The organism is Thorsellia kenyensis, assembly GCF_042432445.1.
In the GTDB taxonomy this organism is placed as follows: domain Bacteria; phylum Pseudomonadota; class Gammaproteobacteria; order Enterobacterales; family Thorselliaceae; genus Thorsellia; species Thorsellia kenyensis.
Window position 1 is genome coordinate 1 of sequence record NZ_JBHLXE010000097.1, and the last position, 57671, is coordinate 57671.

General features: G+C 34.9%; 49 protein-coding genes and 1 riboswitch (1 of these 50 running past the window's edge). Of the genes, 44 read left to right on the forward strand and 5 right to left on the reverse strand.

Annotated features, from left to right (window positions below):
• Positions 1-260: 260 nt before the first annotated feature.
• The 12 genes from ACFFIT_RS09115 (at position 261) to ACFFIT_RS09170 (ending at position 13738) form a co-directional block, all read left to right on the forward strand.
• Positions 261-1064, forward strand: coding sequence for a DUF4184 family protein (locus ACFFIT_RS09115; RefSeq protein ID WP_385877344.1), 804 nt, complete (start codon positions 261-263; stop codon positions 1062-1064).
• Positions 1065-1420: 356 nt separating this feature from the next.
• Positions 1421-1849 (forward strand): transcription antitermination factor NusB, encoded by a 429-nt coding sequence (gene nusB / locus ACFFIT_RS09120; RefSeq protein WP_385877345.1) that lies wholly within the window; start codon positions 1421-1423, stop codon positions 1847-1849.
• Positions 1850-1904: 55 nt separating this feature from the next.
• Positions 1905-3116, forward strand: a complete 1212-nt coding sequence (gene thiL / locus ACFFIT_RS09125; RefSeq protein ID WP_385877346.1) for a thiamine-phosphate kinase — start codon at positions 1905-1907, stop codon at positions 3114-3116.
• Positions 3117-3127: 11 nt separating this feature from the next.
• Entirely contained in the window at positions 3128-6115 is a 2988-nt protein-coding gene (gene glnE, locus ACFFIT_RS09130; protein ID WP_385877347.1) for a bifunctional [glutamate--ammonia ligase]-adenylyl-L-tyrosine phosphorylase/[glutamate--ammonia-ligase] adenylyltransferase, read from the forward strand.
• Positions 6112-7653 (forward strand): murein biosynthesis integral membrane protein MurJ, encoded by a 1542-nt coding sequence (gene murJ, locus ACFFIT_RS09135; RefSeq protein WP_385877348.1) that lies wholly within the window; start codon positions 6112-6114, stop codon positions 7651-7653. The genes glnE and murJ overlap by 4 nt, the downstream gene beginning before the upstream one ends.
• Positions 7654-7939: 286 nt before the next feature.
• The gene (corA, locus tag ACFFIT_RS09140; RefSeq protein ID WP_385877349.1) at positions 7940-8890 is read left to right on the forward strand and encodes a magnesium/cobalt transporter CorA; all 951 of its coding nucleotides are present in this window, start codon (positions 7940-7942) and stop codon (positions 8888-8890) included.
• A 405-nt stretch (positions 8891-9295) separates the two neighbouring features.
• On the forward strand, positions 9296-10339 hold the full coding sequence (locus ACFFIT_RS09145; RefSeq protein ID WP_385877350.1) for a rod shape-determining protein: 1044 nt from the start codon (positions 9296-9298) through the stop codon (positions 10337-10339).
• Between the two features lie 38 nt (positions 10340-10377).
• Positions 10378-11289, forward strand: coding sequence for a rod shape-determining protein MreC (gene mreC, locus ACFFIT_RS09150; RefSeq protein ID WP_385877351.1), 912 nt, complete (start codon positions 10378-10380; stop codon positions 11287-11289).
• 35 nt (positions 11290-11324) lie between these two features.
• Positions 11325-11813, forward strand: a complete 489-nt coding sequence (gene mreD / locus ACFFIT_RS09155; RefSeq protein WP_385877352.1) for a rod shape-determining protein MreD — start codon at positions 11325-11327, stop codon at positions 11811-11813.
• 21 nt (positions 11814-11834) lie between these two features.
• Positions 11835-12413 carry a Maf family protein gene (locus ACFFIT_RS09160; protein ID WP_385877353.1) on the forward strand — a complete coding sequence of 193 codons (579 nt, stop codon included), beginning with the start codon at positions 11835-11837 and terminating at the stop codon, positions 12411-12413.
• Between the two features lie 45 nt (positions 12414-12458).
• Positions 12459-12881, forward strand: coding sequence for a YacL family protein (locus ACFFIT_RS09165; RefSeq protein ID WP_385877354.1), 423 nt, complete (start codon positions 12459-12461; stop codon positions 12879-12881).
• Positions 12882-12919: 38 nt separating this feature from the next.
• Complete coding sequence (locus ACFFIT_RS09170) at positions 12920-13738, forward strand: DUF726 domain-containing protein (RefSeq protein ID WP_385877355.1); 819 nt, start codon at positions 12920-12922, stop codon at positions 13736-13738.
• A 138-nt stretch (positions 13739-13876) separates the two neighbouring features.
• Here ACFFIT_RS09170 and thiP read toward each other — a convergent pair whose 3' ends face one another.
• From thiP to ACFFIT_RS09190, 4 genes are all read right to left on the reverse strand, one after another.
• Complete coding sequence (gene thiP, locus ACFFIT_RS09175) at positions 13877-15535, reverse strand: thiamine/thiamine pyrophosphate ABC transporter permease (RefSeq protein WP_385877356.1); 1659 nt, start codon at positions 15533-15535, stop codon at positions 13877-13879.
• A complete protein-coding gene (gene thiB / locus ACFFIT_RS09180; RefSeq protein ID WP_385877357.1) occupies positions 15511-16554 on the reverse strand; it encodes a thiamine ABC transporter substrate binding subunit in 1044 nt (347 codons plus the stop codon). Before thiB ends, thiP begins: the two co-directional genes overlap by 25 nt.
• Positions 16555-16626: 72 nt before the next feature.
• Positions 16627-16718, reverse strand: a riboswitch (TPP riboswitch).
• A gap of 45 nt (positions 16719-16763) precedes the next feature.
• Positions 16764-18614 carry a glutamine--fructose-6-phosphate transaminase (isomerizing) gene (glmS, locus tag ACFFIT_RS09185; RefSeq protein WP_385877358.1) on the reverse strand — a complete coding sequence of 617 codons (1851 nt, stop codon included), beginning with the start codon at positions 18612-18614 and terminating at the stop codon, positions 16764-16766.
• Positions 18615-18893: 279 nt separating this feature from the next.
• Positions 18894-19415: a hypothetical protein gene (locus tag ACFFIT_RS09190; protein WP_385877359.1), complete on the reverse strand. Its 522-nt coding sequence runs from the start codon at positions 19413-19415 to the stop codon at positions 18894-18896.
• Between the two features lie 295 nt (positions 19416-19710).
• On the opposite strand from ACFFIT_RS09190, the gene ACFFIT_RS09195 reads away from it, so the two are divergent.
• The 32 genes from ACFFIT_RS09195 (at position 19711) to ACFFIT_RS09350 (ending at position 55858) form a co-directional block, all read left to right on the forward strand.
• Positions 19711-20871, forward strand: coding sequence for an ISAs1 family transposase (locus ACFFIT_RS09195; protein ID WP_385877360.1), 1161 nt, complete (start codon positions 19711-19713; stop codon positions 20869-20871).
• Between the two features lie 298 nt (positions 20872-21169).
• Positions 21170-22288, forward strand: a complete 1119-nt coding sequence (gene potG, locus ACFFIT_RS09200) for a putrescine ABC transporter ATP-binding subunit PotG (protein ID WP_385877361.1) — start codon at positions 21170-21172, stop codon at positions 22286-22288.
• Positions 22289-22299: 11 nt separating this feature from the next.
• Entirely contained in the window at positions 22300-23304 is a 1005-nt protein-coding gene (locus ACFFIT_RS09205; RefSeq protein ID WP_385877363.1) for an ABC transporter permease subunit, read from the forward strand.
• 13 nt (positions 23305-23317) lie between these two features.
• Complete coding sequence (locus ACFFIT_RS09210; protein ID WP_385877364.1) at positions 23318-24166, forward strand: ABC transporter permease subunit; 849 nt, start codon at positions 23318-23320, stop codon at positions 24164-24166.
• Positions 24167-24218: 52 nt separating this feature from the next.
• The gene (rlmC, locus tag ACFFIT_RS09215) at positions 24219-25397 is read left to right on the forward strand and encodes a 23S rRNA (uracil(747)-C(5))-methyltransferase RlmC (protein WP_385877365.1); all 1179 of its coding nucleotides are present in this window, start codon (positions 24219-24221) and stop codon (positions 25395-25397) included.
• Between the two features lie 534 nt (positions 25398-25931).
• On the forward strand, positions 25932-26279 hold the full coding sequence (locus tag ACFFIT_RS09220; protein ID WP_385877366.1) for a DUF485 domain-containing protein: 348 nt from the start codon (positions 25932-25934) through the stop codon (positions 26277-26279).
• Positions 26276-28027 (forward strand): cation acetate symporter, encoded by a 1752-nt coding sequence (locus ACFFIT_RS09225; protein WP_385877367.1) that lies wholly within the window; start codon positions 26276-26278, stop codon positions 28025-28027. Before ACFFIT_RS09220 ends, ACFFIT_RS09225 begins: the two co-directional genes overlap by 4 nt.
• 400 nt (positions 28028-28427) lie before the next feature.
• The gene (locus ACFFIT_RS09230; RefSeq protein ID WP_385877368.1) at positions 28428-29465 is read left to right on the forward strand and encodes a YcdU family protein; all 1038 of its coding nucleotides are present in this window, start codon (positions 28428-28430) and stop codon (positions 29463-29465) included.
• A gap of 1428 nt (positions 29466-30893) precedes the next feature.
• On the forward strand, positions 30894-31973 hold the full coding sequence (locus ACFFIT_RS09235) for an MsnO8 family LLM class oxidoreductase (RefSeq protein ID WP_385877369.1): 1080 nt from the start codon (positions 30894-30896) through the stop codon (positions 31971-31973).
• Between the two features lie 63 nt (positions 31974-32036).
• Positions 32037-33158: an amidohydrolase gene (locus ACFFIT_RS09240; protein WP_385877370.1), complete on the forward strand. Its 1122-nt coding sequence runs from the start codon at positions 32037-32039 to the stop codon at positions 33156-33158.
• Positions 33159-33187: 29 nt separating this feature from the next.
• Positions 33188-34501, forward strand: coding sequence for an LLM class flavin-dependent oxidoreductase (locus ACFFIT_RS09245; RefSeq protein WP_385877371.1), 1314 nt, complete (start codon positions 33188-33190; stop codon positions 34499-34501).
• Between the two features lie 50 nt (positions 34502-34551).
• Positions 34552-35478 carry an ABC transporter substrate-binding protein gene (locus ACFFIT_RS09250; RefSeq protein WP_385877372.1) on the forward strand — a complete coding sequence of 309 codons (927 nt, stop codon included), beginning with the start codon at positions 34552-34554 and terminating at the stop codon, positions 35476-35478.
• Positions 35479-35559: 81 nt separating this feature from the next.
• Positions 35560-36060 carry a GNAT family N-acetyltransferase gene (locus ACFFIT_RS09255; protein WP_385877406.1) on the forward strand — a complete coding sequence of 167 codons (501 nt, stop codon included), beginning with the start codon at positions 35560-35562 and terminating at the stop codon, positions 36058-36060.
• Positions 36061-36076: 16 nt separating this feature from the next.
• A complete protein-coding gene (locus ACFFIT_RS09260) occupies positions 36077-37030 on the forward strand; it encodes an amino acid ABC transporter permease (protein WP_385877373.1) in 954 nt (317 codons plus the stop codon).
• A complete protein-coding gene (locus ACFFIT_RS09265) occupies positions 37017-37805 on the forward strand; it encodes an amino acid ABC transporter ATP-binding protein (protein ID WP_385877374.1) in 789 nt (262 codons plus the stop codon). The genes ACFFIT_RS09260 and ACFFIT_RS09265 overlap by 14 nt, the downstream gene beginning before the upstream one ends.
• A 28-nt stretch (positions 37806-37833) precedes the next feature.
• A complete protein-coding gene (locus ACFFIT_RS09270) occupies positions 37834-38727 on the forward strand; it encodes a transporter substrate-binding domain-containing protein (protein WP_385877375.1) in 894 nt (297 codons plus the stop codon).
• A gap of 98 nt (positions 38728-38825) precedes the next feature.
• The gene (locus tag ACFFIT_RS09275) at positions 38826-39413 is read left to right on the forward strand and encodes an NADPH-dependent FMN reductase (RefSeq protein ID WP_385877376.1); all 588 of its coding nucleotides are present in this window, start codon (positions 38826-38828) and stop codon (positions 39411-39413) included.
• A gap of 1049 nt (positions 39414-40462) precedes the next feature.
• Positions 40463-40831, forward strand: a complete 369-nt coding sequence (gene acpS / locus ACFFIT_RS09280; protein WP_385877377.1) for a holo-ACP synthase — start codon at positions 40463-40465, stop codon at positions 40829-40831.
• 21 nt (positions 40832-40852) lie between these two features.
• The gene (locus ACFFIT_RS09285; protein WP_385877378.1) at positions 40853-41611 is read left to right on the forward strand and encodes an SDR family oxidoreductase; all 759 of its coding nucleotides are present in this window, start codon (positions 40853-40855) and stop codon (positions 41609-41611) included.
• A 53-nt stretch (positions 41612-41664) separates the two neighbouring features.
• Positions 41665-42261, forward strand: a complete 597-nt coding sequence (locus tag ACFFIT_RS09290; RefSeq protein ID WP_385877379.1) for a hotdog family protein — start codon at positions 41665-41667, stop codon at positions 42259-42261.
• A 16-nt stretch (positions 42262-42277) separates the two neighbouring features.
• The gene (locus ACFFIT_RS09295; RefSeq protein ID WP_385877380.1) at positions 42278-42592 is read left to right on the forward strand and encodes an acyl carrier protein; all 315 of its coding nucleotides are present in this window, start codon (positions 42278-42280) and stop codon (positions 42590-42592) included.
• Between the two features lie 35 nt (positions 42593-42627).
• On the forward strand, positions 42628-43827 hold the full coding sequence (locus ACFFIT_RS09300) for a glycine cleavage T C-terminal barrel domain-containing protein (protein ID WP_385877381.1): 1200 nt from the start codon (positions 42628-42630) through the stop codon (positions 43825-43827).
• 92 nt (positions 43828-43919) lie between these two features.
• On the forward strand, positions 43920-46481 hold the full coding sequence (locus ACFFIT_RS09305) for a beta-ketoacyl synthase N-terminal-like domain-containing protein (protein ID WP_385877382.1): 2562 nt from the start codon (positions 43920-43922) through the stop codon (positions 46479-46481).
• Positions 46481-47713: a beta-ketoacyl-[acyl-carrier-protein] synthase family protein gene (locus tag ACFFIT_RS09310; RefSeq protein ID WP_385877383.1), complete on the forward strand. Its 1233-nt coding sequence runs from the start codon at positions 46481-46483 to the stop codon at positions 47711-47713. The genes ACFFIT_RS09305 and ACFFIT_RS09310 overlap by 1 nt, the downstream gene beginning before the upstream one ends.
• Entirely contained in the window at positions 47703-48749 is a 1047-nt protein-coding gene (locus ACFFIT_RS09315; RefSeq protein WP_385877384.1) for a hypothetical protein, read from the forward strand. Before ACFFIT_RS09310 ends, ACFFIT_RS09315 begins: the two co-directional genes overlap by 11 nt.
• A 90-nt stretch (positions 48750-48839) precedes the next feature.
• Positions 48840-49538, forward strand: a complete 699-nt coding sequence (locus ACFFIT_RS09320) for an ABC transporter ATP-binding protein (protein WP_385877385.1) — start codon at positions 48840-48842, stop codon at positions 49536-49538.
• On the forward strand, positions 49525-50229 hold the full coding sequence (locus ACFFIT_RS09325; protein WP_385877386.1) for a hypothetical protein: 705 nt from the start codon (positions 49525-49527) through the stop codon (positions 50227-50229). Before ACFFIT_RS09320 ends, ACFFIT_RS09325 begins: the two co-directional genes overlap by 14 nt.
• A 9-nt stretch (positions 50230-50238) precedes the next feature.
• Complete coding sequence (locus ACFFIT_RS09330) at positions 50239-51564, forward strand: ABC transporter permease (RefSeq protein WP_385877387.1); 1326 nt, start codon at positions 50239-50241, stop codon at positions 51562-51564.
• A gap of 15 nt (positions 51565-51579) precedes the next feature.
• Positions 51580-52338: an SDR family oxidoreductase gene (locus ACFFIT_RS09335; protein WP_385877388.1), complete on the forward strand. Its 759-nt coding sequence runs from the start codon at positions 51580-51582 to the stop codon at positions 52336-52338.
• Between the two features lie 147 nt (positions 52339-52485).
• Positions 52486-53277, forward strand: a complete 792-nt coding sequence (locus tag ACFFIT_RS09340) for an outer membrane lipoprotein-sorting protein (RefSeq protein WP_385877389.1) — start codon at positions 52486-52488, stop codon at positions 53275-53277.
• Between the two features lie 235 nt (positions 53278-53512).
• Positions 53513-54931 carry a hypothetical protein gene (locus tag ACFFIT_RS09345; RefSeq protein ID WP_385877390.1) on the forward strand — a complete coding sequence of 473 codons (1419 nt, stop codon included), beginning with the start codon at positions 53513-53515 and terminating at the stop codon, positions 54929-54931.
• 18 nt (positions 54932-54949) lie between these two features.
• On the forward strand, positions 54950-55858 hold the full coding sequence (locus tag ACFFIT_RS09350; RefSeq protein WP_385877391.1) for an ACP S-malonyltransferase: 909 nt from the start codon (positions 54950-54952) through the stop codon (positions 55856-55858).
• A 533-nt stretch (positions 55859-56391) separates the two neighbouring features.
• Here ACFFIT_RS09350 and ACFFIT_RS09355 read toward each other — a convergent pair.
• Positions 56392-57671: the 3' portion of a Glu/Leu/Phe/Val dehydrogenase dimerization domain-containing protein gene (locus tag ACFFIT_RS09355; RefSeq protein WP_385877392.1), read on the reverse strand. Its footprint extends 55 nt past the window's final position; 1280 of the gene's 1335 nt are visible here — the last part of the coding sequence; its start codon lies off the right edge, out of view; it ends in the stop codon at positions 56392-56394.

Below are 57671 nucleotides of genomic sequence, written 5' to 3' on the forward strand. Positions count from 1 at the left end.
AAATCTAACTGACTTAAAACTAAATTAGTACTTAAAACTAAGTCAAAGATAAAATCAAAAGTTAGACGATAAATAATTAAAATTAAAAAACCAAAAGCCCTGTAGAAATACAGGGCTTTTGGTTTTGCTGTAAAAAATACTGTGAATGCCATCAATTTTAATTGTAAATTGTCTTTTATGAATTCTATCAGATAGATAATAATAGCTTTTAGTTAGGATTTTTTAAATATGAGCTAATCAATCAATCTAGAGTTAAACTCATGCCATTTACATTCTCACATCCAGCTGCAGTAATTCCAATCGCAAAAATGACGAACTACCGATTGCCTATTATTGCTCTTTCATTAGGAAGTTGTAGTCCCGATTTTGGATATTATACAAATGAATGGATTTATGCAGCAAGATCACATGATTTTTTATACTCTTTACTCTATATGTTACCTGCATGCTTATTATTAATTGCAATTATTAGTTTATTTAAAAAAGAAATTATTATTTTATCGCCAAAATATGTGAAAGTTATGGCAGAACAACACATACCCACTTTTTCAGTACCTAAGTTACAGACAGTTTTTTTAACGATATTAGCAATTATTATTGGTATTTATTCACACATTATATGGGACAGTTTTACTCATAATCCTGATAAATTTAAACCATGGTGGCCTTATATTGGACAGGAAGTTCATATACTATCAATTGATATAAAAATATATAAATTGTTACAGCATTTCAGTACTATTTTAGGTATGGCTGTTATCCTATTGTTTTTGTTAAAAGGCGTAATAAAACAAAAAAAATCTCAAAAACAAAATATTTTAAATATAGAGTTACAAAATAATGACAAGTGGGTAATAGCCTATTGGGTAACACTTTTTTTAGTATGTGGTCTAATTAGTATAGTTCAGTATGGTTTGACTTTTGAATATTTGCTACAGGAAATTCCGCATTTCCTTTTTCAAAATGCGGTAACTGGTGGTAGATATTTCTTTATTGGCTTACTTTCAACTTTAATAGTGATTAAGTTATTTAGAGCTAGCACTAGCACTTTCCTAAGTCAATAAATTAATAACGTAAATTCTACTAAGTGAATTTTACTTATTATACTAATCCACGATTCTTTAATTTTAGAAGATAGTTATTAATGAGTTAAAATCTGGGTAGGTACATATATAATTTTAGATTCAATTTCTATACTAGTTTAAAGCCAAATTAAATTCAATTATGCTAAGTCAATAGATTAAAATTATGTTTGTATTGTATGGACTAGACTAATTTAACAGATAAATTTTGTTTTACTCTTAAATAAGAATACTAAATTGTTTAGGATAAAAATAAATGATGTTTAAATGCATTTAAATTGCATAAACTATGTTATTATAAACGTTTAAATTTCAGCAATTTTGTAGTGAGGTAAACTGTGAATCCTAATGCCCGTCGCCGTGCCAGAGAATGTGCTGTTCAAGCATTGTATTCTTGGCAAGTATCCAAAAATCCTATGAGTGAAGTTGAGCTCCATTTTATCGCTGATCAAGATACTCAAGGGGCTGATTTGCAATATTTTAGGGAACTCCTCAATGGCGTAAGTAATAACACTCAAACTTTAGATCAATTAATGAACCCTTATTTATCAAGGGATATAGGTGCTTTAGGCGATGTTGAGATTTCTATTCTGCGTTTAGCCATATTTGAGTTAGCCTATAGAGAAGATGTACCACCTAAGGTAATTGTTAATGAAGCTATTGAACTTGCTAAATCTTTTGGCGCGGAAGATAGTCATAAATTTGTTAATGGTGTTTTAGATAAACTAATTGTCAAATTAAGGCACTCACCTTTAATCAAAGCTTAATTTAGGGTATTTGTTTAGCCTACTAATTAAATTATGATATTTTAAAGAGGATTATATGAAAAGTATAAATAAACCATTTAATCCTTATTTAAAAGAGTTCGATCTTATCTACAAATATTTCCATGCACCAGCGGCCGCACTTTTATCAAACTCATATAAAGATAAAAAAATATCTACTACTGAGTTAGGTATTGGGGATGACTGCGCTCTTTTGGATATTCCTCCTAATAATCAATTAGCAATTTCTACTGACACACTGGTTGAAGGTAGACATTTTTTTAACAAAACTGATCCAGCAGATATTGCTTATAAAGCTTTTATGGTCTCAGTAAGCGATCTTGCTGCTATGGGGGCTAATCCAAAATGGCTTAGCTTAGCGCTTACTTTACCTTGTTTAGATGAAGATTGGCTATCTAGATTTTCATCACAACTATTTCTCCTTTTGAATGCCTACGATATGACTCTTGTAGGTGGCGATACGACGAAAGGTCCACTGACTATAACTATGGTTGTTAAGGGAACTATTGAAAAGCATAGAGCATTACGACGCTCTAGTGCAAAAGTAAATGATGATATTTACGTTTCAGGTGAACTAGGCAGTAGTGCTTTAGGCTTGCAGTTTATTTCAAAATACTTAAATCAAGCTGAATTTTCAAAGAATGAACTTAGAGAGACATTTTTAAAGGCGTATAAGCCTAAGTTTCATCTTGATAGTGATATTTATTCAAAAAATCAGCTGGGTGAGAAATTAAATAAAGTTAAAATTAATAAGTCGATCGGTAACAATAGTTATCTTCTTTTTAATAAACTAAGTGATATGGGTTTTATAGGACGTTATCACTTTCCAGAGGCTAGAGTTCATTTAGGCAGAAAGCTTAACACAATTGCCCACAGTGCAATTGATATTTCTGATGGTTTAGCATCTGATTTATCTCATCTTTGTTATGCAAGTCAACTATCTGCAAACATAGAATTAGAAAAATTGCCGCTTAATGCCTCGTTCAACAGTGTCTTTAAAACGTTATACCCAATCAAAACTCAAACTGATGCGTATTTACTTGCTTTAACCGGCGGTGATGATTATGAATTGATTTTCACTGCCCCAAAAAAGAGCCGCAATAACATAGCTCTCCTAGCTGAAACATTAAAATTACCTATTACATGTATTGGTGAAATGTCAGAACAAAGTGAAAGACCAACCATAAGCTATACATTTAATAAATCCAAATTAAAATTTGATGCTTTAGGCTTCGATCATTTTGCTTAGGAATAGTGCTTATGTCTGTTAGTTCCCTCAATTATAAACTTAATATTCCTCTTAAACAGTGCTTAGTTTCACTAGATTATGTTGAACCTTTTGAATCATTCAATGATGACTCCAACCAGTTTAATTCACATTTTCTTTTGAACATATTAGAACAATTCTACCCAGGTCTCTTACAGAATAAAGTGTACCTAGCAGATTTGGATCTAACGACTCCATTCAAAAAAAGGCTTCAAACTTTCAGTGGGGCTATATCACTTATTCAAGATGAAATTGAAGTCATGAAAAAAGTACGTCAATTTCGTTATGAAATGCACTATTTAATAGCAATAGAGCAATTATTAGTTAGGACACGTCATTATGAAAACTCTGTTCCTTCCAATGACTTTGAACTGAATACCCAAACAATCCTCAGTATGCTTAGTGAACTTGCAGATCATATTATTGATACCATAGTAAACTGGGTTTATGGAACCCTTGCACTGTCTATGGGGAGACCTACGAACAAATTAGGTCAAGAGCAACCTTTTGTTGTTATCGCCATGGGTAAACTTGGTGGTGGTGAGCTTAATTTTTCCTCTGATATTGATTTGATTTTTACCTACCCTGATGCAGGAGAAACGATTTATCACGGACCTGCAGGCATAGTTGTGCCTAATAAAAGTAAGGATAATCATCAGTTTTTCACAAAAATGGCCCAAAAAGTGATTCGTATTTTAGACACTGTTACCGAAGATGGGTTTGTTTATCGTGTCGATATGCGTCTTAGGCCATTTGGTGATAGTGGCCCCCTTGTCATCAGTTTTAATGCCCTAGAAGATTATTATCAAGAGCAAGGACGCGATTGGGAACGTTACGCAATGATAAAAGCCAGAGTCATAGGCAATTTACCTGATGAAATTACTGAACGTTTAGATGAGGTATTAAGGCCATTTACTTACAGACGTTACATTGATTTTGGTGTGATAGACTCCTTGAGGGAAATGAAATCCTTAATCGAAAGAGAAGTGAGACGAAAAGAGGGTACATTAGACATCAAACTAAGTGCAGGCGGAATAAGAGAAATTGAATTTATTATTCAGGTTATTCAACTGATTCACGCGGGAAGAATTGGTAAGCTCAGAACCTCATCTATCCTAAAAGCGATATCTGAAATTTTATCTCATCAACTGCTTGATGAAAAAACTTTAAATATATTACAAAGCCATTACCTCTTTTTGAGGCGATTTGAAAATATTTTACAAAGTATGCATGATGTACAAACGCAAAAAATCCCAACCGACAGATATGATCAAGTGAGATTAGCTTATCTCATGGGAATGGATTCTTGGGACGCTTTATATCAACATTTATTAGATGCCATGGGCAGTGTACGAGAGATATTTAATCTTCTCATTACTGAAAAAAAACAAGAACATGAAAAAATTACAGAAACGTTTCTGACAGAAGCAACGATTAATGCATCCGCCTTGGATAAGCATTATTGGGCACAGCTTATCAGTGATGCTTGCCAATATATTACTCAAGGGCATACGCTCCAAGAAATTGTCGATAAATTTGGCTCCGTAGAAAATAATTTATTACTAAGCCTATTTTATCAGCATCTTCAGCTAATAGCGGATTTTCATCAAACTATACAAAATCGCTCGATTGGCCCTAAGGGACGTGAAGTATTAAATAAATTGATCCCACTTGTTATTTTACCCGTCGTCATCAATAAAGATGAAGTGGCTATTACTGCAAGACTTTTACATGTAATTAAAAATGTGATCACAAGAACAGCCTATTTACAGTTACTTTTTGAGAATAGTAAAGCGTTAAATAATTTTATTCAACTATGCCGCACTTCTTCTTTGATTGCAAAACGATTGGCAAGATACCCTCATTTATTAGGAGAGTTAATAGACTCGAAAACACTTTTTAGGCCAATTGATATAGAAGATTATCGTAAAGAGCTTGCAGTGTTTATGCTGAGAACAGAACCAGAAGATTTTGAAGAACAGCTCAATACACTCTGTCAATTTAAACAAATACAACAATTACGTATTGCTGCTGCAGATATTTCAGGCGCTTTACCCACCATGAAAGTCAGTGATCATCTTACTGAATTGGCAGAGACTATCGTTGAACACATAGCCAAAATGGCCATGAGTGATATGGCAACAAAATATGGTAAGCCATCGTATTTAGAGGATGATGAAGAAGTCACTTTATGCATCATCGCTTATGGTAAACTTGCTGGATGGGAATTAGGTTATCGTTCGGATTTAGATTTGATTTTTTTAACAGATAATATCGATGCGGGTGTGACGACTGGTAATAGAAGTATTGATAACCATCTTTTTTTTCAAAGGCTTGGGCAGCGAATTATCCACCTTTTAGGCGCTAGAACGAATAGTGGTTTGCTTTATGAAGTAGATACAAGGTTAAGGCCTAGGGGAGAATCTGGACTTTTAGTCAATACATTTGCTGCCTATAAAGCGTATTTACAACAAGAGGCATGGACCTATGAACATCAAGCACTTGTGCGTTCACGAGTAGTCTTTGCCATAAATGAGAGTAAAAAAGAATTTGATTTGATCCGCCTATCTATTTTATCTGAAATAAGAGAAAAAGAAGTATTGAAAAAAGAGATAATTGAAATGCGTGAAAAAATGCTAGCAAATATTACGCATAATCAAAAAGATAGTTTTGATCTAAAGCAAGCGCGATTTGGTATAACAGATATTGAATTTATAGCTCAATACTTTGTCCTTGCTTATGCAAATCAATATACAGAACTTACTGTATGGCCTGATAATATACGTATATTTGAAACGTTAGTACAAACTCGAATTATTGATGAAGCGGATGGATTAGCACTTTGTGATTGTTACATATCCATGCGAAACAGAATTCATCATTTATCCCTTAATGATAAACCTAGTATAGAAAATAAACAATTGGTTGAGGCAGACATTCAAATGGTTCAATCGCAATGGAATAAGTGGTTATTAAAATGAAAGGTAATTTACTCAAGTCGTTAGGTGCAATTAGTACAATGACATTTATATCCAGGGTTCTTGGATTTATAAGGGAGCATATTGTTATTAGAGTGTTTGGTGTGGGTATTGAATCGGATGCATTTGTTCAGGCATTTAAATTACCCAATCTCCTGAGACGTATTTTTGCTGAAGGTGCATTTTCTCAAGCGTTTGTTCCTATTTTGGCTGAATATAAAGTCAAAGAAGGGGAAGAGGCTACGCGCATATTCGTTGCTTATATTGCTGGTATTTTAACGTTAATACTTGCATTCATAACATTACTAGGTATTTTATTTGCTCCATACATTATTTATGTAACAGCACCTGGGTTTCTTGATGATAATGATAAATTTGCTTTAGCGTCATCGCTTTTAAAAATTACTTTTCCCTATATTTTCTTAATCTCACTCTCTTCTATGTGTGGAGCCATTTTAAATACATGGAATCAATTTAAGGTACCTGCTTTTACCCCTACATTACTAAATATTAGTATGATAGGAGGGGCACTTTTTTTATCGCCCTATGTTACCCCCGCAATCAATGCACTGGCCATCTCAGTCGTAATTGGTGGCATATTACAATTAGCTTATCAATTACCATATCTTTATAAAATTGGTATGCTTGTTCTTCCTAGAGTCAATTTAAAACATAAGGGCGTTTGGCAGGTATTAAGAAAAATGGTACCTGCGATAGTCGGCGTATCAGCAGGTCAAATATCACTTATTTTGAATGGAATATTTGCCTCATTTTTAATAACAGGATCGATGTCTTGGATGTATTATGCCGATAGATTAATGGAGTTTCCCGCAGGAATTCTTGGTGTAGCGCTAGGAACAATTTTATTGCCCTCTCTTTCAAAGCAGGCTGCAAGTAATGACACAAAACAATTTTCTTCCCTCCTTGATTGGGGATTAAGACTCTGTTTACTATTATCGCTACCAGCAGCACTTGCTTTGTGTCTCTTAGCGGAAGCACTTACTGTGACGTTATATCAATATGACAAAGTCACTGCCTTTGATTCACTAATGATAAGTAAAGCGTTAATGGCTTATTCTCTTGGTTTACTAGCCTTTATTATGATAAAAGTCCTGGCGCCGGGTTTTTACGCAAAAAAAGATATTAAAACCCCCGTGGTAATAGCAATAATAAGTGTCGTTATTACTCAAATAATGAACTTAATTTTAGTGGGGCCACTTGGGCATGTTGGACTATCACTTTCAATTGGTATTGGTGCTCTCGTTAATGCAACTTTACTATTTGTGGCCCTTCGTAAAAAAAAATATTATCAACCAAGCGCAGGCTGGCTTACATTTTTATTAAAATTAGTGATTGCAGTTTCGGCTATGGGTTTGGTAATATTGTCGATTTTACAATGGATGCCTGATTGGCAATTTGGGAATTTCGCGGAGCGCATTGCGAGATTGCTTCTAGTCGTTGTATTAGGCGCAGGATCTTATTTCTTGGTTCTAATTATGCTAGGGTTTAGGATAAAAGATTTTACCAAAAAATCAATATAATCTAGTCTTTTATAGAATTTTCTTTCTAGACAAATGAATAGAGTGTCGGATGTTTCGTTATTTAAAAAAATCTAAAAAGAAAAAGAAAAAGAAAAAGAAAAAGAAAAAACAAGAAATACATAAAAAAAAAAGAAATAAAAACAGCGCAAATAGCATAACAACTAAATATAGTAGCAATTAAAGAGAGGAACTTATATCTATCTTATCACATTAATTAATACACAATCGTAGTATCTAGAATATGTGAGAAAGAATTTAAGCATTATTAATGAGTGAGAGGGCTGGCATGATTCATGCATTTACATTACAAGAAAATAAGTTAAAAAAAATTGAGGTTGAAGAGTTTACTTCATTAGAATCGTCTATTTGGATAGATCTTGTTGAGCCAGAAAAAATTGAAAGACAGAGAATTCAAGATGAGTTTGATGTAGAATTAGCAACCCGTGTTGAACTTGAAGATATTGAATCTTCAGCACGTTTTTTTGAGGACGATGATGGGTTACATATTCATACGTTTTATTATCTAGTGAATAGTGATGACAGACCAATGACGTCGACAGTTGCCTTTACTATAAAAGATGGGCGGTTATATACTTTAAGAGAGCATGAATTACCTGCATTTAGGCTATACAGATTACGATCAAGAAATCAATCCTTGATTAATGGTAATCCATATGAATTGATGCTTGATCTATTCGAAACAAAAATAGAACAGATTGCTGATGAAATTGAATATGTCTATTCCAAATTAGAAGAACCAAGTCGCGTCATTATGGAACGTAAGCAAGGAGAGGAATTAGATAAAGCATTAGCCTATCTTTCAGAATTTGAGGACATTGGTTGGAAGGTCAGGTTATGTCTGATGGATAGCCAACGAGCACTTAACTATTTAGTGCGTCGTGCAAGATTACCCAGTGAACAACTCGAACAGGCTCGCGAAGTGCTGCGAGATATCGAATCATTATTACCATATAATGAATCACTGTTTCAAAAAGTGAACTTTTTAATGCAAGCCGCTATGGGTTTTGTAAACATTGAACAGAGCCGTATTATAAAAATATTCTCAGTTGTTTCTGTCATTTTCTTACCTCCTACATTAGTTGCATCAAGTTATGGAATGAATTTTGAATTTATGCCCGAATTAAATTTTAAATATGGTTATCCTGCAGCAATAGGGCTGATGATTTTAGCTGGTATAGCTCCTTACTGGTTTTTTAAACGAAAAAAATGGCTGTAAGAAAATAAATAAAAAAGTTAATTAAATAATTGAAAATTATTACGCTAAAATATGCACAAATACATTTTTTTAGCGTAAAATAGTCGATTGAGATAAAGACCATTCTTTTAATATGCATTTCTGAATTTGAGAAAGTGTAAGAATTTTTTATGCATAGCTAAAAGTTTTATACCAATCTACCTATGTAGAGGTGAAGAATCTGGAAGAGCAGAGACACTGCTCTATAGCCTGTGAAGCTAACCTATTTTAGGTGTAGTGATGATACAGGAACCCACTTAGACTTTAGTTTTAAAGTATAATGAATCTCTAGGAATTTCCTAGCGAATGCTTAGAGTGGGATGTCGAAAATTTATTAACAAGCATCATTCAACTTTTATTTAAGAATACACAAGGTAATCTCTTCCTATGTTTAAAAAAATTCGTGGTTTATTTTCAAATGATCTTTCTATTGATTTAGGTACTGCTAATACGCTTATTTATGTTCGTGATCAAGGGATCATTTTAAATGAACCTTCTGTTGTTGCTATTCGTCAAGACAAAGTAGGTACTGCTAAAAGTGTTGCTGCTGTTGGTACGGATGCCAAAAAAATGTTAGGTCGTACGCCGGGTAATATTGCAGCAGTTCGCCCAATGAAAGATGGTGTTATTGCTGATTTTTTTGTCACTGAAAAAATGTTACAACATTTTATTAAAGAAGTGCATACTAACAGTTTTATGCGCCCAAGCCCGCGAGTTTTGGTTTGTGTGCCTGTAGGGGCTACACAGGTCGAAAGACGTGCCATTAAAGAGTCAGCTCAGGGGGCTGGTGCACGAGAAGTCTTTTTAATTGAAGAACCTATGGCAGCAGCTATTGGTGCTGGTTTACCCGTTTCGGAAGCAAAAGGTTCAATGGTGGTTGATATCGGTGGTGGTACAACAGAAGTTGCTGTTATATCTTTAAATGGTGTGGTTTATTCTTCATCTGTCAGAATTGGTGGTGACCGTTTTGATGAAGCTATCATTAGCTATGTAAGAAGAAATTACGGTTCATTAATCGGTGAGTCAACCGCTGAAACCATAAAACATAAAATTGGTTCTGCCTTTCCTGGCGATGAAATTTTAGAAATTGAAGTCCGTGGTAGAAATCTTGCTGAAGGAGTGCCACGTGGGTTTGTTTTAAACTCAAATGAAATATTAGAAGCACTCCAAGAACCTTTAGCAGGTATTGTAAGTGCAGTGATGGCAGCTCTTGAGCAGTGCCCACCTGAACTTGCTTCTGATATTTCTGAACATGGTATGGTATTAACTGGTGGTGGAGCACTATTGAGAAATCTCGATAGATTATTGTCTGAAGAAACTGGAATTCCTGTGATTGTTGCTGAAGATCCTTTAACCTGTGTTGCAAGAGGCGGTGGTAAGGCTCTAGAACTAATTGATATGCATGGTGGAGATCTATTCAGTGACGACTAACTTTATTACTTGTTATCTTCAAGTTGTGAAGTTTTGATATGAAACCAATATTTAGTCGTCTTCCCTCTTTATCAGTGAGATTACTCCTTCTGCTTATTATTGCACCAGGGGTAATCATCGCTGACTCTCACTTTGCGCTTTTTTCTAAAATTCGGTATTATTTAGATACGGCGGTGAGTCCATTTTATTTTTTAGCCAATTCTCCTAGAACTTTAACAGACAAATCAGCTGAATATCTAATCCCAAGAAGCGATATTATTGCTGAGAATGCACGTCTCAAGGATATGTTATTAAAGCAACAATCCGATCTACTGCTCTTAGGGCAATATGAACAAGAAAATAAACGCCTGAGACAATTATTGAATTCTCCGTTAAGAAAAGAAGAAGAAAAAAGGGTCGCTCAAGTTCTTTCGGCTGAGACAGATCCTTACTCCAATCAGATAATCATTGATAAAGGAGCGAATGTCGGTGTTTTTGAAGGGCAACCAGTAATCAGCTCTAAAGGTGTAGTGGGGCAAGTCGTTGGAGTCAGTGCATATTCAAGTCGAGTGCTTTTAATATGTGACTCTTCTCATGCAATACCAATACAAGTGCTTAGAAATGATATCAGAGTGATAGCATCTGGAAATGGATGCAATGAACCGTTGGAATTAGATCAACTCCCACGCAATATAGACATACAAGTAGGTGATGTTTTGGTAACGTCTGGCTTAGGTGGACGTTTTCCTGAAGGATATCCTGTAGCTATTGTTACTTCTGTCGGTATTGATGTCTCAAATGCATATACTGTTGTTAAAGCTATTCCAACCGCAGATTTGCAAAGACTTAGATTCCTATTACTTATATGGGGTGACACGTTAACTCAAGCTGTTTCACCTACAGCAAGTGACATTCAAAAGACAATAACTGAGCGCTTTGAAGACACCATACATACGTCTCCAAATTCATAAGGGTTCAGTGTTTTACTAATTTAGGTCGCTAACTCATGTTTTTTTTAACTAGACACCATTGGATTATAGTTATTTTATCTTTTTTACTCGCTTTTGCTTTGCAAAGTATGCCTTGGCCTGATAATTTAAATATGTTCAGGCCATCTTGGGTTCAATTAATTTTAATTTATTGGGTAATTACTCTGCCACATCGTATAAATGTTGGCGTGGCTTTTCTTGTAGGGCTGGTAGCCGATGTTTTTTTAGGATCTACACTTGGCATTAGAGGACTTACCTACGGGCTTTTAAGCTTTGTATGTGTCCTTATTCATGATTTTATGCGCAATATAGCATTATGGCATCAAATATTTATTGTGCTCGTTTTATCTCTAGCGGTTGAAGTACTTATTTATTGGGTCTCTTTTTTGGCTTCAACCGTTGAATATCATCCAGAATTATTCTTAAGATCTATTATCAATGCTCTTATATGGCCGTGGTTATATATCTTGCTCAACAAACTTCGAACGAAGTTTTCAATAAATTAATCTTTTTTGTAAGGTAAAATTATGCCTTTATCAATTCCTCATGTTTATCTTGCTTCAACCTCACCAAGAAGAGCGGAACTATTGTCGCTACTTAATGTGAATTTCTCACTACTGAGTATTAATGTACCTGAAATTATACAAATCGGAGAAAGTCCAGAGGAGTATGTAGTTAGGTTAGCAATCGATAAAGCAACTTTTGGGCTTGGATTGACTAAGGGAGTTGATCCAATTATTGCTGCTGATACAATCGGTGTACTTGATAAAGAAATACTTGAAAAACCTAAAGATGAAGCTGAAGCAATTGAAATGTTAATGAAGCTAAGTAATAGAACTCATACTGTATATACTGGAGTCTGTATTCTTAACCAGACTAAACAAATTACTGAACTTATCTCTACCGAAGTTACTTTCAGACAATTAGGTATGGATGAAATAAAGTCTTACGTAGATACAGGTGATCCATTTGATAAAGCGGGGGCCTATGGAATTCAGGGCAGAGCAGGTGCGTTTGTTGAAGCTATTAATGGAAATTACCATAATGTAGTTGGATTACCCTTAGCCCATGTTTCTAAGCTTCTAAAGTGTTTTTATGATAATTGATTCCATAATCATTCAAAAGACTATTATTTTTTAAGTGGAGGCAATTTGGAATACGCTTTTCAACAAATAAATCAAGCTGGTGATATTGAAGTAGTAAATATTTTTGAAAATGAGGCCTTCAAACATTGGTTAAATACCGAACTTGCTAGTAATGTAAATAGCACTAAACAGTGGATTTCAACAATTAAAGAACTATTGCAGGACAGAATAGTCGAACAAAAATGGATTGGCAAGGAATTTACTTTATTCCTTTCTAATTGTGAGATAAAAGTGATGGCTAATTTCTTGTTTAGTGATCTTTCTGAGCTAGAAATGATGACTCTAAAAGATGAAAATTTATCTATTGAAGAAAACGAATTTCAGGGAGTAACAGATATTCTTGATTTTTATGGTCTTTTGTTACATTATTATGAGTTCATGTGCTCTACCTATGGGATTAGGAATGAGTGTAATTTGAGTCATCGTTAACAACTTTACTCATTAGGCATTTAACTTAACCGGATATTATGCTAAAAAAAATCAAAGCCCAATTTCTCGTCAATGAAAGTCAAGATATTATTATCTCTGACATAAATACTGCGTCAGATCTGCCCATTAATGTCTATATCCATGGATATGGAAGCTTTTATCTTAAAACTTCTGAACAAGATTTTAAGAATAGAATAAATCAGATCTCAGGTTATGAGCATATTTTAGTAAGATGGCCATCTGAGCATTATAATAAAGCGATTATTGAAGGGTTAACAAAAGGCCTAGCCTTAAATCAATTACGAAATCTGAAGTCGACTACTTCAAAACTTTCTCAAATCTCAGGCCCTCTTCTTGTTATAGGGATAGAAGCGCTTACACAAATAAAGAAAGTGCAGAATAAAACCCATCATTTAGATACAGTCTTTGCAGAGCGACTAAATCAGTTTATGTTAATGCATAAAAAAGCAAACCGCCCTATTAATTTTGTTGCGCACTCATTCGGTACCCGTTTATTACTTAACGCGTTAATGAATAAAAACAACAGATCACTTTTTAATGCGCTCAATTTACACAACATTGTGCTCATGGGAGGAGCCATTGATAGAGATGCTGTCTCATGGCAGGATGTACTCGGTCAAATACGGGGTAATATATATAATTGTTATTCAAAAAAAGATTGGGCGCTGGCTGTTAAGCCAGATTTTGATAAAAATATTGGTCGCTATCCTGTCGTTTTAAAAGATGAATATGCTGGTAGAATTATTAATCAAGAAATGAAAGATATTGATCATAAATCCTATTGGCGCAAACTAGATGATGTTTTAGCCAGATTGGATTTAACTAACGAAAGATAGGTGCTAAGAGGATTAATAACCCGAAAATGAATCCCAATAAAAATAACGTGTTTTACCCCATCAAGGAAGGAGTTTCCAATCTAGGATATTGCTAATATTCTTTAAAACCAAGAGAATAATTAATTTTAAATATACCTATTAATTTGTTTTAAAGTTAGCCATCTTAACATTTTTAATGTTTAAATTTAAATGACTCAACATAAAAATCCCTAGCACCAACAATAATAAAATGAGAGCGATTACATCTGCGCTCTCTGTTTGGTAGTTACCTAATTTAAGAAATAATAAATAAGGCAGGGTGTAAAACACATCCCCTGAATTTTGAGAACCTAATATTGATATAACACCGATGTCGCCTAAGGAAAGTGTCATTGCAAATGCAAAAGCCTTTTTAAAGACACTCAAATTCCCTCTGATATCTAAAAGCCATAACCGATTGAATGCGTTTATGTTGTAAAGTCTTGCTAATTTATTATAGGCATGGGCATTATTCACCATCGATGGGTATATTTGATTTAATACAAAAGGCAGAGCCATCAAAGCATTAATTATGGGTATAAGAATATATGGGCTTGCCAGTAGACTCTCAGTCAATGAAAAATGAAATAGTGAAATATATAATCCTGATGCAAGAACAATTCCAGGGATCATTAGGGTGACAGAACTTGTTGAGATCATAAATTGTGCTAAACGATTTTTTTGTTTTATAACAAATTGTCTTGCTGTCCATGAGATTGCTATACCAAGGCTTAGAGCCAGAAATGCTGAACTTAATCCTATTATTAAGGAATTTAAAAACGCATTTTGTAATGGCCTTGAAAAAATGGTTGCCCAAAAATCAGAATTAAACCCCACCCAAAATATAGCGATAATCGGGGGTAATACAAGACAAATCAAAATAGCTATGAGCAGTATATCTGATAATTTTATCCATATATTTCTTGATTTTATTTTCCAATGTATTGAGTCTGTAGCTGCCGCGTAATGAGTAGATAAATTTTGTGATAATAAAAGAAGAATTAAACACAAAAGTATTTGAATCAAAGCAAGCAGCCCCGCTTTTTGGAAGTCATACTCATAGGTCATAGCTTGATAAATAGCTAATTCAATGGTGGTTGCCTTAGGTCCTCCGCCTAACAACAGTACTATGCTAAAACTGCTAAAACAAAGCGTAAATATAATAACGGATAAATAGGCTATTTGTTTTTTTATTACAGGCCACTCAATTAATGTAAATTGCAACCAGGAAGAAAAATTAAGCTGTGCTGCTAATTTTAATTGGTGGGTAGATATGGAATTTAAAGCTTTTAAAAAAAGTAAAGTCGCATAGGGTAAGTTAAAAAATACATGAGCCAATAAGATACCGTGTAATCCATAAATAGAGAAATGGATTTTGTCTTGAGTTATTGCACTGATAAAGGAAGTAACTATTCCTGAGTTCCCATATAAAAAAATTAAACCAAGTACCACCACAATACTCGGCATAATCAAAGTGGTGGAACAAAGTGAAATAATCAAAGATTTGTATTTAAAATCGCGACGATAGAGTGCTTTTGCTATAAAATAAGCAGGTATAATAGAGAGTAGAGAAGACAAAGTAGCTTGATAAAAAGAGAAGGTAATGACCTTTTTTAAATACGGAGAAAGTCCCTCTGATAATGTATTGATAAATGCAAGTGGGGGGATGTTAGATAAAAATCCCCCTAATATAAAAGATAATATACTCGAGATAAACAAGAGTGACAGAACACCTGGGAACTGCCATTCTAACTTTATAAACTTAAGGCATTTTGCCACGTTTCAATCCACATTTTTTTCTTATCAGCAACTTCCACAGCTCCGAATTCAAAAGCATCTTTCGGAAAATATAAATTATCAAATATGGCTGATGTTTTCGTATTAATCACGGGATACATCCAATTTGTTGTGGGAATTTGTGATTGAAAAGCTTCTGAAACCATAAATTGCATGAAACTATCTGCAAGTTCGTTATTTTTAGTATGGGCTATTTTACCAGCCACTTCAATCTGCAGATAATGCCCCTCTTCAAGGTTCAAAGCAGCAAAGTTGTTTTTGTTTTCTATGACTTCATGATAGGCAGGTGAAGTTGTATAACTCAATACAAAATCTGCTTCCCCTTTTAAAAAGAGGGAGTAGGCTTCACTCCAACCTTTTGTTACAGTGACTGTTTTGTGCTCAAGATTTTTATAAGCATCAGAGACATTGTCACCAAAAACACTCTGCATCCATAAAATAAAACCGAGTCCTGGAGTACTGGTACGCGGATCTTGATAAATAATTGTCCAAGGTTTATCACTATAGACCAGTTCTTTTAATGAGGTAGGTACCTCTTTTGTTTTTTCTTTATCATAAACAAAACTAAAAAAACCATAATCAAAGGGTACAAAAAGAGTCGAAGACCAACCAAATGGCATGTCAATATTTGTTAAATCAACATCACTAGGCGCAAAAAGTCCTGTATCAACTGCTTCTTGGAGTAAATTATTATCCAATCCAAGCACGATATCCGCCTTAGTGTTTTTCCCTTCATTCCTGATTTTATTCAAGAGTGTTACCCCATCAGCAGCACCTATAAAATTAACCGTACAGTTACATTCTTTTTCAAATGCCTCTTTAATCTGTGGGCCAGGACCATATTCACTGACAAATGAGTCATAGGTATATATAGTCAATATATTATTTTGATTGTTTAGCTCTGCGCTTAAGGCAACAAATGATGAAAACAGAAGGCCTACTGAAACTAACGTAACAGTTTTTTTTGTTAATTGAAACGAACGGATAGAAAAATGACTCATTAAAACTCCTTTGATAAGACTATTCATAGGTGAATGGTTCACTTAAAAACACAAAGGATTGAGTAGAGATATAAAAGCATCTGACTCAAATCCCTTCGCCAGTACTAACTGGATCAGGTTCGACGGGTTTTATCTCAGCCTATTAAGCACCCCGTTGAGCCGTTCTTATTTTACGCAGTTTTAAATAAAAATCAATGACGACTGATTTTTTATTCTACTGTAACACTTTTAGCTAAATTACGTGGCTTATCAATATCTGTCCCTCTAACAATTGCGACGTGATAAGCTAAAAGTTGTAATGGCAAGGTATGTAGTATTGGTGATAAATTGCCATATACTCCTGGCAATTTAATGACATGCATACCTGACGATGGTTCAATTTTTGAAGCATCATCAGAGAAAACAAATAATTCGCCACCACGAGCCTTCACTTCAGCCATGTTCGATTTTAATTTCTCTAATAATTGATCGGTAGGAGCAACGACAATTACAGGTATTTCCTCAGTAACAAGAGCGAGAGGTCCATGTTTCAATTCACCTGCTGGGTAAGCTTCCGCGTGAATATAACTGATTTCTTTCAGCTTAAGAGCGCCTTCTAATGCAATTGGATAATGCATCCCACGACCTAAAAATAAAGCATGTTCTTTTGTGGCAAACTTATCTGCCCACTTCGTGATTTTAGGCTCCAATTCTAAAATTTCTTGCATAGCAACTGGTAGGTGCTTAAGCAGTTTTAATTCTTCTATTTCTTGAAGTTCCGAAAGATTCCCTTTCAATTTAGCTAAGACTAAAGTCAGTAAGTACAATGCCGTTAATTGAGTAGTAAATGCTTTAGTAGAGGCAACGCCAATTTCAATTCCAGCTCTCGTGATATAGGCTAACTCACACTCTCTTACCATTGCACTGGTCGGAACATTACATATGGCTAAGGTTTTGGTCATACCTAAATTTTTTGCATGCTTTAGTGCAGCCAAGGTATCTGCTGTTTCACCAGATTGTGACATAGTAATAACCAATGTATTAGAAGAGGGAACACTTTGACGATAGCGGTATTCACTCGCTATTTCCACCTCAACTTTTATTTTAGCGATTGCTTCTATCCAATATTTCGCAGTAAGGCCTGAATAGTAGCTTGTACCACATGCCAATATAAGGATGCCATCTATCTCACTGAATCTTTTTCTAGCGAGTAAACCAAATAATTCAGGATCGATAGAGTCAATATCATGTAGTGTATCAGCCACTGCTCTTGGTTGTTCAAAGATCTCTTTTTGCATAAAATGACGATAAGGACCAAGATCAGTATTGAAAGATTGGCTATGAACAGTGTGGATGGTCCGAGTTACACAGGCGCCTGATTTGTCATAAATCCAATAGTTATTGGCTTGTAAATCAACTACATCACCTTCTTCTAAATAGATGATTTGATCTGTTACCCCAGTTAAAGCAAGTGCATCAGAGGCAAGGAAATTACCATGAATTGTTGGGTTTTGGGGCTTGCAACCAAGTACTAAAGGAGAACCATGACGAGCACCTACCAGTCTATGGGGTTCAGAACGACACATAACCGCAAGTGCATATGCACCTTTTAAGTGTGATATTGCCTCGGTTACGGCCTCTTTAAGACAATCTACATAGAGATAATTAATTAGATGTACGATGACTTCTGTATCGGTTTGACTCTCAAAGACAAATCCTTTTGACTCAAGCATAATTTTAAGTTCATCATAATTTTCAATGATCCCATTATGAACAAGGGCAATATTTGCCGAAAGTTGATCTGAATGCTTTGAAAAGTGTGGGTGTGCATTTTCAGTAGTTGGTTGCCCATGTGTTGCCCAGCGTGTATGTGCGATCCCAATTGTGCCATTAAGTGATTCTTGAGCGATTTGAGAAATAAGTTCACTGACTCTTGAAGTGGTCCTTGAGCGGTGCAATTCCCCTTGATTAATTAAAGCAATTCCACAAGAGTCATATCCTCTATACTCTAAGCGGCTAAGTCCGGTTGTTAAAATTTCAGTGATATCAGATTGTGCTACAGCACCTACAATTCCGCACATAAATAAACCTCATCGTTAATAAGTAAAAAGTCGGCATTGACTTACATATATTATTAAAAGAAACATGTGAAATTAATAATCTTAATCATCTTTAGTATGAAATTTAATTTCAATAAAATAATGTAGTGTAAGATAATTTTACTTTTATTTATTTTATGAAATTTTGTTTCATTTAATTAAGTGTGGCAAATTATTCACATTGTCAAATAAAAAATGCACTACGAGCCATAAATAGATTCAGTGCTATTATTGAATCTATTCATAAAATGTAATGGCTACTCACTCCAAGAAGGAGCTGTCTAATGCATCACTTAAGCATGCCTTTGCTGTTTTAGCATAAATATCAATAAAGTTGTCTGCCACAGGGATGATTCCTTTATGCATATCACTCAATTCTTTAGGAGAGAAGTGTTTTACTAATTCTTCGTAAGAACAAGCGCAATAAGGTACAGCAACCTCTAAGGGTAAATCCTTACTACTTTTTTCACAGGTAGTTTGAAAAACGGTTTGTAATTCACAATATAACAGCGAGTTGCTTTGAAGACTAGAATAAAGAGGGGAAACATCACTCTCAGACTCATACTTTATGAGACTCTCAATTGAGTGATTTTCAAGCATTTTATCTAAACTACATTGACATTCAGCAGTCTTAATACTAGAAGGATTTTCTCCTTTGCACTGTTGCAAGTAAGTCGCTTTGAATTCTTCGTCATTTTGCCCACATGCAGTTAGAAGAATTACAGATAAGAAAAAAATCATCAATATTTTTACTTGGCGAGCTTGAAGAAAAAGAGTACGCATTAGGAACTGTCCTTGAACAAAATAGCTAAAATAAATTTAAACTGTAGGTGGTAAAGCAAAAGGAAAAATAAAGCAAGGAAACGATAAAAAAACAATCTAATCTACTGTCTAATACAGCAGACTAACTCGGTTTCTTTTAATGAGAAAGCTTTAAAATACATAATATCAAATTTCGAATAATTAAAAAAGTTTTGTGCATAATCCTTCCAGGGCAAACGGGTAAGTTTTACACAATTTAAAAGGTTATATGAAATAATGCTATAATATTCCTATATCGAATAATTAAGGAACCATTATGCAAGATTTGTCTGAACAGTATACAACTTCAATAAGCCTAGCCTTTAGCGAATTAAATGATCCACGTGGCTATGGTGTTAAACATCCCCTTATTAATATCATTAGCATGACCCTATGCGCTATTATTTCAGGATGTGATAATGTTGAAGCGATTTCTATGCATGCTCAAGCTAGAAAAGACTTTTTTGCGCGTTTTTTAGATTTAACCGCAGGTATCCCTAGTGCTGATACATTCCATGACGTTTTAAACAGAATTAAACCTGCTGAATTTACAGAATGTTTTAATCAATGGGTTAAAGGATTAAAAACAAATTGTAACGATATTATTGCCATTGATGGAAAAACACTCAGAGGGACTGCGGATAAAAAGAATAATGCAAACCCAATTCACCTCGTGAATGCTTGGTCGGTCGAAAATCAGCTTTGTTTTGGTCAGGTAAGGGTTTCAGATAAATCTAATGAAATCACAGCCATCCCAACTCTGATAAAAATGTTAGACATTAAAGGAGCAACAGTCACTGTCGATGCAATGGGATGTCAGCATGCAATTGCCGGTTTGATAGTTTCGTCAGAAGCAAATTATGTAATGGCACTTAAAGGCAATCAAGGCAGTCTAAATGAGGATGTCAGGCTATTTTTGAAAACTGAATTAGAGCAAAATTTCACAAATACAAAACATAGTTTCTTTCATGAAGTAGATGGTAATCATGGCAGAATAGAGGAAAGGCATGTCTGGATGACAACAGAGGTAGAATGGTTAAGGGAGCGCCACGAAAATTGGAAATCTATCAATAGCATTATCGTCGTCAAATCCATTCGAGAAATTAAAAATCAGGCTGACACACAAACAGAAGAACTTCGTTTTTATATCTCAAGCGAAATCAATCAAGATGCTAAATGGATAGCTCAAGTCATTAGAGGGCACTGGCAGGTAGAAAATAATCTACATTGGCAGCTTGATGTTAGCTTTAGAGAGGATGAGCTTAGTTTGCGTAGTGGTTATGCTGCTGAAAACATTTCTTTCATGAATAAACTCACTATCAGCTTATTAAAAAAGGAGCAAACACTAAAGGCGAGCATTAAAAATAAAAGGATGGTTGCCTGCATACAAGATGAGTATTTATTAAAGGTACTAAATGCGAACAACTTCATTGATTAAAACTCACCCGTTTGCCCTGATAATCCTTCCCTTAACGTTTAGCACCTTTTTTAATAGATTTACGCAGTAAATTAATGGGATATTTAAAAGTTGAGTTTTCAATAAAGGGTACTTAAAAGTAAAAAAATCATTTTTGGCTAAAAATCAATCAAAAGGACTCTGATCATCAATTAATTTTTGCTATTTTTTTAAATCAATATAAAGTGACCTCTTGCGCGTAATACGTGGTAAAGGGCGACTTAATAATTGTATATTAAGTATTACTTTTTTTGCACTTTAGCTATGGGAGTTACCCAAATTGAACCAACAACTTACCAAAGGAAAGCAATTCTCTCCAATATTAGAAATTAAAGATTTAAACAAAGCATTCGACAATTACTATGCGATTGATAATATAAATTTGACCATTTACCAAGGTGAAATTTTTGCTCTGTTAGGCGCATCAGGTTGCGGAAAATCAACGCTGTTGCGTGTACTGGCAGGTTTTGAAAAGCCTACGTCAGGTCATATTTTTTTAGACGGTCAAGACATCAATGATATTCCTCCACATAAAAGACCCATCAATATGATGTTTCAGTCTTATGCATTGTTTCCGCACATGACCGTTGAGCAGAACATTGCGTTTGGCCTTATTCAAGATAAATTACCTAAAGCGGAAGTGAATACAAGAGTTGATGAAATGCTCAGCCTTGTTCATATGCAAAACTATGCTAAACGTAAGCCTCATCAACTTTCAGGTGGACAAAGACAACGTGTTGCCTTAGCAAGAAGTCTGGCTAAACGTCCTAAAATCTTATTGCTTGATGAACCTATGGGCGCTCTTGATAAAAAGTTAAGAGAGCAAATGCAATTAGAGGTTGTTTCCATTTTGGAAAGGGTAGGGGTGACTTGTTTAATGGTAACCCATGATCAGGAAGAAGCTATGACCATGGCAGGCCGTATTGCGATTATGAATGAAGGTCGATTTGTGCAAATAGGTGAGCCGCAAGAAATTTATGAGTATCCCAATAGCCGCTATAGTGCTGAATTTATAGGTTCTGTTAATATTTACTCAGGCATTTTAGTTGAAGAACTCGATGAGTTTTATATTTTAGAAAGTGAGCAAATTCCCTTTAAACTCAAATTATCCATTCAAGAAGTCGTGGTTGAAGGTGTACCCACTGAAATCGCTTTGCGACCTGAAAAAGTAAAAATTGTGGATCAATTGCCAGAAGATAAGGTTAACTGTGCTGAAGGAGAGGTAATAGAAATAGCCTATTTAGGCGACTTATCTATTTACCATGTAAAATTATCCACCGGTTATGTGCTTACGACTCAGCTACAAAATGCTGAACGAACAGGCAAAAATGCACCTACATGGGGTGATAAGGTAATTTTAGCTTGGGACTGTGAAAACCAAGTTGCTCTTTTAGCTTAAGGGGGGACAAGATGAATCAACCGTTTTCAGAAGGGATACTTTCCCTCTCATCGCTTAAATTTCGATTTCGTCAATTTTTTACGATATTTACATATAAAAATTTAATCATCGGTATCCCCTTTGCGTGGCTTATCATTTTTTTTGCGTTACCATTTGTCATAGTGCTCAAAATAAGTTTTGCTGAATTGGCTAGAGCAATGCCTCCTTATACGGATTTATTTGACCTAGAAGAGGGGGTGCTTTCTATTTACATCCATTTTTCTAACTATATTAGATTATTACAAGATGGCTTGTATGGTGAAGTTGAGGGGGGGCTTTTCGCATTATTAAAAGAGGTCTTTACTGAAAATTTATACTTAAAATCATACCTACATTCTTTGGCTATGGCACTTTATACAACGGTTTTATGTATATTGATAGGTTATCCTCTGGCTTGGGCTGTCGCGAATAGTCATGCCTCTGTGAGGAATATTTTACTTTTGCTTATCATTCTTCCCTCATGGACTTCATTTTTAGTTAGGATATATGCTGTGATGGGGATCATAAGTGATAATGGTTTTTTAAATAATGCACTCATTTATATAGGCGTTATAGATGAACCGCTTAAGATTTTAAGAACAAATGCAGCAGTGTTGATTGGCATGGTTTACGCATATCTACCATTTATGATTTTACCTATATATAACGCCATGATTAAACTGGATTATACGTGTATTGAAGCTGCTCAAGACCTTGGAGCTAAACCATTTACCATTTTTAGACGAGTAATGTTTCCTTTGACAAGAGGTGGCATTATCGCAGGTTCAATGTTGGTCTTTATTCCTACTGTTGGAGAATATGTCATACCTGAACTTTTAGGGGCTTCAAATAACTTATTGATTGGTGGGGTACTTTCTTTAGAGTTCTTTAATAATAGGGATTGGCCTATGGCCGCAACACTTGCTGTGGTGATGCTACTCATCTTGATAGTACCTATCATCGCATTTCATCGTTTTCAAAGACGCAATTTATCTTAAGGAGGAAGAGTCAATGTCGCAACTTCCTGTGGTAAAATCTAAGTGGCGTTACCTTATCCTAATATTAGGCTTTAGTTTTCTATACGCACCGATGATTTTTTTAGTTATTTACTCGTTTAATAGTTCCAAACTTGTGACAGTTTGGGCTGGATGGTCTACTAAATGGTATGGGGAATTATTCAAAGATGCCGAGTTACATCAAGCCATTTTAAGAAGTTTGACTATTGCATCAACATCAGCCATTGCAGCGGTCATTTTAGGGTTACTTGCAGCGATTGTACTGGTTAGACTAGGTAAATTTAGAGGAGAGAATGCTTTTGCATTCATGATAACCGCGCCATTAGTCATGCCTGATGTCATTACCGGGCTTTCTTTATTGCTTTTGTTTGTTTCCTTAGGAGAACTTTTCGGTTTTCCCGCTTCAAGGGGAATGATGACTATATGGTTAGCCCATGTGACTTTTTGTACAGCCTATGTGGCTGTGGTAATAAGTGCTAGGCTTAGAGAAATGGACAAAACTTATGAAGAGGCCGCTGCGGATTTAGGCGCAGGTCCTTTGACTGTTTTTTTTAAAATTACCTTACCTATGATTTATCCAGCCTTATTAGCTGGTTTTATGCTAGCATTCACCTTATCTCTAGATGATGTTGTTATTTCCAGTTTTGTCTCTGGCCCGGGTTCAACAACACTACCTATGTGGATTTTTTCGAGTGTTAAGCTAGGCGTGTCACCTAAAATTAATGCGTTAGCTACGATAATTCTGCTGGTTATCGGTTTTGCAGGTTTCTTCGCGTGGTGGGTATTATCTCGTAATGAAAAAAGACGTTTTAAAGAATTAAAACACTTAAAATTGGCAAATTAAAATAATGACATTAAATGTATTGCCCTAGCAATAGGGCTAATTAGGAATTGTTGTGACTGAAGAAACCTTTTTAGACTGCCCTGAGTATACCCAGGGTTTATGCAGATCGTGTAATTTACTCCCCATTGCTTATGAGAATCAACTCTTATCAAAACAGTTTGATTTAGTTAATAAACTCTCTTCGCATATTGATACAAATACAGAGATATTACCCCCTCATTCATCTAATATTAAGGGGTTTAGATACAAAGCTAAAATGGTAGTTAGTGGCGAGGTGCAACGTGTTATCTTCGGTCTGCAAAACGAGCAGGGAGAGGGGATTGATTTAACGAATTGTGCGTTGTACACAAAAGAAATAATTTCCTCATTTGCTGCACTAAAAGCTTTTGTTTTAAAGGTGGGACTTGTACCATATAATATCCCAAAGAAAAAAGGTCGTTTAAAATACATTTTGATAACACAAACCTATTCAACCAATGAATTGATGATAAGATTTGTTTTGAATGACGAGATAAAAGTTGAACGGATGAAAGAACATCTTGCTGAGTTATTTGACGCACTTCCTAATTTAAAAGTGGTGAGTGCTAATATTCAACCTATACATCAAGCTATTTTAGAGGGTGAAAAAGAAATTGTGCTTACTGAAGAAAAAGCACTTAGAGAAGTCCTTAATGAGGTCCCTCTCTATATCAATCCTAAAAGTTTTTTTCAAACACATCCTGAATTAGCGCAAAAATTATATTTACAAGCAAGTCAGATGGCAGTCGCAATAAAACCACAAAGAGTTTGGGATTTATTTTGTGGCGTGGGTGGATTTGGCCTGACTATTTTGAACGAACTAAAAAAAGAAAATATAAAAAGCCATCTTAACGGAATTGAAATTGAGCCAAATGCGATTACAAGTGCTATGCGAACAGCAAAAGAACTACAATTAAATGATATTTCATTTAGTGCATTAGATTCTACGCTTTTCGCTGAGAACATAAGCAAAGCAGAACTTCCTGATTTATTGGTTGTTAATCCTCCAAGAAGAGGGGTGGGTAAATCTTTAATTCAAATGATAAATTTATCAAAAATACCTCATGTAATTTATTCTAGCTGTAATATTGATTCACTTAAAGAGGATTTATCTCTATTGCCAAATTATACAATTCAGATAATCCAATTATTTGATTTTTTCCCTCATACCAAACATTTTGAAGTCATTGTCAGACTTAAGCATAGAGATTAAATAATTTAAAAATTGTCTTTTAGTTGAATGTGATTTTTCTATTAAGTTAAGGGGAAAAGGGATTTATAGTCATACCATTCTTTAGTCCAAATGATGGAAATATCAAAATAAAACAAGTGCTTATCTATATAAATTTGCCAGACGTTATAAGTGTTTTTTTAATGTAATATTTAGTTGTATTAGAAACCATTGAAAAAAAGTGCATCAAAAAAATATCAGAACTAAATTATTAGAAATAAAAAAACTAAAAAAATGTGTTTTTTCAAATTTTATCAGCGATAACTGATTTCCCTCTCAAAAAATTGCGATTAATGAAATAAAAAACCAAAACTAAAAATAGTTCATCACTAAAAGTGTGATGAAATTGTTATTTTTTGGTTAAAAATTCACTATAAATGTGATCTTCTTTGCACTTCGTATAAATAAAAAACACTTACTCAAAGGGCTTACGTATATTTACTATGAAACATTTTTAGATGTTTTATTTAATATTAACACCTAACACGAGAATATTGGGTTAGTAAGCGAGGGTATATGCAAGCTACAAAGGCCGTAAATCAAACAGATCGAACTGAACTCATCATTAATCACCCTAAATTTAAGGAACTTGTCACAAAGAGAAATAAACTCTCCATCATTTTAACTATTCTTATGCTGATATTCTATTTTGGTTTTATTGGCTTAATAGCATTTAATAAAGAATTTCTAGCAACGCAAATAGGTGATTCAATAGTCACATTGGGTTTACCAGTTGGTTTTGGCCTAATCATTATTTCAGTCTTATTGACTTGGTATTTTGTTGTAAACGCTAATGGACCTTTTGACAAAATGCGTGATGAGTTATTAGCTGCCATCGAAAATGTAGAAGGGGATAAAAAATGATCCATTTTAAAATATTACTCTCTCTAGTTATCTTAGGTGGCTCTGCTTTTGTTCTCGCTGATGGTATCGATTTAGGAGGTGCTGAAAAAAGACCTCTAAATTATGCTGCTATTATCATGTTCGCACTTTTTGTGTTATTCACTTTAGGGATAACGAAATGGGCGGCTGCTAGAACTAAAACAGCCTCAGATTTTTATACTGCCGGTGGTGGAATTACAGGTTTTCAAAATGGTTTAGCTATTGCAGGCGATTTTATGTCAGCAGCTTCCTTCTTGGGTATATCTTCCATGGTAATGTTAAGTGGATTTGATGGGCTCATTTATTCAGTTGGCTTCTTGGTAGGTTGGCCTATCATAATGTTTTTAATGGCTGATAGGTTAAGAAATCTGGGGAAATTTACCTTCGCTGATGTTGCAGGTTATCGTTTTGCAACTACCCCTATCCGAGCATTTGCCGCACTCAGCACCTTTTTTGTGGTTATCTTCTATTTGATTGCTCAAATGGTTGGTGCTGGTGGACTTATCAAACTACTCTTTGGACTACCCTACAATTATGCTGTTATATTGGTTGGGGTATTGATGATTGTATATGTATTGTTTGGGGGGATGACTGCAACAACATGGGTGCAAATTATTAAAGCATGTCTATTATTAAGTGGCGCAACGTTCATGTCAATTATGGTACTTTTGCATTTTGATTTTAATATACTTGCGTTATTTACTGAGGCAGTAAATACTAAAACAGCGATGTTTATTCAAGATCCTAGTGTGGCACAAGCGGCGGCAGAAGCTGGTAAAACCATAGAAGAAGTCGCAACACAAAAAGGTGAGGCTATCATGGCTCCAGGTGGATTCATCAAAGACCCTATTTCTGGGATCTCTTTTGGTATGGCTTTGATGTTTGGTACAGCCGGCCTTCCTCATATTTTGATGCGCTTTTTTACCGTACCAAATGCTAAAGAGGCAAGGAAATCTGTATTTTGGGCAACTACTTGGATAGGATATTTCTATATTCTTACGTTCATCATTGGATTTGGTGCTATTTACTTTGTAGCCACGAATCCTGAGTATCTGGATCCTAATAATTTAGGCCAGTTATTAGGAAATAATAACATGGCTGCAGTACATTTATCTCACGCCGTAGGAGGCAACTATTTCCTTGGCTTTATGTCTGCGGTGACTTTTGCTACTATATTAGCAGTAGTTGCAGGTCTTGCATTATCAGGGGCATCAGCTGTTTCACATGACCTATACTCACAGGTATTCAAAAAGGGCAAAGCAAGTAGTGAATCAGAAATGAAAGTCTCCAAATATACCACATTGGTACTCGGTGTTTTGGCTGTCTATCTTGGTATTGTCTTTGAACAGGTCAATGTAGCCTTCATGGTTTCATTAGCATTTGCTATTGCAGCATCAGCTAATTTCCCTGTGCTGATTCTTTCTCTACTTTGGTCAAAAACCACAACTCGAGGGGCTTTACTTGGTGGACTAGTTGGTCTGATTGTTTCAGTAGGATTAACGTTAGTTTCTCCAGCTGTTTGGGAATCAATTTTTGGCAATCCAGCTAATTCTGCACTTTTTAAATATAGTTCTCCTACGTTATTTTCGATGCCTTTAGCCTTTTTCACTATAATCATAGTATCTTTACTTGATAATTCTCCTAGAGCGAAAATTGATAGGGCCGGATATCATGCACAGATGGTTCGTGCTGAAACGGGTATTGGTGCTTCTGCTGCCTCTAATCATTAAATTAGATACACGCTTTATCAAATGGCTATTTTCAATAGCCATTTGATATTTAGCTAAGTTTTAATTATGCTTCAATATTTTCATTGAGTATGTTTTTGGTGATGTCATGAGTTTGTAATTAATCTAAAAAAATCTTTCTATAATCACTTAAGCTCCTCTATAACTCCTCCCTTTTAAGATCTTGCTTATTTTAGTTTGTGAAAATATAATGGAAAGATATAGAACCAAAAATATAAATTAGGCCATGATTTTTCTGCCCATTAATTTAGTATTTTTAGTATGCATTTATGTTCATCTCTGATTAAATCAATAAAATAAAATAAAATAAAATAAACAAGTATAAAATTAAAAGCATTCACTATGTCTATTGTGACGGTTTTTTATTTCAAAAGGACACAATATGATTCCCAGCTTAGAACATTTTTTAAAGAAACATCTTTTTTTTACAACAATAATTATCACTGTTATTTTGCTTTTTTTTACATTTTCTATAGTAAAGAACAGCGATTCTATAACACAATCTATTATTTATTTAGGTTATCCTCTGCTTATTTTGGTATTTTTATTTTTAATTTTTAATGATGTCATGGGATATGTCGCGTACAGTATTTTTTCACTGAGATTTTTTGACCGAGTAGAAGAAGAAGAGGCCAAAAAACGATTTAATGAAATTACACAATGGAAACTAAGCCCAATAAGACCCTCATTAATTATTACGATTATCGTTTTTTGTGTAACGGTGTTTCTTAGTTATTTTTTAGATATGGATTTTACACTTACTATTTTCCTTTGTACCTTGATAGTATTTCCTGTGCTCTTTTATATTAATTTGAAATCTTACTTCACCAGTTATACAGATTACATTAAGTATAAAATTGAATTTAATCAGGATAAATCACTAGAGTTGAATATTAATCGTCTTTTGGCTAAAGAAATAATAGTGAGTGTGATCATTAATTTTGTTATTGTTTTGCCTCTAGCTAATAAAAAAGCTTTCTTTTTTAATTCTGGCACGGCAACTCCAGAATTCATAGTAGCTATGCTCATTCTTGTTTTTTGTGTATGGGGCATCCTTTTCTTATTTTCGAGTAAGTCAAAGAGATATGTTATTTTAGGTTTATATTTCATTTGTAAAACCCCACAAGAAAAATCGTTAACTGGTTTTTTAAGTTACTATGCTAACTATTCACGCATTACTCGTTTCCTTATTGGATTATTTATCATAATGATCTGGGAGATAATGGTGTTAATAATATTAGATGAGTTTTTTAGATGGACTGGCCACTTTGCAGTAGTATATGCTTTTTCAGTTCTCCCTATTTACACAGGATATATTTTAGAAAAAAAATTGTCTATGCAGCAATCAAAAATTGAAGCAAAAGAAATGTTTGATCGCCATGAATTTCATTCTCAAAATCTCATGAAGCAATTTAAGTAAGTAATTCATTAAAAATATATAAGGTTTGAGGTGAGTTAATTTAATAGTAGGTTGTTGAATTTAAGTTACTTTGTGTTATTTGAATTGATTTTTGAATTACTTTAATTCTACCCAATATCTTTCTTATTAATTAATGAATTACTGAATAAATTGTAGATTAAAATATGCTTGCACGCGCTAAAAATAAAATTAAATGCCCATTCTGCAAGAAATGCATGCTCAAACCATTGTTTCTTGTCTAGGTTACTCCACTGCTTATCAAATTCTAGAACTAGTATTCTCATTTAATCAAGATTGTAATAACCACATTTTTAACTCAGATAATAGTAATAATTAGATTGAAAATAGAAAATTTGTTAATTCAGTTTAAATTTAGGTGGTAGTTGTCTAAATCCTCAATAGATCTATTAACACGCTGCATAAAAGCATTTTGTGTTTGTTTCACTTTTAAATATAAAGTAATTTAATACATTCTTTACCCCAAACTCACAGTTTACAGCTAAAATATTCTTATCCATCGTAACATTTTAAGTATTGCCCATCACTCTACATCCATCATAGATGCTTGCTCATTTCGCAGAGGCAATCTATCAATGCGCTTTGCATCATTATTTATCCTTGAGGTGTTGCCGATAAAGCTTTTCATTTAGTATTAAAGCGACATATTTTTGAGTTCCATATCAAAGTCTAAGAAAAGATCTAGCAATCTTTATGCCGAAGTACTGATCAATAAATGATCTGCAAGTTACATTTGACATTGCTAATGCTATTTACGCAAATAGTACTGTTAATTCTCAATTACCCATAACGACATTTCATTGGTAGTTCATCTTCATTCGACTTCTTATCTCTTATCTGACGATTTTATTTCGCCTTTTATCCCTAGGCTTTCTACATTGCCACTTAAATACTGCAGTTAGGATGGATTTATTACCTGTTCTTGCTAATCGATACTAGTTGACCTACCTTTATCTTTAATACAGCAAGCTAACTTCTTTTCGTTAGCGTTCACAGGACACGCGGAGTGTCGTTGCTAAAGTTCACTGCGTCCAATATGAGGCTTAACGCCATTGAATTTAAATCCAAATAGATGACGAACACGCGCCTTTAAGCGTTATGCCTTTTTATGTAGTCTCGTTTAAGAAAAACTTCAATTTTTTTTCAAAATTACTTCCAGTAACCTAGTTAATTTTACCTAAAAACAACTATATCTTTTGCTCTTTTTTTATTCTCTCGAATAAAAGTGATTATTAAACATGCAGTTAAACAACTTGATAACCTATTATTATCAATCATAACATTAAACTATTTTTTCACTCAGAAGATGTCATGTATAACTGTACGTATAGTAATCAGAATGTTCTTAACCTGAATAAAACAATTAAGTTACTCATTGAGTATTTATTTTCTGACAAAGGAGTCCATTTTATGAGCATACAACTAAGTGACAAGACAATACTTAAATTAAGCGTACTAGATAAATGCCCAATTGAAGAAGAAAGGCATGCAGAAGATGCGCTTAAAAATACTCTTGAGTTAGCAAAATTAGCAGATGATTTAGGCTACAACCGCTTTTGGATAGCAGAACATCACAATAGTTTATCACTAGCAAGCCCTTCTCCTGAAATTGTTGTTGCGTGGCTAGCAAGCCAAACGAAAAAAATTCGCTTAGGCTCTGGTGGGGTAATGCTTCAACATTATAGTGCCTATAAAGTTGCTGAAAATTTTAATCTACTAGCAAATCTGGCTCCAGGAAGAATTGATTTGGGAATAGGCAAAGCGCCCGGCGGTCTTCCTCAATCTACTCAAGCTTTACAAAGAGGTATTAATCCAGAAAAAAAAGGCTCTTTTGAAGAACAAATCGAAGAATTAAATGCCTACTTAACTTTAAATAGTTCCTCCCATTTTGTGAATTTGCCATCTATAAAAAATACAAAAGCCAGTGAATCGTCATTAAAAGTGACCCCTGAGCCAAAGCTGCCTGCGGATAAATTTTTGCTAGGAGCAAGTGAAGAATCAGCAACGCTTGCAGGAAAATTAAAATGGAATTTTGTATACGCAGCTCACCTTAATGGCGATAAAGAAAAATTAAAAAAAACCTTAATAAAATGGCAGTCTTTAAGCCCCCTACCTACGATAGTCGCAGTACAAGTGATCATAGATGAAAAAAGTGAGCAGGCCAAAAAATTAGCACAAAGTATAGAGATGTGGGGAGTTGAACTGGATAATGGTCAACGCATCACAGTACAAACAAAAAATCAAGCCTTGTCCTTTGCTGAACAAGCAGGCAGAACAATAAAACGCCTGGAAAGAAGAGATAACACGGTTATTAGTGGTACAGCCCAGGAAGTATATCAAAAACTCAAAGCTATGCAGGAAACTTATAAGATTGATGAATTTATTGTTGAGATCCCTCTCGCATCGCAATCTGTTAGAAAAAAGACGCTTAAGTTATTAGCCGAATATGTAAACACTGCATTACGTCACTTAGAAGCTGAAGTCATTTGATATGAGAGATCTTACATCTAAAGAATTGCCTCTAATAGTAAGTATTAAAAAATGGGAGTGAACATGTCTAGTTTAGCAAAATTAATACAATGGCGCAGAGAACTGCACCAATATCCTGAGATATCAGGTCAGGAATATCAAACCTCTGAACGTATAAAAAAATGGTTAACTCAAGCAAACATAAAAATTGCTGACTACTCCCTAGAAACAGGCGTAATAGCTGAAATTGGTCAAGGTGACAAAATTGTTGCATTACGTGCTGACATTGATGCTTTAGCCATAGAAGAAAAAACTAATTTACCATTTAGTTCAGTGAATAAAGGCCTAATGCATGCTTGTGGCCATGATATACATATAGCTGTTATGTTAGGTGCAGCAATCTCATTAAAGCACAAAGAATCTGAACTAAATGGCAAAGTAAGAATTATTTTTCAACCTGCAGAAGAATCATTTGAAGGCGCTAAGGCGATTATTAAATCTGGGGCATTAAAAGATGTTTCAGCCATATTTGGTATGCATAACGAACCAGAATTACCTGTAGGTACTTTTGCTACCAAAAATGGGCCTTTTTACGCATCAGTAGATAGGATTCTTATTAAAATTACCGGTAAAGGTGCACACGCAGCAAGACCACAAGAGGGTATTGATCCAATTGTTATCAGCGCACAGCTTATTAATCAGTTTCAAAGCATAATAACTAGGCAAATTAATACTAATGAAACAGCCGTTTTAAGCATTACTCGTATCAGCGGAGGCAATACTTGGAATGTAATTCCAGAAGAAGTTGAACTTGAAGGAACGCTAAGAACTCATAATGAAAAAATCCGTCAAACAATAAAAGAAGCTTTAAAACTTGCGTGTAAAGGGATGGAATTAACTTCAAGAGCCAGTGTTGATTTAAAATTCATCAAAGGGCCAAACACCTTAATTAATGATACATTTTGGGCAAATTCAACAATAGAAATTGCTCATGAGTCAGGTTATGAAGTTGTGCAAGCCTCCAAGCATCTTGGGGGAGAAGATTTCGCAGCTTACTTAGAGGCCATCCCTGGTGCATTTGTAAGCATAGGTAGCCAAAGTGAATTTGGTCTTCACCATCCTAAATTTAATCCTGATGAGTCCTGTATTGAGGCTGCGGCAAACTATTTTAAGAATTTAGCCTTACATGCACTAGCGATAGCTTAACTTTTTTCAAGTTGACAACTGAGGTAATTATGACACAACAAAATAGACATATTCATTTAGGTACAATGATTCATGGCCCCGCAGGTAATATGGCCGCTTGGCGCCACAAAGATGCAGTGATTGATGCCAGTATTAATTTTAAGTTTGTTAAAGAGACAGCCCTATTGGCTGAAAAAGGACTATTTGATTTTATTTTTATTGCTGATGGGCTTTATATAAATGAGAAGTCTATACCACATTTCTTAAACAGATTTGAGCCGCTGACTGTTTTATCGGCACTAAGCAGTCTAACTGAAAATATTGGTTTAGTGGGCACTGTATCGACTTCTTATAGTGACCCTTTCACTGTTGCTAGGCAATTTGCTAGTTTAGATCATTTAAGCTCAGGTAGGGCTGGCTGGAATGTCGTCACATCACCTTTGGAAGGCTCTGCATTAAATTATTCTCGTGATAAACACCCTGAACATGCATTACGCTATCGTATTGCAAAAGAATATCTGGATGTCATAAAGGGACTTTGGGATTCCTGGGAAGAAGATGCCTTTATACGCAATAGAGAAACAGGAGTGTTTTTTGATGCTACTAAAATGCATACATTAAATCACGAAGGCGAATTTTTTAAAGTCAAAGGCCCTTTAAATATAGGTAGGACTCCTCAAGCACGCCCCATTATATTTCAAGCTGGTGCATCTGATGATGGAAAATCATTAGCAGCAAATCACGCTGATGCTATTTTTACAATGCATCAATCACAAAAAGCAGCACAAGAATTTTATAAAGATGTTAAAAGCCAATTAGCAGCATTTAATCGGACAAATAATGACTTATTAATTTTCCCAGGTGTTAGCGTGATAATAGGAGAAAATGCTCATGACGTTGAAAATCAATATCAAGAAATGGCTAGGTTAGTCTCAATCGAAGATGCTCTGAATTATCTTGGTCGGTATTTTGATCACCATGATTTCCAGCAATATCCATTAGATGCTCCTTTTCCTGAAATTGAAGACATAGGTAAAAACAGTTTTAAAAGCACCACTGATGAAATCAAACTTCAAGCAAAAAGTCGTCAACTAACTTTACGACAAGTGGCTTTAGAAGCTGCAACGCCAAGACCTTTATTCTCAGGAACAGCTCAAGAAGTTGCAGAAGAAATAATCAAGTGGTTTGATTCCTATGCAGCTGATGGCTTTATTATTCAAGGTGGTACTCCAGATACTTTAGATAAATTTGTTGAACAAGTCGTACCTATTTTACAAAAAAGAGGCGTTTATCCTACAGATTATATAGGAAAGACGCTAAGAGAAAATCTTGGCTTAAGTACTCCTCCTAATCAATTTGTTTAATAACGATAAATAGACACAAGCCATCATGTAAATGAAACAGTGAGGTTTTTATGCAAAAGAAAAGAGTATATTCACTTTTGTTCTCGTTGATATTCACTATGAGCGTAAGCGCAAACACAACAGCGAATACTAACACAAATCATTTAACGTCAGCAGAAATCACTACGGTAATTAATCCTGATGCCATAAAGTTAATTCCGCAAAACTATACTTTTGTTAATGAGGGAAAATTAACGATTGCTATACCAGGATTAAATGCACCACCCCTTTATATGTTTGCAGAGGATAATAAAACACTTTTAGGAAGTGAAATTGATTTAGCCAAATTAATAGCAGCCAGTTTAGGTAAAGAACTAGAGGTGGTTGTGACTTCTTGGGAAGATTGGCCCTTAGGTATTCAATCTGGTAAATATGATGCCGCAATAGCTAATATTACCGTGACCAAGGAACGAAAGGAAAAATTCGATTTTGCAACCTACCGTCAAGACACACTTGGATTTTATGTTAAAAATGAAAGTTCTATCACTGCTATTCAAGAAGCAAAAGATATTGCAGGGTTAAAAATCATTGTTGGGGCAGGCACAAACCAAGAAGCCATTTTACTTGCTTGGGATAAAGAAAATCAACAAAAAGGACTTGAACCTTTCGTGCCTTTTTATTCAAGAGATGATGCTGCAATGACACTGGCACTACTATCAGGTCGTGCTGATGCTTACTTTGGTCCTTATGTTACCGGTGCTTATAAAGCTAAACAAACAGGTAAAACCCGGCTTGTAGGTCAAATTGAAGGAGGTTGGCCCAAAACCGCAAATATAGCAATAACACTAAAAAAAGGAACAAAACTCGTCAATGCCATTCAGGCATCTATTAATGGATTAATCTCTGATGGCACCTATCATCAAGTACTAGCAAAATGGAATGAATCTTTAGAAGCAATTACTTACTCAGAAATAAATCCACCTGGCTTAGGGGATTAAGGGGGAAATATGACAATTCTAGCAATAGCAGACCTTTTAGATGCTATCAATATAAATCCAATAAACAATGAGCGAGGGATAATGATAATTGAAGAAATAGATCCTCATACTGATGTCATAGAAGAAATCACTAAAGGACTATTTAAAGAATATGAAGAAAAATATGGCGATTATTTTAAAGACTCAATAAATGAAGAAGATAAAAATGAATTTTTGCCTCCTAAAGGCTGTTATTTAGTAATGAAATTCTCTAACGAAATAGTTGCGATGGGGGCATTTAAAGCGTTTGACGACTCAACAGCAGAACTAAAACGAATATGGACTCATCGAAATTATCGTCAATTAGGATTAGCCGTTAAGTTAGTCAACATATTAGAAGAAAAAGCGTTTGAACTGGGTTATGAAAAAATTTTTTTAACGACAGGGTTCAGACAGCCAGAAGCTGTTAATCTTTATCTTAAATTAGGATATCACGCATTATTTGATGTTAACCAGCCTTTTGAAACCTATGCTGAACCGCCTTTTGATGGACGTTTACGTTTTATTAAAGCCCGTAATAAAGCACATTCACTCTTAGGATAAAATTAGAGGTGTTTCTATGAAAAATATCCACACATTGAAAATTGTCAAAGCACGTTATCCAAATCGAATCATAGGAGGAATTTTAGCTATCCTGATTTTTGCAATAGTTATCCAATCAATTGCGTTTAACCCTCGCTGGGAATGGTCTATCTTTGGGCAGTGGCTATTTGATCCTGTCATTTTATCAGGGCTAGTCAATACCCTCAGCCTAATGACTGTTTGCACTGCACTTAGTTTGGTTTTAGGGGGGCTTTTAGCGATAGCTAGATTATCAGACTCTCGCTTGCTCAATACATTAGCATTTGGTTATATTTGGTTATTTCGCTCTCTACCATTAATTGTTGTATTAATCATTCTTTATAATTTTTCTTATCTCTATGAAAGTTTATCTATAGGTATTCCCTTTACAAAAATAACTTTCGCACAATTCGACACTATTAATGTGTTAAGCCAATATTCAACAGCAGTCATTGGTTTAACCTTAGTTCAAAGTGCCTATACGGCTGAAATTATCCGCGGAGGATTCATTGGTGTTGATCGAGGGCAATATGAAGCGGCCTTTGCCCTCGGATTACCAGCTCATAGAAGAATCACTCGAATTATTTTACCTCAGGCGCTGAGAACTATTTTGCCTTCTGGTTTTAATGAAATTATCAGCTTAGCGAAAGGAACTGCGATGGTTTATGTCCTAGCGATGCCTGAACTTTTTTACACGATTCAAATGATTTATAACCGCACGCAAGATGTTATTCCACTCCTTATGGTTGCGGCCGCTTGGTATGTGATTATAACTAGCGTACTTTCTCTATTACAATTCTGGGTTGAAAAGATACTTTCTCGTAGCGAAAGAAGTCATAAATCACACCGCATAGACTTTCAAGAAATATCGTCCACACACGCTGAGCCTCAATTTGAAGAAAATACAGCGGACTTTATCAGACCCAAGGGAGAACGTTATGCTACAAGCTAAGACAGCATCATCCCAAAAGGGGCATATTTTAGTCCATGAAGTGAGCAAATATTACCAAGGTCTGCCTGCGTTAAAAAATGTCAGTCTAGAAATTCTTCCAGGCACCGTCACTGTAATTTTAGGGCCCTCAGGTTCGGGTAAGTCTACTTTATTAAGAACTCTCAATTGCCTTGAAAAAGCTGATAAAGGATTTGTTCAAATTGATAACGAATTTATGGGATATACCCTAAAAAATAACAAACTTTATGAATTAAAAGAAAAAGAATTACTTAAACAGCGCATTCATGTTGGGTATGTATTTCAAAATTTCAATCTTTTCCCGCACATGACAGTGCTTGAAAATATAATTGAAGCACCAATAGTGCACGGTCTATTGACTAGGGAAGATGCCATCAAGAATGCGTATGAGTTGCTTGAAATTGTCGGTCTTAAGGACAAAGCCAATACATGGCCTAAACAATTGTCAGGCGGGCAACAACAACGCATTGCTATAGCTAGGGCCTTGGCTTTATCTCCTAAGGTCATGTTGTTTGATGAACCGACATCTGCACTTGATCCGGAACTTGTCAAAGAAGTGTTAAATGCCATTAAAAAATTGGCAAGTTTAGGCACTACACTTGTTATTGTAACTCATGAAATTGGTTTTGCTAGGGAAATTGCCGATAACATCGTGTTTATGGTCGAGGGCGAAATAGTAGAAACAGGCCCTAGTGATACAATATTTCAAAATCCTAAACATCCAAGAACACAACAGTTTTTATCACAAGTACTGTAAACAATAATTAAAATATAAGGACATTGTTATGCTAAAAAAAATTTTTATCTTAGTAACTTTTTTTATTCCTATTATTGGCAGAGCCGATATCGATCTTAGTGCAAATGAGATACCTATACATACCGCTATTAATCCTAAGGCTGTTGCTTTAATTCCAGCGGATTATAAATTCGTCAGTCCAGGGACTCTTACGGTTGCTATTTCTGCATTAAATTCTCCACCCTTGTCTGTTTTAGCCTCTGATAACAAAACTCGTATTGGCAGTGATCCTGATTTAGCATTGCTATTAGCTGACAGTTTGGGATTAAAGCTTAAACTAGTACCAACAGCCTGGGAGGACTGGCCATTAGGAATAGCTTCGGGAAAATATGATGTAGCCCTTGTGAACATCGCTGTCACAGAACAACGAAAGGAAAAATATGATTTTGCCACTTATCGAGGAGACTCTTTAGCCTTTTCGGTTAAACATGACAGCCCTATACAAAAAATCTCAGAGCCTAAAGATATTGCAGATCTAAAAATTATTGTTCAATCTGGTACTAATCAAGAGCGCATTTTACTTGGTTGGAATGCAGTAAATCAAGCTAACGGTTTACAACCTGCAGAATTACTTTACGTTACAGATGATGCCTCAGGCAGTTTATTTATTCAATCTGGTAGGGCGGATGCAACCTTTGGCCCTCAAGCAGTTGCTGCCTATAAAGCTGCTCTTAAAGGAAAAACTCGTGTGGTAGGATTAGGTCCAATTAAAGCTTTAGTTGCAACCACCACGAAAAAAGATAATGGATTGGTATATGCTTTACAAGAAGCCATTAATGGCGTGATTAAAACCGGGGAGTATCAGCAGATATTATCTAGATGGGGGGAAGAAGGTGAGATGCTTTCGCATTCAGACATCAATCCTCCTGGTATCACCTATTAAGTGATTTTTTAATCTCTTATACAAATAATGACAAAAAATAAGCTTAAATAACTTATAAAGTCCATTCAAATTCGTCACTATTTCAGCAAGGAACCGTTATGTCACAGAAAAAGATAGCAACAAATCCATTAAAATTATTAGTCATCAATGGGAGTTTTCGTGAGTCCTCATTAAGTGGTACATTTGCGCAACTCTTTGGAAGAATGGCTCAATCTACATTTGATATTTGTCATTTAGGGGTAAGAGAACTTAATCTTCCGAATTTTGATTATGAAGTGGCTAAACATCCACAAGCTCAAAAATTTAGAGCAGCAATAGCAAAAGCAGATGGGATTATTCTTATTTCCCCGGAATATCATGGATGTGTAAGTGGGGCATTAAAAAATAGTTTGGATTACATCCAGCATGAATTGGCTAATAAACCTGTGGGAGTTCTTGCTACTGCGGGTTCCGCAAAAAGTGGTACAAACACGTTAAATACCCTACGCACTATCTGTCGTTCACTGAGGAGTCATGTTTTAATTGAGCAAATCAGCCTATCTAAAGAAGAATTAACGTCGGACAAACAGCTCAATGAAAAAACACGTGAACGATGTGAAGGAATGATAAATGAAATGCTCGATACGATTTATCGGTTAAATACTTATAGTGAAACTAAAGAAACTCAGAGATTCGCTCTAGCTTAAAGACAATTCATTTAAAGAGGTGAGATAATTACTTTATAGTTAATTTTCTCACCTGCTTTCATACCCGAGATCGAGGAAGATGCTTGACATTAAAAGAGCAAGTGATTTGAAAATTTCATGTGAATTTTAAATTCACTGGATAACAAACTAAAAGCAAATTTAAAAGCTCAATATAAAATGACTCACGATTAAAGAGTAATTGTTCGAATTCTTTGTGTTTTGTTGGCTGGTGACGCTAGGTCAGCAAAATCATTCTCTGAATCTCAATTAATACATGAAACGACAGTGCTAAGGCATATCAAGGACTCACTTAAAGATTATAAGTTAAAACTGTAGCTTTAATTTAAATTGTGTATTTACTTATTGTTTAAATATTTATTTTAAACGAGATGGTTACAAAATTAGTTAAAGTTGATTTTTTAAACCTCCCGATCAACACGAAGCTTTGCCCATTTTTTTAGATTTTAGACCACAATTTATGATTTTTGTCATTTTCAGTATTTTCAAGCACAGTCAATCCTGTTCAGTTTTGAAGAACATTGTTTTTTGTGAATAATATAGTTGAATTAAAAATGCTATATGAGCAATTTTATTGTTTGTTCCACTGTGATGGCTAAAATATCAAACATAAGATTAGTAAATACCTTTTCATATCCCATAACCTATATCACATAACCCATATTTTTTGCCTCCATGGATGTCTTTTAAATAAGCATTAACAAGCTTGTAACTTATCAAGATAGTACTATTGCCAAAAGCAAAATAGCCACAATACCCCTAGTAAAAAAACACAATTAGTTGACTAATTATTTCAAGATGTATGTAGATATTAATGTAATTCAATGAAATATTTGATGTTTTATCACGTAATACTTGAAATTTATTTTTTTTTGTGAGATATTTGCGCGATTTTGAATAATTGTATATTTGTGTAATCATTCGTATTTATATCTTTAAAAAAGTTACGCAATAGCAATAAAGTTTTAAATTAATTGATGCTAAATTAGCTAGTCTATCAATTTAATTGAGTTTATTTTGAGAATCCCTATATGAAAACAGGCATAGACTTAATTGAAATTGAGCGAATTAAGATCGCTCTAAATAGAAGTGGTAAGAAATTAGAGAAGATGATTTTTACACAAGATGAATTACTCAATATTGGCGATGTCTTTGAAAATATTGAGCGCGCTGCAGGGTATTGGGCAACAAAAGAAGCTGCTGTAAAAGCACTAGGTACGGGTTTTAATCTTGGAATTACGTTTCAAAATATTGAAATCCTTTATTCACAATTGGGTGCACCGTATTTAAAGTTGAACGGCAAATTTGAAGAACAAATGCTAAAAGCTGGCTTAAAAGCTAGTAATGTCAGTATTTCTCATACTAAAAATTATGCAGTTGCAATCGTGAATTTATGGTAGCAAATAAAATAAGAGGGGAAAATGGTAGCTAAATATTCAGACTTAGAAAATAAGCATATATTAGTCACTGGTGCTAGCGGTGATATAGGCATAGCAATATGTAATTCTTTTCTAAACCAAGGTGCAATAGTTCATGCAGTGTATAACAGAGATGCATCTCAATTAGAAAAAATTAAAGCAGAAAGTGACCATAGTAACAATTTTTTTATCTACAAAAGTAACGTAGCAGAAAAAGAATCAGTTACTCAATTGATTGATGAAATAAGCGTTAATACTAAGGCAATTCATGTTCTTGTCAATAACGCTGGCATTTACAAAGATAATATTTTTTCAGCTATGACAGATGAAGATTTCGAAGATGTTCTAAAAGTGAATATGTTTGGTACTTTTTATATGACTAAAAAGGCTTTGCCTTTACTTCGTCATGCAAAAACAGCTTCAATAGTGAATGTTGCTTCCGTTTCCGGTGTGACATCAAGCTTTGGGCAGACGAATTACAGCGCAGCAAAATCCGGAATTATAGGATTTAGCCGTACTCTGGCTGCAGAATTAGCCCCTCGTGGGATAAGAGTGAATACAGTCGCACCTGGCATGATTGAATCAAGAATGGTAAAAAAAGTACCAAGACAAATCGTCAAAGGTGTACTTTCAGCAGTACCTGTTAAACGCCTAGGCGAAGTTCATGAAGTGGCGAATGTGATTTTATTTTTAAGTTCAGAAGCATCAAGTTACGTCATTGGCCAAACAATTGTTGTAGATGGTGGCCTAATAATGCGCTAATTATAGCCAAAGGTTTTAGTGCTTTATTTTTATATTTAAAATGAGAGGTTTTAATGGCTAATTATACGAGAAGTTTAGTGCCACCCACATTATTTTTAAAATTAGGGTCATGGCGTCCACCCATTGCGATGGTTGATAGGATTGTTGATTTTATGCCTGGAGAAAAAGGGTATGTTACCACGATTAAGCATGTAACGTTCAATGAACCCTATATACCAGGACATTATCCTGATAATCCTTTAATGCCTGGCGTGATGATAGCTGAGATTTTTGGTCAGAGTAGTGAATATTTGAGCCTTTTACAAGATTTTTGCCGTGAGTGGGAAGCAAAAACGGGTAATGCATTAAAGAAATTTGATGATGTATCTAAGGCCCTTATGAGTGATGAAGGAACTGAGCTGGTGATTAAAATTCGCCACAGTATAGTCGGTGTTTTGGCCTCACAGGATGTTAAATTTAAACACATGGCTCTTCCTGGCGATACAATTGAGGCTACTTGCCGTTTAGCGTTTGCTGATGTTAATGGTTTCCATCATTATGAAGTAGAAGCTAGGGTAGGAAGAAATATTGTAAGTCAAGGCCGCATAGTGAATTTTAGAATGAATCGTCAAATAGCGCCATCAAAAGGCATGTTTTTATCAGAAAAATAATAGAGAGGTATTTAGAGTGGTAACTAATCTTACATTTGAAGAAAAGGTTGATTTAAGAAAAGAAACATTACTAAAGGTAAAAGAAGGTTTAATAGAACGTCTTAATCTTTACCAAACAGTTGATCAAATTGATGATGATACAGCCTTATTCGGTAGTGGACTTAAATTAGACTCCGTTGACGCTACCGAAGTTATTGTGCTGTTAGACGATCTATTTGATATCAAAGTATCTGAAGGTGACGACCCTTCATATATGAGAAGCGTTAATTCACTGACGACCTTCGTGATTTCTAAATTACATCATTCAAATTCTTCAAATGTTGAAGCCTAATGCTTAAAACCGAATTTTAAGGAACTTACATTACAATGAATATGTTATCAATTCATAAAAACAATAATGCTACTATTGGATTACGAAATGGCGTTGAAACAGCTATTTCTTACGGCAATTTAGATGAAAGCTACCGCGCTGTTCGTAAAAATATTTTATTAAGCGATTACTCGCATTTTGGTATAGCTCAAGTGAAAGGTGATAGTGCTTGGGAATTATGTAATTTGCTTGTATCAGGCGATGTTTCTTCTATTCGTGATGAGCAAGCGCTCTATACCCTTATCCTGGATGAAGAAGGGAAAATTGACTGCGATCTTTATGTCGCTTATGACGATGAACGGTTTTTATTAATCAGTGAATGGAAAACAGGTGAAGAACTTGCCAATATGGCGCAGGACTTACATGCAAAACATGCTGAAGATATTGAAGATATCGATGAAATCTCTTCATTAACACCTGAATGGGGTATGCTACATTTTGAAGGTCCTTATGCATGGGAATTACTATCTCTTGTGTATGGTATGGACGTGATTGGTCTTCCATTCCAAGAGCATATGCATGTGAGTGATGAATTAATTTTATTAAGAAGTGGTAAACATGGTGAATTCTCTTACAAACTCCTTGGCCCACAAGCAGAATTAGTTGAAGTATGGGAAAGCATGATAGAACAGGGGGCCGACTATGATATGGTCGTTGGTGGCTTAGATGTTCAATCGGTTATTCGTGTTGAAAATCCATGCTGGCAACCAGAAGTCTTTAATCCTTTCTCCAGATGCCCTATTGAATTACAAATGCAATGGGCTGTTCGCTATGATAAAGAAACTTTCCAAGGATTTGATGCATTAATTGAAAAGACAGAAGCGCCAGTCGTCAAGCGTGCGATAGGGATTATGTTTGGTGAAGAGGTGAAACAAAAAGTAGCTAGTCACACTCCTATTTATCACAATGAATCTAAAATTGGTGAAGTTATTATTTCTGAATTTAGCCCTGATCTTGAAAAAGTAATCGGTCGTGCTATGTTTGATAATGATTTTGCCTGGGCTGAAATCGATGACTATACGGTAATGATCGATGGTAAGCATATAGGGCTTCAAACCTCTGCAATACCATTTGCTCGCAATTTCAGTTTCTTGGTCAATCCTTCCGAGCATAGTTATGTAGATAAAACAAGGCCAAGTAATTTAATTGAACAATTGGAATGGCAAAAACAGAAAGAACAGCAAGAACAAGGCTAACATCCATTTTATCAACAATATCATGATTCAAAGCCCCTCTATTAGTTTTATGAGGGGCTTTTAAAAAATACTTTACTAACCAAGGTTTAATGATGGAATTAAAAAGAAAGAGAGTAGTCGTTACAGGAATGGGTATTTTATCATCTATTGCTGATAATGTAGAAGACTTTAAACAAGCACTATTTGATCGCAAATGTGGGATAAAACCCAGTGAAAAATATTTAGAATGGTTTGAAAATGCTAATGCTTCAGAAATATTACAAGATCTAAGCTGGCCAACGTTATCTGATGAAACTGTAAAAAGCATGGATAAAGCAGCCTTATGGGCATATCGGGTCGGTTCCGATGCCCTTAAGCAAGCCAAATTAGATGATGAACAACATAGAGAAAAAACGGCATTAATTGTTGGTGTTTCTTCAGCTGGCACAGAGGCTTTTATTCCCTTAATAGAGCACAAACTCGATCAGTTTTCATTAAATAAAGCGCTCATATCGGGTAGTTTCTCTTCATGTAGTGCCATAGTTTCATCTTTACTCGGTCTTCAGGGCGGATTTGAATTGATTGCAACAGCATGTACTGCAAGTACAAATGCGGTTGGAATGGGATTTGACTTTATCCAAAATAATAAAAATAAAACAGTCTTAATCGTCGGTACTGAACCGATTTACTTACCTACTTTTGCTGGTTTTTATGCTTTGCAAGCGATGAAAAAAACACCCTCTAGCCCATTTTCAGGATTGCCTGGGATGTCAATAGGTGAAGGCGCTGGTGCTTTATTGCTCGAGGATTACGATCATGCGGTTGCCAGAGGCGCTACTATCTATGGGGAAATTTTCTCTTATGCGACTTCTTGCGATGCCTATCATGAAACAGCCCCAGACCCGAGAGCAGAAGGTGCAGTACAAGTAATGAATAGTGCACTAAATAATGCAAACCTAACAAGTAACGACATTAATTATATAAATGCACATGGCACGGGTACAGAAGCTAATGATAGATGCGAAACATTAGCCATGAAAAAAGTGTTCCCCAATATATTAGACATCCCTATCAGTTCGACAAAATCTTACGTAGGGCATAACATTGGTTCTGCAGGGATTATTGAGTTGCTTGCTTGTTTTCTAACCCTGCCCGAAAAGAAGATATTACCAACATTAAATTTTACTGAGCCAAGATTAAATTGTGATCTTAACTATGTACCAAATGAGTTCATTACCAAAGATGTGAAATTCTTTATGAAGAATAACTATGCCTTTGGCGGGAATAACTGCTCTGTTGTTGCAGGGGTAAAATCTGATGAACCACATCTTTCAACGTACGAAGCCAAAAAAGTTTATATCACAGGTGTTGGTTCAATAACTTCTATTGCACATACATTTACAGAATCCATGGATAAATTGTGGTCTGGTGATTTTAATCAAGAGTTTCAGATAAGCCAAGTGTCGTTAGATTGCGATGTAGAAAAAGACATCAAATTATTAATTGAGTCCTTAAGTAAAAATAAAGAAGTTATGCAGTTTTGCTACGATAAATTTGGACAAGAAAATATAGAAGACTATCTTGCAACTGAAGGAGTTGTTCATAAGATTAATAACCTAGACGCTAGAAAAATCTTACGTAGGTTTGATCCTAGAAAAGCAAATCAAATCAGTACTTTTGCGCTTATCGCATTGACTCAAACGTTAACAGATGCACAAAGAAAAATAAAACGTGATGGGCATACATTGGGGCTTATCATGGGAATGGCAAAAGGCCCACAATCAACGGTAAATAAATATCTACAAAGTCTATTTCCAGATCCTACACGCGTAAGAACATCTGAATTCCCAGGTTCTTTAATGAATGCAATCTCAACTTTTTGTTCTATTTCAGAAGGAATAAAGGGATACAACACTACGTTAGCAACAGGTGTAAATGCAGGCTTAGGTGCGTTCGCATATGGCTATGAAATTGTTAGGCAAGGTTTACAACCTCAAATGCTTGTAGGCGGTGCTGATGAGAGTATGTCCACTATGGGAATCTATCTTGAGTCATTAACTAATGAATTATTGATGACAAAAGATCATAAAGATTACCAACTTTATAGTAAAGATAAGACGGGCTTTATTGCAGGTGAGGGCGCGGCTATGTTTTTACTTGAATCTAAAGAAAGCGCTTTGAGTAGAAATGCTAAAGTATATGCCCAAGTTTTAGGTTATGGTAAGTCTAATGATACTTGTTATTTTGATAAAGAAAATATTAAAAAAAGAAGTCAGGCTATGCAATCAGCAATTGCTGCAGCCTTGAAAGAAGCTAATATCACAATGGATGATATAGATTTAATCTGTGGATCAAGTGACGGTTCCTTACTACAAAATAAAATCGAAATTTCGGCAATAAAAGGAAGTTTAGGAAAAAATAAAGATATTCCAGTAGCCAATTACAATGGATATTTTGGTTTAGTGGAATCTTCAGCTGGGCTATTAAATATGCAAATATTATTAGAAACTTTCCAGCGTCAAGAAATTCTGCCTATACCATATACTCAGGAATTTCTCGATGATGAAATTAATTTTGTTAAAGTAAAAATGAAAAAAGCCATTAAAAGTGTTCTGCAATTAGGAGCAACAGAAGGCGGAAACTATTACGCTATCGTTCTACAAGGGGTGGCGTAATGCCAAAAGTTATAATCAAATCTTTCAGTGTTAATTCTGGCTTCGGAGAATCGTTTAGTGCGATGAAGTCTGGCATTGAATCAGGAAAGGTGGTAACACCAAAAAAATGGTTCAACAATAAACGTGAAGAAGAGATGATGAGACTTAATGTTAACCCTTATTACATTCCCTCAGAACGTGATAAATACTCTGATTTTGCAAATCTTTGTCAAGTGATAGATGATGCCTTATTGAAAGCTAATATGAGCCATGCGGATATTAGTCAAAAAAATGTTCGCGTATTTCTGGTTGGGAATGGCGTAAGAAGCAATAATCAGGATTATATGGCCTATCTGGACCGTAATGATCCTGAAGAGCAATTTTACAATCCTAACATAAAGAAAATGCAGGCAAAATATTTTGCTCAAGATGTTTTATCAATCGATTTATTGAGAAAATATAAACTGGCTTGGCCCCCTATATCACTTTATGCGGCAAGTAATTCTTCTATGGCTGGGATTCAACTTGCCGTTGATTTGATAAAAGGAGGTGGGATAGACATAGCCCTTATTGTTGGTTTCATGCGGGTGAGTTCCCAAGATGTCATATTTATGGGCGGTCAAGGCATTATGGGTGATCAAATTGCCCAACCTTTTAGTCTTGAGCCTAGTGTCTGTTTGCCTGCCAATTGTTCCTCAGCTTTAGTGTTAAGTAAGAAAAACAAGAATTATCTTCACTCAGAAGAAAGCATCCATATTACTACAAGTAATCATGTCCAAAGTGGTGGAATAAGGGGAGGCAACGCTTTTACTGCTGATTTTAGAACAATTGCTGAATGCATCCAAAAAACCCTTCTTGAAGCAGATTTAGACATTAGTGAGATCGATGCTTGTTTCGTGCATGGCAATGGCGTGAATTCCAGTGACAAAGCAGAGTGTATGGCGATAGAAAAAGTATTTGGCAAGATGAATCTCCCTATTTTGAGTTATAAAGGACAATTTGGATACTACATTTCTTGTGCTGGGATGGTTGATATCATGTTTATTCATGATGCATTGACATGTAATAAGTTACTCCCTATGCATGCTAAAGTAAAACTTGATGAGACGCTCTCAATGGCTATCTTATCAAATTGTTCGCCCCTCAGCCTTAAGAATGGAAATATTCTCAAATTAGGTGTCGGTTTAGATGGTTCGGTGAATGTCGCCATAATTTCAAGACTTAACCATGAGGCTGCTATAAATGACGATTAAAAATACGGGGTTAACTCTAACGAATTATTCAATACTAGAGGCTGAGAGTCCCTTTTTGCCATTTTACCCCACATGGTATAACACACATGAGGCTTCTTTGTTTAAAAAGGCGAATGACATTGCCAATGTTGATAGCTGGCTGTTTAAACGTTTTGGGGTGGATGAGTCGGTATTAAAGCAAGAAAGGGTAAGAAAAACCTCCTATAGGGAGTGGGTGAATACGCTCAATCAAACTTGCTTGAATGTTTCAAAGCAATTGGGGCCAAAAGAGTTATTTAGGTTAAATCAAGAAAAAACTGCTTTTTTCTATATAGACTCTTGGGGAGAAACTTCTACATTGGAAAATGTGAACAGTTGGCGAGATTCTTTAACCATCGATATTTTACCTAAGGCAATTATTAAACAATTCCATATCAAAGACATAACAAGCAAAATCCGCGGTGAGAGAAATGCCCTTTTACTTGGCATGTTAGCAGCACAAGATCTAATGGAATCCACGGATTATGATAATGTCATAATTTGTGGACAATACCGTGCTCATCCAATTCATGTGTTTTCTGAGTTACAGACAAATAAATTAGCTACTTCAAAAAAACAAATGACCAACAACACACAAGAAGTCGTTGAACGCGTGTGTTGCTTATTGTTTAGAAAAAGTGCTCAACAAGGAATTAACATAAAATTAGATGGTTATTCGTTGCTTGCAGATAGACCCAAAGAAAGACTCAAAGAACTGAAGATACTTCTCTGTGAGAAAGTAGACGAAAAGCAACTTATCATTACACATACACCTTTAAGCAGTCATAAAATTCTTGTAGAGCAGCTGAGAAAATTTACGATAGAAAACAGAAAAATTAATTTGGCGGCCATTAATCAGCTGTATGCTGACAGCGGGTGTTTAAATGTAGCCTCTGCGATTGAATATTTTTCACAGCAGAGTGATGTATACCCACAGTCAAAGCTTTGGGCACTAGATGGCCAATGGGGGCTTTGGCAGCTTAGTCTATCTAAAAAAGTGGGTAGGAGCAGTATTTAATTTTTTGCTTGGGACTCTTTTTATTTGTCTAATTAAAAAAATATTTGCAATTGAATTATTGTGGAATTATCCAAAAGGATTATTGTTAACATGGGAAATATATCCAAATTACCCTTAGTGCAACTGCAAGGGGTTTCAAAAGTTTTTGGCAAAAACTCAAGCGAATTGATAGCGTTAAATAATATTAATCTAACAATCAATGACACTGAATTTATTGCTTTATGCGGTCCCTCAGGAAGTGGGAAAAGTACCTTATTAAATATTATCGCAGGCATAGACTTATCAACTTCTGGAATGGTTTATCTACTAGGGAATCTTATCAATACGATTTCAGATGAAAAAGTCTCTAAACTTAGAGCAGAAAACATTGGATTTATTTTCCAATTTTTTAATTTATTACCTGTTTTAAGTGTTTTTGATAACGTTTACTATCCATTGATGCTTAATGGAATGTCAAAGCGTCAAGCGAAAGATCAAGTTATGGATATTATTGAAAATGTGGGACTGATAAAGCATTACAAAAGAGTACCAAATGAATTATCTGGTGGGCAACAGCAACGTGTAGCAATAGCTCGAGCCCTTGTAAAGCAACCTAAAATTGTTATTGCTGATGAACCTACAGGAAATTTGGATACGAAAACAGGGCAAGAGATTATCGATCTTCTGCTAGCAATGAATCAAAAAAATAAAACAAGTTTTATTATCTCCACACACTCCGAAAGTTTAAAAAATCAAGCGTTAAGAGTCGTTGAGATTCAAGATGGAAAAATAAATAATGAAACAGTTTAATCAGATGGTGAAAAGGCTGGCATGGATTCTATTGTTAATTGCAGGAATATCCACTGCGGTATCTGCAGAGGATATTCAATTAAATGCAGACACTAAAACTATTGAGCCAACCAATGATTTCAATAACGATAATTTAAAAAAACACCTGGAAAAAATATCACCTAGAACGAGCTTTCGTGAATTGGAAAATATGCTAACAGCAATGACAGAAGATCTAGCTAGTTATCCACAAAATTTGGATTCTAGAATGATGGTAGGGTATGTCTCACTATTTCTGGCTGAAAAATATTTACAGCAAAAGAATTTTATTAAAGCTGCTGAATTTTCCAAAAAAGGCTTTTATTACATAGATGAAGCCGCCGAAACTCGCGAAAATGATATTAAGAGACGTTATTTTCGACTCAGAATTGATGCTTTTATTGGAAATAGTAGTTTACGTTGCCCAGTCGCTAAAAGTGATACTGAATTTTTAGCTGGAGCATTAAGTGATTCAAGTGAATTAAAGCCCATGCTGACTCTTTTAACTGCAACTTATGCAAGTAATTGCTTAGATGAAAAAATGGCAACAGAAAAGTGGCAAAATCTGTACGACAATAAACTATTTGAAAATGAAGTGCTTGATAACGCAAAGAAAAACATTGCCCCAAAATGGCAGGACGTTGAGCTAGCTCTCTTATTTGGAAAAAATTAGGTAACTATCATGAATACAATATTATTCTATGTGAGCAACATGCTTATTCTTTACGCCCTATCCTTACTAGTAATTACATGGTTGACTAGGCCTATTGATATTGCATATGTTTTTAAAAATTTAATCAAACAAAAGAGACGATCTTCCATTACCTTAAGTGCCATTGTGCTTGGTGGCGTAGCAATCTTCATTTTTGGTGGGTTCATTAATTATTCTTACTGGTCGGTAAGAGAACAAACCATCCGAAGCAATCTTGGCCATATTCAAATATTTGCTAAAGGTGCTTTAACTAGTGGTGTTGATACTAATCTTCAATATACACTGGATAACTATCAAGAAATAAAAAAAATATTAATGCAAGATGAACAATTAAAACCTTTGATTGAAACAGTCACTGGTCAATTAAATTTTTCCGGTATTATTTCTTTTTATGATAATAGTCAATCAACATTTTTTAATGGGCTTGGAATAGAAGCTGATAAATCTCTCATATTAGGTTCGTTTGATACGGTTGTTTCAGGGAGTGATCTCTCCAAGGTTAGGCCGTTTGAAATTACCGTAGGAAGTGGACTTGCCAGTAAATTAGGAGTTAAGTACGGTGATTATGTAGAAATGCTGGTCGTGAATCCAGAAGGTGGACAAAATGCAGCATCTCATCAATTACGCGGAATTTTTAAATCTGGGCTTAAAGAATATGATGATACCTGGCTTAAGATGCCACTAGAAACAGCTCAATCTCTTATGCAGACTGAGAATGTTTCAAAGGTCATTATTGTACTTAAAGATACCGAAAATACAGATCTTGCTTATAAACGTATTCAAACATTACTTAAAGGACACAAAATTGAGGCAGATATCCGTAACTGGGAGCAATTAGCTATCAATTATCAGCAAGTTGTTAATTTTTTTGAGGGTATCTTTCTCTTTATTAAAGTAATTGTAAGCATTATTGTTATTTTTATGATAGGAAATACTTTAATGATGAATGTTGTAGAAAGAACAAAAGAAATTGCAACCCTAAGAGCACTAGGGTTGCCCAAAAAAAGAGTCCGAAGATTATTTGTACTGGAAGGTGTATTTATAGGAATATTTGGTGCTGGAATAAGTTTATCTTTAGGTATTTTTTTGTCATGGCTTATCAATTTAAATGGTTTGCCTATGAAACCTGCTCCTGGCTATACCGAGGGATACTTAGCATTCATTCTTTGGAAAGATAACCCTTCATTAATCTGGTTTACTTGTGCATTACCGCTAGTAACAGCTTTATTAGCAAGTATTATTCCATCAAACAAAGCCGCTTCATTGCTTATTGCAAAAGCATTTCGCTTCAATTAACGATAAGGACAAAAAATGACTAACAACAAAGAAACAGTTTTTATTACCGGTGCAGGTAGAGGTCTAGGCTTTGCAACTGCAAGTCTTTTAGCTCACTATGGTTACAATTTAATTCTTAATTTCCGAAAAGACCAAGGTAAGAGCCGCGCTGGATTAAATACCTTTATTGCAAATCATCCTGATACGAAAGTGACTTTAGCTAAGGCAGATATTTCTGAGCCTAGAGACATCAGTATGATGGTTAAAAAATTACAAGAAGAAGAGGGGATTGAAAAAATAGATCATATTATTTTAAATGCTGCTGCAGCGCCTTTTAAACCTTTACTAGAAATGACCAAAAATGATTGGAAGCTTCTTTTAAACACAAACCTCGTAGGTAACATCTCGTGTTTGCAAAATCTGGTTCCTATGATGAACAAAGGAGGCACAATTACCCTCCTTTCAAGTCTTGGAAGTAAAACTGTGTTAAGAGATTATCCGCTTGGGATTGTGAAATCTGCGCTTGAAAATGTCGTTAAATATTTAGAAGTTGAATTAACTGATGCTGATATTCGCGTCAATGGCGTCTGTGCTGGATATGTTAATACTGATATGGCGCCATACCTAAAAGAGTTATGGCCAGATATTTTTGCAAAAGTAGATAAAAGTAATCGCAGAATAATGATAGAACCTATTGAAATTGCAGAAATTATTGCATTTTTAATTTCAAGCAAATCAAGTGCAATTAGAGGCACTACAATCTTGGCTGATCTGGGTGTGACACTAGAGCCTTAATTTAGTAGATGACTTGTCAACACTAATGAAAACTTTAGCATGCTATTTGAAATAGTTGCGCTATTACTTAAAAAGCGATCTAATAAAAGTTTCAAACAAAAGTCACCTATTTTGTATTAATAAAAGGAGCCCTTAGCGGACTATCTTATGAAAAAATTTTATTTTAAGCAGGTTTTAATTTTTACATTCAGTGTATGTATATTCCAATGGGCAAATGCAAACCTAACTAAAAATGATGAATTAACTGCAAGCGATATAATTAAAGCAGCTGATAGAATTAGAGCACCAGATCAGCCTTTTCGCTATACACTTAATTTAACTGAGCACGCAGCAGGGAAAGTGGTCAATCAACAAAAACTGGATGTCTCAATGCGCTTTATTAAGCCTGATGAAGTGCAAGATGGAGATGCAAGAGCACTTGTTAGGTTTGTTGAACCAGTAAGAGACAGAGGTAAAGCGCTATTTTCTGATATCAATCAGATGTGGTATTTTGCCCCATCACTTAGAAGACCAATTCAAATATCAAAGCAACAACGTTTAATTGGGCAAGTGGCTAATGGTGATGTAGTTGCATCTGATATGGATTTTTCCTATAACTCTGAAATTATCTCTGAAGAGATGTGTGATCAAGTTCAATGTTATAAATTGTCTCTAACAAGAAAAAATCCAAGTGTTACTTACCCTAAGATTACCTATTTTGTAGAAAAAGATACTTTTAGGCCTTTTAAATCGGAATTTTATTCTGAATCTGGCGTTTTGCTTAAACGAGCTATTTACGAAAATTTTACGCCTGTTCTTGGTACGAATAGACCTACTAGGATAATAGTTGAAGACGGACTTAAAAAAGACAGTTACACCATAATGGATTATAGCAATGTGGCCTATGAATCACTCCCAGAAAGTTATTTTCAAAAAGATTATCTTCTTCGCTTAAACTAGGTAAGGGCAGGATGAAAACTCTAATCCATTTATATGTTGCATTTGTTTATACAGCTAAAGTAAAAGGATAATAGAAATGGGATTAAAGGTTAAGAACATCAATTTATTTGGTACTGATGATATCTTTTTATAGAAACTAATCTCATATTTTGATGGGTGAATTAATGACTGTTTGGACATTTATTTTAAAATGGAAAAACATATCACTATGGTAGATGGGTTAAAGGAAATAAGCATGTTATATAATAAGAAAAACATAAAATTTAATTCATTAAGCGTTTTTACTTTAGCAACTTTTTGTTACTCTTTTAATGCAATTGCTGATCCTACGCCAAGTCCCGACTGTTTATTTACTACAAAAAAAGTAGGGGTCGAGTTAAGTGGTAAAAAAATGTTCTCTGATTTATGGGCATTTGATGACTCATTTAACAATAATGCTTCTGTAGTAACTTATGCTGATTTAGCAACAAAATGCTCTTTGGATGAATATATTACACTCAGTGCGCAAGGAAAAGTGCTCTTTAACCGACTTTTTTCAAATCCAGGGGCATTAGAAGGGAGTAAAGAAAATACCTACGCATTTTTTAATAGTGCTAAAGCGACTTTTTTGGTTGATGATAATAATTTTGTAGATGTGGGAAAATTATTGATTGTTGGTGGAGGATTATTTTCCTACTCTCCGCTGGATTTGATTAAAAATATTATAGGTCAACCACAAGGTATGTCGCTTTTTTATGGTACAGAGTTTAATGAAAGTCCATTTAGAGAAGGATCTTATGGTGTTAGTATTTCAAATTATAATAAAACAGGTACCTATAGTTTGACTTACCTTCCTGAATTTTCCCGTGTAAGGGGGGAAGTAGAAGCTCCTGATGATTTAAGTGAGTTTGAAAGAACAAATAACAAGACACGCGTATTATTAAGCTACAGCACTGCAAATACAGAGCTTTTATCAGCAACAATATCTTTTCTTGTTGGTGACATGAAATCGATTGCAGCAGGAATCTCCCATAGCTTCAGTGATGATTCTATTTTGACTGTTGAAAGTGCAGTTCATTACGGCCCTAATTGGGATAAGGTCGATCAAAATTTTATCTCTGATGTTGAGAGTTTTGAATTTCCAGGCAAAATACTCTCTGAATATGACGATAAACTCGTTGCTGAATTTGCAATAGGGCATAGACAGACATTAAAAGATAAGTCTGAAGTGGGTATTGAATATTACCACCAAACAGCAGGTTATAGTCAAAGTGAATGGCGTGGTCTCGTAAATACGATTAAATATCTTAATGGTGACTATAGAATCTATCCTGGTCATCATTTAATTCCACAAAGTGTATTTGATAAATATGCAAAGGGCCTTGCTGCAGAACTTGATACAATCAATAGACAAAAATACTTGCTACAAAGACACTATGCAACAGTTTACTACCAAACAAATAATAACAATATAGGTGATATAAATTACTCAGCATCAGCAATGATGAACTTGGTTGATTTTGGCACGTTAGTTAATGTTCAGATTGAAAAAATATTACGAGACAATATGTTGATTTACGCTGGAATGAATTCAGCTATTGGTGAAACAGATTCAGAGTTTGCCATATTCGGTCAACGATTGAATGTATATAGTGGCTTAAACTATCAATGGTAATAATTTAAAGGAGACGTAATGTCAAAAGTAATCATGTTTTCTGGTCAAGGTAGGCCAGTTATCGGTATGGGCAAAACAATCGCTGACACAACTCAAAAGACCAAGGATATTTGGGATTGTGCGACTGATTTATCTGGTATTGATATAAGAAAGATTGCTTTTAAAGGGCCAATGCCAAAATTAATTGAGACGACAAATCAACAAGTTATCGTCACTGCAATTAATTTATCTATGTTTTCAATGCTTGAAGAGCTAAAAGATGACACGATCTATTTAGGACATAGTGTCGGTGAATTTTCTGCATTATATGCCTCGGGTGCTTTATCGCTTGAGGATACTATTAAGGCAGTTGTTTATCGTTCTCAAATAATGCATAAAATCAGCTGTGAATGTAAAGCAGGAATGTATGTAGTTAAAGATTTAAGCAAGAACGAGCTTGCAAATATTCTATCTTGTAGTGAATTTAGTGAAAAACTTGATATTTGCTGTGATAATGTAAACCATCAAGTAATTGGCGGTGAAATCAAAGATTTAAAACCCTTTTGCAATGAATTACGATGCCAAGGATATGAGGTGGCAAAACTTGATGTTAGTGGTGCATGGCATACTAAAATAATGAGTAGAGGATGCGATGAGCTTTACGATGCGCTTAAAGAAGTCACCATCAATAAGCCAAAGTATTCACTTGTCATGAATGTTTCTGGTAAGGAAGAAAACAACCCTGAGCAAATAAAAACACTCATATCTAAACACCTTATAAGTACGGTTGAATGGAAGTCTTCTTTAGAAACTTGCAGAGAAAAAGGGGGAAGAGAGTTTTTAGAACTTGGCAATAAAAAAACATTCAATAGTACTTGCGAGAGTTGTTTTTCTCCATTTAGTGATTGGAATTATAAACATTTTAATGATTTAAAGTGGGAAGTTTAGAGGTTATGGATAAATATGACTCTTTGTTGAAAGGTTGTTTTTTTAGACTAAAACCGGTCATGTTCTTCCCAAAATATAAGAATATAAAGGCTAGGGACAAGCTGATTAATTCAATTAATGCGACATTCATGCTTTATGATAGCATCTTTATATTTAAAAGTAAGACAGTCAATTTCAACGATATGCCAATAGATTGAACATTAAAGCGTTCAATTTTGAATTTTGACAGAAGTTTTTAAAAATTAATCGACTATAAGTTTAGTAATCTTCTACACTTTAATGAATAGCAGATAATTGCTTAACAATCAGATTTCGCAATAAATTTAATGGTTCAAGGAAGTTGGTTTAAACGTAAAACTGTGGTTGCGGAATGTCTATCTATTGCAAAGCATCAAAGTACAGTATCATGAAAGAAAAAAATACAAAACGAAGGTTGAAAAGTAAAGTTGAACTATTCGTTACAATTTTGACGTGATCACCTCGCTTTGTTTTGTATATGACAAAGTAAGGTGAATTTTTATATCATATAATTATTAATAAATAATTTTTTCACTGAGTAAATAGGCTGATTGTGTGGGGGTAATATTGTTTTCTCTTGCATGAGCTAGATTTTCTTTTGTTTTCATTGGCACAATTTGATCTATTTTGGCAATTAAATCAGTGTATGTTGCTTTTTTACCTAAAAAATATTCTTCAGCTCCGCACATCACACCTGCAGTATTATGCCACCATTCAATTTGATATAAGATCCCTCGTAGAGCAAGCTGATTAGCCAAATGTATTTCTTCACTTTGGCTGGTCGCTCTTAGTTGATTATTGGCTGGGCCAAAAATGATTTTAAAGGGTAACTTGTCAATATTATCTTCATGAATTATTCCACCCATAGCACATGGACATAAAATATCAGCAGTAGTTGATAAAATCATATCTGGAGCAATCGCAGTAATATTAGCATTTGGATATTTTGCTTTAAATTGGATCATTCTTTGATCATTTATGTCACTAATGATAAGTTTTGCTCCTGCCTCAATAAGATGTTCTGCCATATACCAACCTACAGCACCTAATCCTTGGACAGCACAAGTCAAATTTTTTAGTGTTTTCTGCTCATCGCAAAAGTAGTGCTTAACCGCTTCTTTGAGGGCAATAAAAGTACCATAAGCAGTTGGCTTACCAGTTTCACCAAGAGGGGCATTTGGCCCCCCAGTGAATTGCACTGAAAAATATTGACTCATTACATCCGCCATTTCGGTGGGGAAATTCATATCAGGACCTGTCATGCAACGGCTTCTATCGAGTGCAAATGCTAAAAAACCCATAGCATGAAGATCACTCATATCTAGGGGATCCATATGAACAGTGGTTTTACATCCACCGAAATTGAGTCCTGCAGCTACATTTTTAAAGCTCATTGCTCGGCCTAAATTTAACCCATCAATAATGACATCAATTTCTGGTTCATCCAATCCATGTCGCCTTATACCACCTGCCATAATTGCATGTGATTTATTATTAATACCAAGTCTTAGGCTGTGTTGATTGCATATAAAACGAATATTTCTATTCTCTAGAAAATAGCATTCGATACCATGATGTTTACCTGCGCGAATTAGTTGCTTTATTTCTTCAAGATATGCATATGAGCCATATTTTTTAAATAAATCCTCGACTTCTAAAGTATTGAGATATGTTGCCCCGCTATAATAGAGGGTATCAGCATAAAAGTTTTTATTATATAGACTAAAATCTAATAGGCTATCCCACTCTTTGGCGGCAAAAAGGGAAAAATGGTTAGTTTGGTGGTCATATCTTA

Coding starts and splice junctions, on each gene's coding strand:
- ACFFIT_RS09115 (WP_385877344.1), top strand. CDS start 261: ATGCCATTTACATTCTCACATCCAGCTGCAGTAATTCCAATCGCAAAA.
- thiL (WP_385877346.1), top strand. CDS start 1,905: ATGAAAAGTATAAATAAACCATTTAATCCTTATTTAAAAGAGTTCGAT.
- glnE (WP_385877347.1), top strand. CDS start 3,128: ATGTCTGTTAGTTCCCTCAATTATAAACTTAATATTCCTCTTAAACAG.
- murJ (WP_385877348.1), top strand. CDS start 6,112: ATGAAAGGTAATTTACTCAAGTCGTTAGGTGCAATTAGTACAATGACA.
- corA (WP_385877349.1), top strand. CDS start 7,940: ATGATTCATGCATTTACATTACAAGAAAATAAGTTAAAAAAAATTGAG.
- ACFFIT_RS09145 (WP_385877350.1), top strand. CDS start 9,296: ATGTTTAAAAAAATTCGTGGTTTATTTTCAAATGATCTTTCTATTGAT.
- mreC (WP_385877351.1), top strand. CDS start 10,378: ATGAAACCAATATTTAGTCGTCTTCCCTCTTTATCAGTGAGATTACTC.
- mreD (WP_385877352.1), top strand. CDS start 11,325: ATGTTTTTTTTAACTAGACACCATTGGATTATAGTTATTTTATCTTTT.
- ACFFIT_RS09160 (WP_385877353.1), top strand. CDS start 11,835: ATGCCTTTATCAATTCCTCATGTTTATCTTGCTTCAACCTCACCAAGA.
- ACFFIT_RS09170 (WP_385877355.1), top strand. CDS start 12,920: ATGCTAAAAAAAATCAAAGCCCAATTTCTCGTCAATGAAAGTCAAGAT.
- thiB (WP_385877357.1), bottom strand. CDS start 16,554: ATGAGTCATTTTTCTATCCGTTCGTTTCAATTAACAAAAAAAACTGTT.
- glmS (WP_385877358.1), bottom strand. CDS start 18,614: ATGTGCGGAATTGTAGGTGCTGTAGCACAATCTGATATCACTGAAATT.
- ACFFIT_RS09190 (WP_385877359.1), bottom strand. CDS start 19,415: ATGCGTACTCTTTTTCTTCAAGCTCGCCAAGTAAAAATATTGATGATT.
- ACFFIT_RS09195 (WP_385877360.1), top strand. CDS start 19,711: ATGCAAGATTTGTCTGAACAGTATACAACTTCAATAAGCCTAGCCTTT.
- ACFFIT_RS09205 (WP_385877363.1), top strand. CDS start 22,300: ATGAATCAACCGTTTTCAGAAGGGATACTTTCCCTCTCATCGCTTAAA.
- ACFFIT_RS09210 (WP_385877364.1), top strand. CDS start 23,318: ATGTCGCAACTTCCTGTGGTAAAATCTAAGTGGCGTTACCTTATCCTA.
- ACFFIT_RS09220 (WP_385877366.1), top strand. CDS start 25,932: ATGCAAGCTACAAAGGCCGTAAATCAAACAGATCGAACTGAACTCATC.
- ACFFIT_RS09225 (WP_385877367.1), top strand. CDS start 26,276: ATGATCCATTTTAAAATATTACTCTCTCTAGTTATCTTAGGTGGCTCT.
- ACFFIT_RS09230 (WP_385877368.1), top strand. CDS start 28,428: ATGATTCCCAGCTTAGAACATTTTTTAAAGAAACATCTTTTTTTTACA.
- ACFFIT_RS09235 (WP_385877369.1), top strand. CDS start 30,894: ATGAGCATACAACTAAGTGACAAGACAATACTTAAATTAAGCGTACTA.
- ACFFIT_RS09240 (WP_385877370.1), top strand. CDS start 32,037: ATGTCTAGTTTAGCAAAATTAATACAATGGCGCAGAGAACTGCACCAA.
- ACFFIT_RS09245 (WP_385877371.1), top strand. CDS start 33,188: ATGACACAACAAAATAGACATATTCATTTAGGTACAATGATTCATGGC.
- ACFFIT_RS09250 (WP_385877372.1), top strand. CDS start 34,552: ATGCAAAAGAAAAGAGTATATTCACTTTTGTTCTCGTTGATATTCACT.
- ACFFIT_RS09255 (WP_385877406.1), top strand. CDS start 35,560: ATGATAATTGAAGAAATAGATCCTCATACTGATGTCATAGAAGAAATC.
- ACFFIT_RS09260 (WP_385877373.1), top strand. CDS start 36,077: ATGAAAAATATCCACACATTGAAAATTGTCAAAGCACGTTATCCAAAT.
- ACFFIT_RS09265 (WP_385877374.1), top strand. CDS start 37,017: ATGCTACAAGCTAAGACAGCATCATCCCAAAAGGGGCATATTTTAGTC.
- ACFFIT_RS09270 (WP_385877375.1), top strand. CDS start 37,834: ATGCTAAAAAAAATTTTTATCTTAGTAACTTTTTTTATTCCTATTATT.
- ACFFIT_RS09275 (WP_385877376.1), top strand. CDS start 38,826: ATGTCACAGAAAAAGATAGCAACAAATCCATTAAAATTATTAGTCATC.
- acpS (WP_385877377.1), top strand. CDS start 40,463: ATGAAAACAGGCATAGACTTAATTGAAATTGAGCGAATTAAGATCGCT.
- ACFFIT_RS09285 (WP_385877378.1), top strand. CDS start 40,853: ATGGTAGCTAAATATTCAGACTTAGAAAATAAGCATATATTAGTCACT.
- ACFFIT_RS09290 (WP_385877379.1), top strand. CDS start 41,665: ATGGCTAATTATACGAGAAGTTTAGTGCCACCCACATTATTTTTAAAA.
- ACFFIT_RS09300 (WP_385877381.1), top strand. CDS start 42,628: ATGAATATGTTATCAATTCATAAAAACAATAATGCTACTATTGGATTA.
- ACFFIT_RS09305 (WP_385877382.1), top strand. CDS start 43,920: ATGGAATTAAAAAGAAAGAGAGTAGTCGTTACAGGAATGGGTATTTTA.
- ACFFIT_RS09310 (WP_385877383.1), top strand. CDS start 46,481: ATGCCAAAAGTTATAATCAAATCTTTCAGTGTTAATTCTGGCTTCGGA.
- ACFFIT_RS09315 (WP_385877384.1), top strand. CDS start 47,703: ATGACGATTAAAAATACGGGGTTAACTCTAACGAATTATTCAATACTA.
- ACFFIT_RS09320 (WP_385877385.1), top strand. CDS start 48,840: ATGGGAAATATATCCAAATTACCCTTAGTGCAACTGCAAGGGGTTTCA.
- ACFFIT_RS09325 (WP_385877386.1), top strand. CDS start 49,525: ATGAAACAGTTTAATCAGATGGTGAAAAGGCTGGCATGGATTCTATTG.
- ACFFIT_RS09330 (WP_385877387.1), top strand. CDS start 50,239: ATGAATACAATATTATTCTATGTGAGCAACATGCTTATTCTTTACGCC.
- ACFFIT_RS09335 (WP_385877388.1), top strand. CDS start 51,580: ATGACTAACAACAAAGAAACAGTTTTTATTACCGGTGCAGGTAGAGGT.
- ACFFIT_RS09340 (WP_385877389.1), top strand. CDS start 52,486: ATGAAAAAATTTTATTTTAAGCAGGTTTTAATTTTTACATTCAGTGTA.
- ACFFIT_RS09345 (WP_385877390.1), top strand. CDS start 53,513: ATGTTATATAATAAGAAAAACATAAAATTTAATTCATTAAGCGTTTTT.
- ACFFIT_RS09350 (WP_385877391.1), top strand. CDS start 54,950: ATGTCAAAAGTAATCATGTTTTCTGGTCAAGGTAGGCCAGTTATCGGT.